We start from the raw sequence: 57,671 nt of genomic DNA on the forward strand, positions 1-57,671 counted from the left end.
CCCCCTCAACAGGGCCCCCATTCCTCTTATGCGCCCGAGGTCGCGCGGTTGGTGGGCCACCCGCTGCCCGTCATCCTGGGCAAGGAGGCCTTCAACCAGCTCGTCGTGGACGTGGACTTTCCCAACCGGCGCGTCGCCTTCCACGAGGCGTCCTGCTTCAAGGCGCCGCCGCGAGCAGTGAGGCTCCCGCTGGTCGAGTCCGCGGGGGGCCAGCGCGCCGTCCAGATTTCCATCGAGGGCCGGCCTCCCATTCCGGTGCTGTTCGACGTGGGCAACGGCGGCGCGCTCTCGCTCTAACCCGCCTACTGGCAGCAGGCGGGACTGCTCTCGGGACGGCGCAGCTCCAGGACGCTGTCTGGCGCCGTGGGCGGACTCCGGGAGCGCGATGTGGCCACGCTGAAGGACATCCAGCTCGCCGGCATCACCCTGAAGAACGTGCCCACGGTGTTCGACGACGCGGGCAAGAGTGTCTCCGCCTCGGACCGGCTCCTCGGCAACATGGGGCTCGCTGTCCTTGCTCGCTTCCGGATGATTACGGACTACGCGACGGACACGCTGATGCTGGTCCCCGATGCCCGAGCGCTGCGGCAGCCCTTCCTCAAGGACCGGTCCGGGCTGATTGCCCTCCCCTCGGAAGGGCGGCTCGTGGTGAAGCTGGTGGCCCCTGGAAGCCCAGCCGCCAGCTCGGGCTGGAAGGTGGGGGACGAAATCGTTGCCATTGATGGGAAGCCCATTGGCACTGATTACGCGGGCACGGAAGCCGCGCGCTGGCGATGCCGCGCAGCCGGTCAGACGGTGGTGCTCACCTTGAAAGACGGCAGCAAGCGCCGGCTCACCTTGCGCGACTATTACTGCGCCATCGTCGCACGCAGCACCGCCTCTGGGCCCCGGGGCCTGCCAGGGCCCCGCGGGGACTGGGGTAGGGAACCCTGCTCCGGCGCGCCTGCTCGTGATATCACCGGCGGCTCGATGCCTTCCCTGAAGCGCCGAGCCACCGCGGCCCCGACGGTCCACCCACGCCATGGTGTCGCCCATCGAGTCCACTGCCTGGTCTACCCGCTCATCGCCGTCTGTTGCGTTGTCCTGAGCGCGACGCCTGCAACGGCCTGTCCGTCCGGAGAACTGGAGCCGCGACAGGCTCGCGAGGACCTGGAGTTGGCCATCTCCGCCGTGGAAGCCGCCATTCCGGACCTCTTGTGGCGGCAAAGTCCTCGTGAATGGGCTCGACGCAAGGCGCAGGCTCGCGCGCTCGCGGCGAAGGTCACGACGGAAGAGGCGCTGTTCCGCGCACTGCGCCCGTTGCTCTCCGGGATTGGGGAGGGCCATTTGTCGGTCGCGCGCAGCCCGGGCATGAACTGCCGCTACCGCGAGCATGCACGGCTCTTTCCCTTGGACCTCCTCTGGCGGGACGATGGGATGTTCGTCATCGCCGGCTACGGGGCGGCCTCGGACATTCCCCCGGGAACGCGCCTGCTCTCCATCAACGGGGAGGGACGCAAGGCGCTCCTGGCCGAAATGATGCGCGTCAGCCCGCATGACGGCGCCATTGAAACGGGTGTGATGCGGGACCGCGGAGGTGCTGGCTATGCCCGGGTCCGCTGGTGGATGCGCGGCGATGAAGCGGGCTACGACGTTCACTTGCGCTTGCCAGATGGGAAAGCCATGCGTCGTCGGCTCGAGCCCGTCACTGTCGCGACACGGCCGCCACCGTCAGACGACGCCTCGCCCCTCGCCACGTTGAGCTGGGTGGATGACACCACGGCCTATCTCCATGTCCCGACCTTCAGCAACCGGAGGTACCGGGAGGCCGGCGCGGCCTTCGAGCCGACGATGCGCGCCCACTTCGAGGCGCTCGTGGCACGTGGCGCGCGCAACCTGATTCTGGACCTGCGTGACAACGGCGGTGGTTCGGAGCCCAATGAGAGCATCCTCTTCTCGCATCTGGTCACGGAGCCTCTTCAAAAATACGCCTCGGTCCGCACGCGTCCGAACCACCTGCGTGTGACCACCACGACGGGCCGGGTGTTCGAACACGAAATCTATGACGCGGAGGAACTGGCCACCGTCCAGGCCCGGGCCGACGGCCACCTGCTGCGCATCAACGCGCCGCCCGAAGGCTTGATGACGCGCTGGTCGCGCGCTCAACCCGTCTTCGAAGGGAGGCTGGTGGTGCTGGCAGGCGGCGCGACGTTCTCAGGAGGCGCGGAGCTGGCCTCCATGCTCCGCGCGACGGAGCGAGGGCTCTTTGTCGGCGAGGAGGTGGGGGGCACCTACGGCGGCAACACCAGCGGCTACAAGTGGGACCTCGTCCTGCCCCACTCGGGAATGGAGCTTGGCATTCCCTTGCTGGCCTTCCGCTTCGTCTGGCCCGAGCCCCAACCCCATCGGGGCGCGATGCCTCACTGCCCTGTGCAGCCCTCGGTGGGGGAGAAGCGCGTCGAGAACGACGCCGCGTACCGCATCGCGGTCCAAGCGCTCCAGCGGTCATGGACCCGGCCCTCGCGTCGCGTGTGTTCTTGACGCGAGGGCGGGCCCCTGCGGAAGCGCGCTGCGCACCCATGCTATGCGCGGGCAAGGGCGCTGTGGTGCACCGCTTCACGGACGGCAACCTGAACCTCATCGGCAACCACATGATGGACACGATGTACCTGAAGCACCGCGTGCCCTTCGAGCAGGCGCGCGCCGGGCAGTTCTGACCGGCGCCGCGCGCGGGTGACGTTCCACGAGGGCTCGTGCACACGCACGGGCCCTTCGTCGTTTCAGGCGACGGTCCATCCTCGGACGTCGTGGCGAAGAAAGACCTTCGAGGGCTCCGCCTCGACGACGCGGGTGGCCATGGCCCTCAGCCGGAGCTTGTCCCGCTTGCTCAGGTCCCTCCAGGGCAAGAACAGGTGCGAGTTCCGCGAGCGCCAGAGCACCACGCCCCTCCAGCCACCCTTCATTGCCTGGTCGTGAAGGAAGGAATCGAGCTGCTGGGTGAGCGTCACGGGCTTCAGCTCGGGGCTGAGCAGGAAGTCGAGCACGGCAACCTGTCTGGATTCGACGGCCCTCACGATGGCGCTCGCGACGACCACCGAGCGCAGGTTCGGGAAGGCCTGCTTCGAGAGGATGGCCTGGACCTCGCTCACGGCCCCTTTGTCGATGGCGCGGTAGAGCGTCTGGGTGTGCCGCTTCTCGCGCGAGACCGAGAAGCGCCAGAGCAGGACCAGCGCCGTGAACGGCAGGACCGCCAGGAGCCACTCCTTCAGCGTCGTCATGCGTCTGTCATAGCATCGGGTCCTGGCTTGCAGGGGCGTCCCGGGTGGCTTCGAAGATGCTGGCTGAGGGCGTCGCGGCCCGTGCGTGGCGTCCCGCGGACAGCCGACGTCGCAGGGTCAGGGGCTCTCGAGGCTGGATGCCGTCAACGCGGCGGCCCGGACGAAGGTCTCGAGGAGCTCGGGGCCAAAGTACTGGAGCTGACTCTCACCGCTCCGATTCCGGACGTGCTCGGGCGAATCCAGATAGCCGATGTAGTCACCCGTGAGCGAGATGACGCGGGTTGCGCCGCCCGCTGCCTCGAGCAGGCGGCCCGCTGGAAGCGTCACTTCGGCTGGCACGAACAGCAAGCTCACGGACCCCAGGCTCAGTCGAGAGGCCTCGGCCTGGCGAGGGCCCAGGTGGCACAGGGCGTTCTCGGTGACGCCGTGCAGGCCGACGGGCACGAGTCGGCTTGCATCGGGGCGCGGGAGCTTCACCTGGACCCGCGTGTAGGCCAGTCCCTCCGCCGGGACGGGAGCGGGATGGATGCCGCGAGCCGCGTGCGTCAGGAGCGTTGCGAAGAGCGCATCCCGGGAGGGGGAGTCGCTCTCCTGTGAGGGGAGGGTTGCCCGAGCATTCCCGACCATGCCCTGGAGGAAGAGAACCACTCCACCTTCCTCCTCCCGCGTGCGGCTGTACCGCCCCGGATAGTCTCCCGAGAGGGTCCGGGACTTGTGGGGGGCGAGCGTCGGATGCGCCGAGAAGATGGAGAGCTCCGCGACCTTCCGCTGCTCGTGTCGGAAGACCAGACGTGTCAACCGGGCATCGACATGGGGTTCGGCGCGACCGCGAGAGACGATGAGGTCGGGGACGATGCCCTCACCCAGCTCGACGGAGACCGGGGTGAGTGTGTCCACCGCCCGCCGCAAGGCGCTGCTTGTCGCCGCGATGATGGCTTCTCTCGCGGCTGGGCGGAACCGCCCGACTCCGCCGAGCTGGAAGAGGGAGGACGGTTCGTAGCTCCCCATGGAGGAATGGGTGTGCGTGGCCGTCACGAACAGCTCGGTGACCTTCAACTCCTGGAGGAGGGCCGCCAGGGAGAGTCGCATCGAGGAAGGGGGGGTCAACAGCTCCGTCGAGACGATGGCCACGCGGACGTCGCCAGACTGGAGCACCAGGGCCCTGACGGCCAGTGGAGTGGTTGCTTCCGTGGCCGCGGGGCGCAAGGGGCCATAACCGGCGGAAGCGACCGGCAAGGGCGCGATGATGTCCTCCACTCCCGCGCCAGCCTGGAGCGGCCCCTTGACCACGTCGGCGGCGGCAACGCGGGGGCTCTCGGAAAGGGGCGCCGGGCACCACCAGTCCACGGCTGCGATGGCATAGAGGCCGAGGATGAAGAGGAGCGGCGCACCCAGTCTCTTGAGCCATGGCCGGAGGCGGTGCTGTGGGCTCGGGGACATGCGCCGGACTGAGAGGGTGGGGAGCGCCCGGCAATAGCAACCTCGAATGGGTGCGTCAATCCATCGGGTCGCCTCTCGGAGGAGCATGCCGTGGCATGCTCGCCCCGAGAGGCAGGAGCCAGTGGCCTCGCTCACCCAGCGTGGGGCTCGGGCGGCTTAGTACAGGCAGTCGCCATTGCACGCGTAGACCCAGCCGGTGCCGCACCCCGTGGGGGTTGTAGCTACAGGCCGTTCCGGTCGTGCAGAACGTCAGGATGGGGCAATAGTCCGAGGCCGTGCTGCAGATGCAGTTGGCGCGGCTGTGGCGCCCTCTGCGCGGACGCACCACTCACAACCTTCTCTTCGACGAGATGACCGAGCTTCAGGACTCGTTACGCTCGGGGCTCGCCTACTATCGTGCGCGGCCCCAGGCGGTGCTCAAGCTTCTCGGCTCTCTCTGGAACCCGACCACATCAGCCGAGGCGTGAATGAGGACATCAAGAGGGCGATGGAGCGCGCGAACGTCACGGGAGCAGAGTTCGAGGAGGTCTAGGCGCTCGTAGGTCCACTAGGCCCCGAGTGTTTTGCGCATGTTGCGGTGGGGGACGCCCACCTCGGTGTAGGGGTCGCCGAAGACGGCGTAACCCAGTCGTTCATAGAACGGGACCGCCGGTTCGCGCGCGTGCAGGTGGACATGGGTGAAGCCGCGCCGCACCAGCTCCGCTTCCAGCGTGCGCACCAGCCGGGCACCCAGCCCCTTCCCCTGAAGGTGGGAGGACACGGCCATCTGGAACAGCCGTCCGCCGTGGGCATCCTCGGGGTTGAAGAGGACGCAGCCGAGCACCACCTCCTCCTGGTGCGCCACCAGGTGCAGGCTGTCCGCCTCGAAGGGAAAGGCCACGTCGTCACGGGTGTAGCCGAGCGGCTCGCGCAGCACGCGGAAGCGCAGCTCCAGCTCACCCGCGTAGAGCGGATGCCCGGGGTGGATGAAGGTGAAGGTGGTGCCGGCCGTCACGTCAGAAAGTCCCCGTGAGCTGGAGCGTGAAGGTGCGGCCGTACTGGGGCACGGGGGCGATGGAGTTCTCGTCCGACACCGGCAGCGAGTAACGGGCGTCCAGCAGGTTGTGCACGCCGGCGAAGTAGCGCAGGGGGCCGTAGTCACCCGACAGGCCGAAGCCCACCAGCAGTGCCTCGCCGCTGTCCGCGCCGCCCGGGCCGGTGGGCCGGGCGCTCTGGTAGATGGCCTGGGTGGCCACGCGCATGTCGCCGGCGCCAATGGGCAGCATCATCCGGCCCGCCACCAGGTGCGCGGGCGCCGCGTTGGCCACTTCCTCCGAGGCGTTGCGCAGCGTCACGTAGGAGTAGCTCACGTCCACCATCAGCCAGCGGCCCGGCTGCCAGTGCACGCCGGCCTCGGCGCCCCAGGCGAGTGTGGTGCCGTCGGTGTTCATGAAGCGCAGACAGGCGGCGGTGCCGCAGTCGCCTGAAGCCGAGTCTTCCGCGGTGAGCTGCACCAGGCTGGAGATGCGGTTGTGGTAGCCGGCGACGGTGAGGCGCAGCTCGTCCGTCAGGTCGTGCGAGTGTTCCAGCTCGAAGGTGGTGATGGTCTCTGGCCGCAGGTTCAGCGCCGCGCCCTGGGAGATGCCGTCCGCGTAGTAGAGCTCGTAGACGTTGGGCGCGCGGAAGGCGTTACCCGCCACCAGCTTGGTGAGGCCCTGCTCGTAGGGCCGGGCGATGACGGCCAGACGAGGGGTGATGGGCGTGCTGTCCAGGTCCACGTACTTGTCCAGGCGCAGACCGGCCGACACGCTCAGCCGCGGGTGGATCTTCCACTCGTCGAGCAGGTACGCGGACACCAGCGTGCGCGCCTGCGTCTCCAGGGGCAAATCACCGGCGTCCTGACGGACGCGAAGCTGCGCCTGGCCTTCCACGCCGAGCGTGAAGACGTTGCCCTCGAACAGGCCGATGCGCGCGCGGGCCTCGCCGGTGAGCCAGTCCGCCGCGCCGCCCTCGGTCCGGGCGCCGCCGTCCTCCTCCGGGTAGACGTAGGTGCCCTCGTAGCGGCTGATGTCGAACGCACCGCGCACGGACAGGCTGAAGCGCTCGGTGAACTGGCGCTCGTAGCGGGCCTCGGCGAAGGCGCGCAGGTCCTGCACGAAGTTGCCCTCCGTGCCGGGCACGGTGCCATAGGGCGCGGTGGGCAGCTCCTTGTTGCGCACGTTGAATTGGGCCTGGAAGGACAGGTCGCCCAGCCGGGCGCGGAGGGAGCCACCGGCGGCGCGCTCCGCGTCCAGCCCGGTGATGATGGGGCCGTTGGTGCCCAGCCGGGTGGTGTCCGCGCCCGTGGACGTCAAGGCGCCGGCGCTCACCAGCACCGACCGGTTGCCGTCCTCCCACGACGCGGTGGCGTGTCCCCGGGTGGTGCCGAGCGCGCCCACCGCGCCCGTGACTTCCAGGTGCTTGTCCGAACCCAGCGACTCACGGGGGACCACGTTGATGACGGCGAAGAAGGCGCCCGTGCCGTACAGGGCGCTGCCAGGGCCGCGCACCACCTCGATGCGCTCCACTTCATGGATGTCCACGCTGAGGTCGCGGGCGGCGAAGCCCTGGCCGGCCCAGACGTCGTTCATGGAGTGGCCATCCCAGAGGATGAGGATGCGCGTGTTGAGGTCGCCCGGCGGGGAGAAGCCGCGCACGCCCATGTACGTATAGGTCCGGTCGTCGGTGAGATAGAAGCCGCGCACACCGGCCACGGCCTCGGCGACGGTGCGCCAGCCGAAGGCGCGCAGCTCCTCCTGTGTGAGCACGGTGGTGGAGGCAGGCGCTTCGTCGACGGCGACCAGGCTCTTCGATGCGGCGCGCACCGGAGGCGGCGCGTAGCGCAGCTCGGCGTGGACCTTCACTTCTTCCTCGGCCACCACCTTCACCGTCTGGCGGAGCGGGCGCACCTCGCGGCTCTCCACCTCCAGCGTGTGCTCGCCTTCGGGGAGGGTGACGACGGTGGGGGTGAAGCCGGCGGGCTTGCCATCCACGCGCACCGTGGCGCCGTCGCGGTTGGCGGTGACGACGAGCCGCCCGGTGGGCCGGTCCTGGGGACGCAGCACCACGGCGACAGGCACGTTGCCGTCGGCGGGGACATCCACCACGTACTGGCTGGGGGCGTAGCCGGGGGCGCGCACGTGCAGCACGCGCTGGCCGGGAGGCAGCCGCACGCGGCCGGGCACGCGGGCCAGGATGGTGCCGTTGGGGGCGTCGCGAATCTCGGCGCCCTCCGGCGTGCCCGTCACCTCCACGCCGCCGGTGATGAGCGTGAGGTCGAAGGTCTGGTCCGTCTCACGGCCGCGCACCAGGGTGAGCGTGGCCTCCGTGGCGCGGTAACCGTCCTTCTTCACCATGATTTTGTGACGGCCGGGCGTCAGCGCGAGCGTCTGCGGAGAGCGGCCCCGGCTGCCCAGGTCCATGCGGTCCACGTAGACGTCGGCGCCCTTGGGGTTGGTGGTGACGCGCACCAGCGCGACCTTGGGACGGAGCCGGTCCACGGAGCGGGAGACCTCGGCGGCGTCCTCCTTGGGCAGGTCCTCTGTGAGCAGGTCGTTGTAGTAGCGGTACGCCTCGTTGAACTTGCCCAGCGCCTCGAAGCAGCGGGCGATGTTGAAGAGGACGTTCCGGTTGGGCACCAGGCGGTAGCTGGTGAAGTAGGAGCGCAACGCCTCGGCGTACTGCCCCTTGGAATAGGCATCGTTGCCGAGCTCGAACGCGATGTCCGCTTCATCCGCGTTGTTGTCCGCGAGCACGGGCGCGGACAGGAGGAACATCGAGAGGACGAACGCGAAAGAACGGGAGGAACGCATGGGACGCCAAGCATTCTTCCCTCTCTGGCGTGAGAGGTCCATGGGGGCTTATGGGTTGGCCAGTGGGTGTCGGACCTGATGGGTAATGTCGAGCCTGGACATGCAACGAGGAGTGGGGTTCCACTCCGGGGAGGCGGGGGCCATGATTCAGGAGCTGTCGGCCATCACGGTGAGAGAGGAACGGGACACGGGAATGGGCCACGAGACGAAGCGCCCGGCGACCTACGAGGACCTGGTGGCGCTGCCGGAACACCAGGTGGGGCAGATTATCGACGGGGAGCTCATCGCTCAGCCGAGGCCGGCGAGTCGACATGCGCGGGCCAGCTCGGCGCTGCTCAGTGGGCTGTTCAATCCCTTCGATTTGGGACAGGGCGGTCCCGGAGGCTGGTGGCTCCTGCATGAGCCGGAGCTGCATTTCGGCGCGGACGTGCTGGTACCGGACCTGGCGGGCTGGCGCCGCGACCGGATGCCGGAAGTCCCGGATACGCCCTACTTCACGCTGTCACCGGACTGGGTCTGCGAGGTGCTGTCGCCTTCCACGGCGGCCGTGGACCGCTCAAGCAAGAGGCGCATCTACGCGCGGGAGGGCGTCGGGCACGTCTGGCTTGTGGACCCTCAGGCGCGGACACTGGAGGTGTTCCGGCTGAGCGGGGGACGGTGGCTCGAACTGGGCACGTGGTCGGACGACGAGCGCGTCCGCGCCGAGCCCTTTGAAGCGGTGGAGCTGGAGCTCGGCGTGTTGTGGCTGCCGGAGGCGAAGGCGAAGTGACGCCGCCTCCGCCTCAGTGCACCACGCCCCGCGCGGACATGGCCGCCTGCGGTGAGGCGGAAGGTTCGCGCATCAGCTTGTCGCCAGCGGCCTGGAGGACCTGGGTGGTGGCGCCCTCGGGGTCGCGGAAGAAGGAGGGCGTCCACATCCGCACGAGCTGCCAGCCTTGGCCCTCCAGCACGCCGGTGCGGAAGAGGTCCCACTCCACGCGGTCAGCGGCCTTGGGGTAGCGCGTGCCGTCACACAGCACGCCGACTGTCACGTCGCCCGGGCGGGTGGGGTGCCGGAGCGCGACGTCCACGCAGAAGCCATCATTTCCCCAGTGGACTTCCGAGGACACGCGGTGCTGGGTGGCCAGGTGTTCTGCCAGGGCCTGCGCGAATGCCGAGCCCGCGTCCGTGGGGCGCACGAACACCTCCACTGCCTGGGCGGGCCGCGACGCCTGGGACACGGTGTCCTCGGGCTCGCGGCGGGCCTCCTGGGCGTAGGCCGACTCCAAGGCCTCCGCGAAGCGCAGGTACGCGAAGAGGAGCCAGCCGCCGTTGGGCTGCCGGCCCGCTTCCATGGGGGGCGCGGACTGGTAGGACTCACGCGGAATCGAGGTGACGAGGTGAATCTGCTCCCGCGCTCGCGTCACCAGCACGTTGAGCCGCCGGCCGCCGCCTGCGCTGCCCAGCGGACCGAAGCGCCGGTAGAAGCGGCCGTGCCGGTCCGGGCCATAGGTGGTGCTGATGATGAGGTGGTCGCGCTCGTCGCCCTGGACGTTCTCCAGATTCTTCACGAAGAGCCCCTCGAACGAGCCCGAGCCCCGGCGCACGCGCGCTTCGGCCAGCCGCGCCGCGAAGGACGCGTCGCTGGCGGCCATCTCATCGAGGACGTCGTTGATGGCGTCGCGCTGGGTGAGGTTGAAGCATGCGATGCCAATGGACGGCGGCTGCTGCCGTGAGAGCAGCTCCTTCACCAGCGTGCCCACGGCGCGTGCCTCCACCAGGTTGGTGCGCTTCTCATAGGTGCCGCCCACGGGGAGCAGCCGCAATGGCGCGTGGGGCGCGCTGTGGGACGGGTGCGCGGGAATGGCCTGGAGCCGCTTGTCGTAGAAGTGGTCGTTGCTGAAGGCGATGAGGTCCGCGTTCTGGGAGCGGTAGTGCACGTCCAGGTAGCACTGGTCGATGTCGAGGTTGAGCGCCGCCGACAGCAGGTCTTCCACCTCGGATTGCTGCTCCTCGAAGAGGCCCTGCTCGCTTTCGGCCTCCTGCTCCGCGTTCTGCACCACGGCGGATTCGAAGAAGCGCGTGGGTGGCAACTGCTTCGGGTCACCGGCGATGACCACGCGGTGGGCGCGGGTGAGGACGGGGAGGGCCTCCTCCAGCCGGCACTGCGAGGACTCGTCGAAGATGACGACGTCGAAGATGGGGCGGCGGGGGAAGATTTGCGCCACGGTCTGTGGACTGGCCATCCACACGGGGCGGACGTCGAAGAGCGGGTCACCCCCTTCGATGCCTTGCCCGGTGGCGATGACCTGACGCACGCGCAGGGCGCGCTCGCCTCGCAGCATCAGCCGTCGGCGGAGCTCCGCGCCCTGCCCGTTGAGCCGGCCGCCCGTGCCCGCGAGCAGCCGCTCGCGCTGGCGCTGTGTCCAGCGGTGGACCAGGGCGTCGCGCACGAGGACCCGCTTCTTCTCCTCCAGCACGCGGTAGTGCGAATGGGTGGTGCGCACGCGCTCGGCGTCGATGTGCTGGAGCGCTGGCGCATCCCTCAGTCGTGCGGAGGCTTCCGCCGCCAGCGTCGCCTTCAACACTGTGCGCCAGCCGGCCTCGGCCTCCGCGCCCTGGCGCGCCAGCCGCTCCACGGCGGACTCCAGTGCCGGAGGCATGCCCGTCAGCACCGCGCGCATGCGCAGCAGACCTTCCACGGTGGGGAGCCGTGACACCAGGGCGGTGGTGACGGATGCCAAACGCTCGCCCGAGCGCAGCCCGCGCGAGCGCGAGTCGAGCCACGGCGCGGAAAAGAGCCCCGCTTCGGTGAGCCGGGCCTCCAGCCGCGCGACGGCGTCGCCTCGGGCCGCAGACAGCCGCAGGCCCGCCAGCAGCGCCGCGCGAGCCTCCGCGTCCGCCGTCAGGGCCGCCCGCACCACGTCCCGGCACGATGCGAGCAAGGGCGTGCGCTCCAACTCCTGCAGTAGTTCGAAGAGCGCCGCGTGGGTGCGAAGCGTCTGGGACAAGGACTCGTCGGTGAGCGTCGCGGTGTCGCCCGGGACGAGCGTGGTGCGGTGGTACTCGGTGAGCAGCGCGCGGGCCTTCACGCCCGTGAAGAACCGCGTGACGCGCTCCGCGGCGAGGATGCTCAGCGTCAGCCCGAACTGCTGGAGCACCCGGCGCGCCCCGGCCTTCCGTGCGAAGTAGAAGAACGCGTACCACTTGCGAGCGATGTCCAGGTACGAGCCCAGCGCGGCCATCGCGGTGGCCAGTACACTCAAGGCCTGGGGTTGCTCGCGGTGGACCAGCGCCAGCTCCGCGTCCAGCGGCCCTTCCGCGAGCACCTGCCGCTGTGCCGCCAGCCCGTCGAGCTGAGTCCGCGCGGCCTGGACCACGTCCGGCGTCGCCGAGCCCCAGCGCGCGAGGACGTCCGGACGGGCCGACTCCAGCAGTGGCGCCAGCTTCTCCGCGAAGGCGGCGCGCGCCGCGCCCTCCGCCCGAGGGTCCGCGCCGAAGACAGGCACGTCTGGTGACACGAGCGCATCCGCGTCCCGCGCCGCGCTGTCGATAGCGCTCAGTCGCTCGCGGTGGGTAGCCAGCGGCGTCGCCAGGTACGTGGCGAGCTCGCCGCCCAGGGCCTCGCGCCACGGGTTCTCCGGATAGCCCTCCTTGCCGCCGCGCTCCAGCACCTCGCGCACCTCGCGCTCGTGCGGCGTCACGTCGCCCAGCCGTGCGTGGGCGAGGCTCGACACGGCGGGCGTGAGCGCGGCGGGGGCCTCCACGGAGAACCACTGGCCCACCAGCTCGTGGAAGGAAGGCGCGGTGCCTCCGTCGGGGCGCTCGGAGAGGGCCCGGTCGGCGGCCGTCAGTTCGTCATGGAGGGACTGGAGCTCCGTGTCGATGCGCGCCAGTTCCTTGGCCACGGCCGCGTCGGTCCGTGTCTCCGGCAGCGTGTCGAGCTGCTCGCGGATGCCCATGTAGAGGTCGCGCTGGTCACGCTGGGCGTCGTGGACGACGGCGCACAGGTGTCCCAGTCCGAGATGGTCCAGGCGGTGCTTCACCACGTCCAGCGCGGTGCGCTTGTCGCAGACGAGCAACACGCGCTCCCCGCGCGCCAGGTGGTCGCCTATGGCATTGGCGATGGTCTGCGACTTACCCGTGCCCGGAGGCCCATGGATGACGAGCCCCCGGCTGCTGCGTGCCAGCCGCACCGCACGCGCCTGGCACGGGTCCGCGAGTGTGACGAGCCGCTCCTCGCCCGCGCGCTTGAGCCCCTCCAGGTTCGGCTCGCCGCCGCCGTGTCCCGAGGGCAGGCCGAGAGAAACATCCACGCGGAGGAAGCTCTCCAGCGGGCCGGAGATGGGCTCTCCGTCCAGGAGCGCGCGCATGTCGTCCACGAGGCTCTGGTTGGACAGGGGATACAGCCCCAGCACGGCGCTGGGGAGGATGGCGGCCTGGGGCTGGGCATCGTCGCCACGCGGAATGGCGGCCAGGAGGGTTTCCGGCGTGAAGGGGGCGGGCGCGGGCAGCTCCATGGCCTTGCACACGGCGGCCACCAGTTCGTTCAGCTCGCGCCACGGGTCCTCGCCCGCTTCATCCGCGAAGAGGTCGCCCAGCCGCTGGCCCGTCTGCTGCTCCAGCCAGGCGAGCAGCGCGGTGTTGGGGGCCACGCGGTCCACGCCGGCCTCGGCGCTTTCCAGCTCCACCGACGGCACGCGGCCCTTCTTGAGCGTGAGCCGCACGGGGATGAAGGCGATGGGGGCCAGGATTCGCCGGGTGCCGAAGCCGCGCTTGTCCTTGGCGCCCGGTGGCAGGTGGAGCAGGGGAAAGCCCACGTGAAGGACGTGCGCGCCGGTGTCCTGCTCGAAGGTTCGGGCGTCCTCGACGATGGTGGCCAGCTTGCGGAGCAGGTCCTGCTGTTCCTCCTCCGTGCGGGACGGCGCGGGGGCCTCATCCGGCGGAGGCGCGCTGTCGGGACGCGCGTGGCGGGAAGGCCCTTGGGGGTTGTCCAGCGGAAGCGCGGCGTCGGAAGCCACGTCGCGGGAAGGGACGTGGTTTTCGTCCAGTGCGTGCGCGGCCTTGGGCGCCGCGTCCAGCAGGTCGTCGGCATCCGTCCCCGTGGCATCGTCGTCCTGGGCGCGAGCGGCGCGGGCCTGGGCGGAGCCCTTGCGCGGGCGAGCCTCGGGAGGTGGTGGCTTCACCACGAGCCGGGCCTGGGCCTTCTCTCCGAGCAGGGCGGCCAGCAAGGTGTGGGGCGCGGTGCCATCCAGCCGGCTCAGCGTGGCGAGGTCCACGCGCTGGCGGCTGTTGTGCGGCCGGCTGTTGAGGCTGGGGCCGGATGCGAGCGCGGCGTAGAGCCGCTCAAGCATCTTCTCAAGGACGCGGTTGCGGGGCTCGGGCGACAAGGCGGCACCTCTCGACGGGAGGGGAGGCCGCTGTCTCTATCACGCGAGGGTGGCCCTGGGCCCAGGCTTCAGCCCGCCAGCGCGGCGGCGAGCGCGTGCGCCGCGGCCTCCAGTTCCTGCGCGGGGAGGTGGTCGGAGGCGGGAGCGTCGAAGGCGGCCCGGCCCCAGAGCCGCTGCGGCGTCTGCGAATAGCGGGGGACGAGGTGCAGGTGGAAGTGGCGCAGCACATCGCCAATGGCGAAGGCGTAGGCGTGTTCGGCGCCCAGCACCTCGCGCTGGGCGCGCATGACCCGGGCGGCGAAGGGGCCGAGCTCGCTCGCCGCGTCCGGCTCCAGGTCATACCAGGCGCGCACGTGCTGGGCGCTGGAGATGACGACCCAGCCGGGCACGGGGCTGGGGCCCGCCACGCCATGCAGCACCAGTCCCGGCGCGCGCGCGATGACGCCTCCCACGGGTCGTGTCTCGCCGCGCACGATGGCGCAGCCGAGACATGGGTCATTCACATCCAAGACATCCGGCATGGGCCCACGCTAGCAGTCCGGGGAAAGCCCGGGTGGGTCACGCCATCGGGTCAACGGTGACTCATGTCCATGAGGGCATACGGGGTTCTCCGAGTGATCCGTGACACACCCGGCTACGGGCGTCTCGGCGGATGAGAACCCGCTCTGAATCAGGGGGGCTTCTTGACGGAACGGGCAAGTGTCGGAGAGTGTCCGGCTGACGCCTCATGAAGTGTCGAGGCGGCGATACTTGGGGACTTTTCTTTCAAGGCGGGGATGATGAAGAAGCATCTGGTAATGGCCGTGGTTCCGTTCCTGGCGTTCGGTTGTGGAGACGACCTGGTTGACGCGGACGGAGACGGAATCGCGGACGGCGTGCGCGAACCGGACACTGTGACGGTGGTGACGCCAGCCAATCCCAAGGGCACGGTGTCCGGTCAGGTGCTGAGCACGGACCTGCGGCCGCTGACCGAGGTCACGGTGGAGATGACCATCGGCAGCTCGGCGGAGCCGGTGTCGGCCGTCTCGGATGCGAAGGGCAACTTCACCTACAAGAATGTCCCGGCCGGTTCGCACGTGCTGCTGACGTTCTCCAAGGCGGGCTATGCCACGCTGCGCGCGACGGCGGAGGTTCCGTCGTCCGCGGGCAACGTCCCCATCAACAACGGCAACGCGAGCTTCGGCCCCATCACCCTGGCGCGGCTGGACGGCACGCTGAACTTCCTGGTGGTGACGCCGCAGGGCCGTCCCGCGGCGGGTGCTCGGGCGACGCTGGAGGCCACGCCGGCGGGTGCCATCTCCAACGGCGATGAGTCCTCGTCGATGGTGAGCTCCGTGGTGGTGGAGGCGACCGCGAACGAGCAGGGCCTGCTCACCTTCACGGGCATCCCGAGCGCTTCTGAGCTGGCGCGCCTGCGCAACGGCAATGGCGAGTACAGGCTGTGGGTGTCGCCCATCGACGCCAACGGTGACGGCGTCCCGGAGACCGGCGGCTACGTCAACACGTATTATGGGGCCGAGGTGGTGGCCAACAGCACCACGCGGCTCATCAGCCTGCCGTACTCGCGGCCGCAGAACGTGCCGCTGAGCATCGAGAGCAGCAACGTGGCCAGCCTGCGTGGCGGCGGCGCTGACTTCCATCCTCTGCGCAACCTGGTCCGCCCGGGCGAGCTCATTCACCTGTTCTTCAACCAGCCCATTCAGCAGGGTTCGCTGCTCGTTCGCATGACGGATGAGTACGCGCGGGAGTCGCTGGGCGTGACGGCGACCGTGAACAACGGTGGCTACAGCGCGACCATCAATCCCGGGTCCACCGTGGAGGGCAAGGAGTACAACCTGGACGTGCGCGCGGTCTCCGCAGAGGGCGGTTCGCTCTATAGCACCGTGGGTTACTTCTTCGCCGGTGCTGCAACCGGTCCGCAGCAGGCGACGGCCATCGCGGAGGCTCGCTACCAGGAGACCTCTACCGTTGGAACGCCGACCCTCAATCCAGGTGAGATCGTCTACATCAACTTCACGCACCCCGTCGCGCGCACGTTCTTCTCGGGACAGTCCGTCCAGGTGTTCTTCGACGCGGATATCAACAACAGCGGTGCCCCTGGAGATGCCGTGGGGGAGGTTGGGTACCCCATCGGGTTCGACCTTTACATCGACGAGCCTACTCGTCCGGTGCAGACCCGCACGCCTGCTGAAACCCCTGTTTTCAGCATCAGGCCGTCGAACTACAGCACCCGTTATTACTTCGTGTACGCGGGTTCGGTGGCACTGACTCCCAGCACGGCTCCGCTGCAAGTGGGCTTCTCGGCGTTGGGTAGCCGTGGAATCAACGGCACCTACGAGAACATCTGGGGACAGCCCCTCTCGGCGGACCTTTCCATCCGGGGCATCGCTGTGCAGCCGGCGGTCCCCTGAGCTTACGATACATCGGTTGATGCTGGGCTGAGCCTCAGCACTGCACCCCTATGGAGCGCGTCTCCATAGGGGTGTCGTCTTTTGAAGCTTGGAGCGCACAGGTCGGACAGGGAGTCCATCTATCTGGACCCAGGGTCCAAGGCGTGGCGTGCCTCGGGTGGGAGCGTCCTGCTTCCGCCCTGTAAGTCATCGAATTGCCAAGCCTTTGGTGGCAGCAAAGTCCACTTTTGCTGGGAACGGCCGCTGCATCCGAAAGCCAGATACATGAGATTCATCCGACTCCTGTCAGTGTGGTTCTGTTCCTTGCTTTGGGCCTGTATCAACGTGCCGGAAGTCGATGTGGTCCCCCAAACGCCTGACGCAGGTCCTGTGGCTGATGCGGGGGGGGCGACTCCCTCGGTGATGCTTGAGTTGTCGCGGACCGTGACGAATAGAGACGTCTGGGTTCGTGCCTCCGTGTTGGGGGATGCACCAGACGCCGTTGAACTGTTCGTCGACGGGAATTCGGTCGCCTTGCTGCCTCCGCCTCGCTACGAGCTGCGCTGGAGCACGGAGGCCCTGGATGAGGGAATTCATAGCTTTGCAGCGAGGGTCACCATCGGGGAACTCCGGATCATGAGCGATGCGAGCACGCTCACCGTGGACCGGACGGCACCGAGGCTTGTTTCGCAAACCCCCTTGCCGGGGGCTCAGACAGCATTGGTTCGCCATCCCATCCAGGCCGTATTCTCCGAGCCCATTGAGCCCGGCTCTGTCACGGCAGACTCCGTGAAGCTCTGGTCGAATGGCAGCGAGGTGCCCGTGGAGCTGCTGCTTTCTCCAGAGCGCACTTCGTTGACATTGCGGCCTTTGGGCTCCGCACTGGTGGATACGACGATGTCCGTGACGCTCACGGATTCGGTGACGGACGTCGCGGGAAACGCACTCATTACCCCTGTGGACTCCTGGGAGTGGACGTTCCCTGCCTATCTCGCCATGGGCGGTGGTCTTGCTGCTGATTCTTCAGGATTTTCCACTGTGAACTTTCCGTCGCTTGGGTTCGACGCGGCGGGTAATCCTATTGTTGCGTTTGTAGATGGCGCCAGGCCCGGGAATTGGGGCGTCCATGTCAAGCGGTGGAATGGGATGTTGTGGGAGCCGTTGGGAGAGGTGTTGGATGCGAATGGCGGTGAGACATATGTCTACGCATCTGTGCTCCAGGGTTCTCCGGAAGCAAACCCGGTCGTAGCCTGGACGGAAGGGACAGAGGACGGGCATATCAACGTTCATGTCCGCCGCTGGTCAGGAAGCCAGTGGATCGCTGTAGGAGAGCCTGTCGAGAGGAGCCTGTCGCAAGGAATGATCGAGGCTTTCCAGTTCAAGGCAAACGCTCGTGGCGACATGGCGATGGCTTTTCGGGAGAAGAACTCGAATCAGGAGTCCCAGGTATCCGTCTTGTCTTGGAGAGGCACTGCTTGGGTGTCGCTCGGTGGGGCCCTCAAGGTCGACTCCACATGGGATGTCTCCAATGTGGGGTTGCTGCTGGATGTGCAGGGACGTCCCATTGTCGTCTGGTCCGAGTCCAACCCGGGCTGGAGTGTCTCGAAGTCGTATATCCACAGGTGGAACGGTGGTGCGTGGGAGTCCCTGGTGACGCCCATTGAAGGGCCACATCGCAGATATGGCCTGGATGGGGATGGCAACCTGGTTCGGGCCGTCGCGTATATGGACATCCATGGGGCACAGGCTGGTGGGGTCCAGCGATTTGATGAGGCTCAAGGATGGGCCAACCTTGGTGCGCCTGCCGGCGGCCTGTTTCCGGGGGCCACGGATGCGCTGATCGGAGGGCTTGACGTCGATACTCAGGGCCGACTGGTTACGTTGCTGGGCGAGCCTGAGATTCGGGATGGGCCTTGGGTGACCTATCTCCGCCGCTGGGACGGCATCGCATGGGGACCGTTGGGCGGTTTGCTTCGCCCGCTGCCAGGAAGGATCCCCTCGGGTCATGGTGTTGTTGCGCTGGACGCACAGGACCAACCTGTCCTGGCCCGCATCGAGGCGGCCGAAGGCACTCCCCACCAGCGCCTCCTCTACGTCTACCGCGCCAACTACTGAGCACCCACCGACACTCCACCGCCCGCCCCACCTGTCCTCTACTGAACACATACCAGCACTCCGGTCCGCATTCGTTGAGGAGCGAGGTGGGGTGGGCACGTCGGGAGGGGCGTGTATAGATTGCTCAACGCCCGTTCCAACCCGAGAGGCGTCTGGCCCATGAAGAGCACGGCGATGACAGTCCCGGCAGAAGACATGCCAACCGCCAAGGAGCCCGCGGCGGGTGGGAACAAGAAGCGCGTGCTCGTGGTGGACGACTTCGATGATGCCCGGGAGATGTACGCGGAGTACCTGGAGTTCGTCGGCTTCGAGGTGGACACCGCCCGCAACGGCGTGGAAGCGGTGGAGAAGGCCAGCGAGGGCGAGCCCGACATCATCCTGATGGACCTGTCCCTCCCCGTCATGGACGGCTGGGAGGCGACGCGGCGCATCAAGCAGGACTCCCGCACCCGGGACATCCCCGTCATGGCCCTCACCGGCCATGTGCTCGCGGGGAACGCGGAGCACGCCCGGGACGCCGGCGCGGACGAGTTCGTCGCCAAGCCCTGCCTGCCGCAGGATTTGGAGAACAAGATCCGAAACATGCTCAAGCCGAGCAAGGGGAAGGTCCGGGGCGGCTGAGGCCCAAGGACAACACCACTGCTCGGCAACGGACACTCCAGCGGCCCTGGCGTCCTGGAGTCTCCTCCCGCTCGGCCCGTTCAGTTGACCCCTGCCGGACGGATGCATAGGCACCGGGTGTGGGCTCTCCGGCCGCCTCGCCGTCTCCAGATGCGTGGACTCCTCCCCAGGAGTTCGACGAGTACCGCCTTGTGCGGGCCATCGGGCGTGGGCGCACGGGGCGGGTGTTCCTGGCCCATGACACGCTGCTCGAGCGCCCCGTCGCCGTGAAGTTCATCCCGGCCCTGGGGCCCAACGCCCTGGCGCGGTTCCTCGTGGAGGCCCGGGCGGCCGCGCGCATCCAGCACCCCAATGTCGTCACCCTCTACCGGGTGGGACAATTGGAGGAGCAGCCCTACCTCGTCTCCGAGTTCATCCGGGGGATGAGCCTGGACCGGCTGCCCAAGCCCCAACCCTGGGAGCGCGTGCTGGCCATGGGGAGGGATTTGGCACGGGGCCTGAGCGCCGCTCACCGGCGCGGGGTGTTGCACCGGGACATCAAGCCCGGCAATGCCGTGCTCACCGAGGCTGGCGAGGTGAAGCTGCTCGACTTCGGCCTCGCGAAGCTCCTGGACCGGGCCGCGGGGGCGGGGGATGGCGCGCCGCCCGCTTCCGGGACTCCGCCGCCGGAGCTGCCTCCTGACCTGGACCCGGAGGCCAGCCCGAACCTGGGCGCGCGCTCGCTGGACGGCATCTTCCTTCCATCGCTGCCGCGCGGCTCGCTGGTGGGGACGCCGTATTACATGTCCCCGGAGGCCTGGGCGGGTGAGGCGCTGACGGCGCGCAGTGACGTGTACTCACTGGGCGTCGTCCTGTACGAGTTGTGCGTGGGCAAGGGCCCCTTCCGGGACGTGCCCTGGCGCGAACTCCCGGAGCGGGTGCGCCACCGGGATGCCAGCCCCCTGGCCCAGGTGGTGTCCGGCGTGGATGCCGGGCTCGCCGCCGTCATCGACAAGTGTCTGCGCCGCGAGCCGTCCGAACGTTACGCCACCGCCTCACAGCTGCTCGATGCCTTGGACGCACTGACGCGTGACGACAGCGTCCAGGCGGTGCCGGAGGGCAATCCCTACCGCGGCCTCCAGGCCTTCGAGGCGGAGCACCGCGCCGTCTTCTTCGGCCGCCGCCGCGAGCAGCGCGCGGTGTTGGAGCGGATGCGCTCGGAGCCCTTCCTGCTCATCACCGGTGACTCAGGCGTGGGGAAGTCCTCCCTGTGCCTCGCCGGACTGCTCCCCGCTGTCACCGAAGGGGGCCTGGAGGACGGGCGTCGCTGGCGCAGCGTGCGGCTGGTGCCGGGCCGCAGGCCCCTGGCGGCGCTGGTCGCGGCGCTCGCGCCCGTGCTGGAGACGGAAGAGGAGACCCTGGCCGAAGCCCTGCGCGCCGAGCCCTCGTCCCTGGTGCGCAGGCTCCGCGTGAAGCTGGGGGCCCAGGAGGGGCTGCTCGTCTACGTGGATCAGCTCGAGGAGCTGGTGACGCTGGCGCCGCCGGTCGAGGCGGAGCTGGCGGGACAGGCACTTGGGGCGCTCGCGGAGGGCGCCAGTGGCGTGCGCCTGCTCGCCACGGGGCGAAGTGACTTCCTCACCCGGCTGTCCGCCGTGCCCGGGCTGGGCGCGGAGGTGCCGCGCGCACTGTACCTGCTGCGCGCCTTGTCGCCCGAGGAGACGCGGGAAGCCGTGGCAGGCCCCGCCCGAGTGAAGGGCGTGCGCTTCGAATCCGACGCGCTGGTGGACGCGCTCGTCACCTCCACCCTGTCAGCGGCGGAGGGCGGCCTCCCGGTGCTCCAGTTCGCGCTGGCCGAGATGTGGGAGGCGCGCGACGCGGCGGCTGGTGTCATGACGCAGGCGGTGATCGACTCGCTGGGCGGCGTGGAGGGCGCGCTCGCGCGGCACGCGGATGCGGCGGTGGCCCGCCTGCTACCCGACCAGCGGGTGGCGGCCCGGGGCGTGCTCCTGCGGCTCGTCACCGCGGACGGCACCCGCGCGCGGAAGACGGACCGCGAGCTGGTGGGGGACGACGCCCGCTACCGCGCCGCCCTGGAGGCGCTGGTTCACGCGCGGCTGTTGGTGGCGCGCGAGGCCCAGGAGGGCACGTCCTACGAACTCGCCCACGAGGCGCTGCTCTCCGGCTGGGGGACGCTGGCGCGCTGGCTGGCCGAGGCCTCCGAGCGCCGCGAGGTCCAATCCCGGCTGGAGGCCGCCGCCGCGCACTGGGAGAAGCTGGGCTTCCCGAGTGAATCCCTCTGGGGCCCGCGTCAGCTGGAGGAGACGCAGGTGCTCGACACGGGAGAGCTCACCCGTCGCGAGCGCGACTTCCTGAAGGCCTCGCGCCGCACCATGGTGCGCAGCCGGCGGACGCGGCATGCGCTGGTGGTGGGCTTCGTCGTGTCCCTGGGGCTCGTCTACGGCGGGCTCAAGCTGAGGGAGCGTTGGAGCCTGGACCGGCAGGTGCGCGACGAACTGGGCCAGGCGGCCCAGGCCCTGAGCGCCGTGCGTCAGGACTGGGGCACGCTGAGCGCCGAGCGTGACGAGGCCTTCCGTCTCTACGACACCGGCCGCCGCGTCGACGCGGACCGACACTGGAACCGGGCCGGTGCGCAAGCGGGACAGCTGCGCGGCCGCTTCGACGAAGTGGCCGGACGACTGGAGCGCGCGCTGGCGTTGGCGCCCGGCCGCGCCGACGTGCGCGAGGCCCTGGCGGACTTCCTCTATGAGCGCGCCCTGTGGGCCGAGCAGGACGAAGACGCCTCGACGCTGCCCGCGTTGCTCCAGCGTCTGCGGCTCTATGACACGGCGGGCACGCGCTGGCGGCGCTGGAACGCCGCGGCCAGCCTCACGCTGGAGACACTCATTCCGGGGGCGGAGGTTGAGCTGCGTCCACTGACGCGCGATGCGCAGGGCAAGTTTCAGCTGGGAGAGCCCCTGCAAGCGGACCCGGGGCGCTGGCTGGATGCAGCGGTGGCGCCGGGCACGTACCAGATTTCCGCGCGCTCGCTTGGCTATGAGCCGGTGGTGCAGTGGGTGCTGCTGCGGCGAGGCGAGTCGCGGCGGCTCGGCGTGCCGCTGCCGCGCATGGGCAGCGTACCGGAGGGCTTCGTCTTCGTGCCGCCGGGCGAGGTGAAGTTCGGCAGCGCGGCCGAGGCCAGCGTGCGCGAGTTCTTCAACGCCGTGCCCCTGCACTCCGTGGACGTCCCCGCCTTCCTGATGGCCCGGCACGAGGTGACGTATGCCGAGTGGCTGGCCTACGTGGAGGCGCTGCCGCCCGCGCAACGCGCACAGCGGCTGCCGCGCGTGGGAACGGGCGGCTACGCGGGCCTGCTCACGCTGGGGCAGGTGGACGGCGTCTGGCGGTTGCGCTTCCAGCCCGGGAACGAGCCCTACATGGCGCGGGCCGGAGCGCCGCTGCGCTACGCCCACCGCACGTCGCGCGCGGAGCAGGACTGGCTGCGCTTCCCCGTCAGCGGCATCACCTTCGCGGACGCGGAGGCCTATGCCGCGTGGCTGTCGGAGAGCGGCCGCGTCCCCGGCGCTCGGCTCTGCTCGGAGCTGGAGTGGGAGCGCGCGGCGCGCGGCGTGGACGGGCGTGAGTACCCGCATGGCGACACCCTGACCCCGGACGACGCCAACATCGACACCACCTACGGCAAGCAGCCCGGAGGCTTCGGCCCCGACGAGGTGGGCAGCCACCCCGCATCGCGCAGTCCCTTCGGCGTGGACGACATGTCCGGCAACGTGTGGGAGTGGACCCGCTCCTGGCTGGAGCCGGGCAAGGCCGTGGCGCGTGGGGGCAGCTTCGCCTTCGCGGCGACCTCGGCGCGCGCCTCCAACCGCGAGCTGCCAGAGCCGTCCCTGCGCGACGTGACGGTGGGCATGCGGGTGTGCGCGGACGTGGCATCCATCGCGCACCCCTAAGCCCGCCTGCTTGCCCTACATCCGCTCCGCGCACTACCGGACGGAGGAACCCTGTGTCCGCCTTGGCGTCTGGGGCTGGTGATGCGCAGTGGACGAAGCAAGTGCCTGCGGGTCCTCAGGCGAGTTGCTGGGCGGGGGGCCGCTGCGGACATTGATTCCGTGGTCGGGCCGGGAAGGTGGTGGGTGATGGGTGCTTGGAAGCAGACGGTGACGGCGCTGGTCAGCACGGTGAGCATGGTGGGCTGTGCGGGGAACGTGACGGAGGCGGAGCCGGTGGCGCTGCGCTCGGGCGTGGCGGAGCTGGCGGCGCCGAACGGACGGAATCTGAATGGCCGCAACCTGAATGGCCGCAACCTGAACACCCCCGAGCTGGGACAGCTGCTCGTGTCCGTGGACCTGGCGGGCGCCCGCATCGCGGAGGAAGTCCTCGGCGCGGTGCGGCTGGAGGGGAGCGTCTTCCACGGCGTCGCCTTCAGCGGCCCGGTGTCCGGCCAGGCCTTCCTGGGGGCGCGCTTCACCGGCAATCTGAGCAGTGGTGACACCGTGGAGCTGCGCGTCGACGGCATCGAGCCTGGGACGGGCGCGGACGCGGACGTCTGGGCGTACCACGTCTCCTACTACGACGCGGCCGATGCACTCTGGAAGCCCGCGTGCGCGGCGGAGGACGGCTCGGCGCTGGGCTCCATCCCCGTCGCGGGCCGGTGGGACTACCGCCAGGGCGTGCCGGGCGGCGGCGCGAAGGTGGATGACGCCGCGCGCTTCACCTTCGCCTGCGAGGGTGCGGCCATCGCCAAGTGCGTGCGCTTTGGCTACCGGCCCTGGGGCGCCACGGCGGATGGCCTGAGCCTGGCGGACCACCACCAGGCGTGCACGCGCATGGTGCGCGCGGACTTCTGCGGTGACGGCACGTCGCACACCACGGATGGCCAGTGGGTGAACCTCCATGACGGCGTGGACGTGCAGACGGATACGGAGGCGTGGCTGCACGAGGCCGAGTGGGACGCCGACGGTGCGCGCTGCTTCACGCAGACGACGCGCGCGGCACAGGCTGTGAGCTGCCCGGGGCAGACGCAGCGCACCCACTGCGGCAAGTGGGCCCACTTCCAGGCCGGAACGCTCATCATGAGCGAGGTCCCTCCAACGCAGTAGGCGCCGTCCGGCCTGGCGTGTCTGAGAAGGCTCGCCATCGCCACCCCGGCCTGCTTGCTGGCGGTGGACCTTGTGGTCAACGGCTACCGGGGGCAGGGAGGCGACACCATGGTTGGCCGGCTCGCCGTGGGGGGGCGGGGATGGGAGATGCGCTGTGAGACGGGCTCGAATACGACAGGTCTTCGGCGGAACATCGGCGGGGATTCTGATGGGGCTCTGCGGGGCATGGTGCCGGTGGCCATTGGCGAGGGCGGCGACTTCCGCGCGCCGATGGGATGCGCGGTGATTGGCGGCACGCTGACGTCCACGCTGCTGACACTGCTGGTGATTCCCGCGGTGTACGAAATCCTGGTGGACGGCCGGACATGGTCCACCCGCATGCTGCGCAAGCTCTTCCGGATGAAGCCTCCCGAACAGCGGCCTCACGTTCCGGGCGGAGGCGGCGGCCGTGGAGAGCCCCGGCCCGCCCCTCAGGCGCGGCACGATTGAGGGCTCGGCAACGAACGGACGGGTTCGGGACGACAGGACGGTTGGCGCATCGCACCAGCGGCCGTAGGGTCAGCCCCTTCCGCCATGTCTCGCGCCTTGCTGCCTGAAAATCACCACCGACTCGTCACCGAAGCCCTGGCCGCGCTCGACGTCCGCAACTGGGTGCTCAGCATCCACGACCCGAGTTTCCCCAGCCTTCCAGAAGAGGACACGGGCTGGGGCTCGCCATACTCGGAAGGGGCGGCGCACTTCCTCGCGTTCTCCCGGGAGTTGGGCTTCAACGGCATCCAGTTGGGGCCGCAGGGGCAGGTGACGGAGTTCAACGCCTCGCCGTATGACGGCACGCTCTTCTCGCGAAACCTCCTCAACGTGGCGCTCGCGCCGCTGGAGGCCCCCGAGCCCTGGGGCGCGCTGCTGCCACCGGGCCGCGTGGCGCAGCTCGCCGCCAGCCGCCCTTCGGCGCTGCCCCCCGGGGAGCGCTTCCGTCAGGCCTTCCGCACGCAGACCACCCTGCTGAACGAAGCGTGGCTCACCTTTCAACGGAAGCGTGCGGCGCCGGACGCCGCTCCGTCCATCCGGGCACTGGCTTCGCGCTTCGACACCTTCCGCCAGCAGCACCGGGCCTGGCTGGTGCGGGATGCCCTCTTCGACGTGCTGTGCGAGGAGAAGCGCGAGCCGGACTGGCGGCGCTGGGCGGACTCGCTGGACGGGCGGCTGTGGAACCCCCGTCCGGAGGAGGAAGCGGCGGCCGTCGCGCGCCTGACGCAGCTGGAGCTGCGCTACGCGGACACGCTGGAGCGCTACGCCTTCTGGCAGTTCCTGGTCCATGCGCAGCACCACGGCCTGCGCGAGCGCGTGGGCGCATGGCGGCTGAAGCTGTACGGCGACCTCCAGATAGGCCTGTCGCCGCGCGACGCGTGGGCATGGCAGGGCCTCTTCCTGCGCACCTATCTCATGGGCGCGCCGCCCAGCAGGACGAACCCGGACGGCCAGCCGTGGAACTATCCGGTGATGGACCCGGAGCAGTACTTCGAGCTGGACGACGCCGGGACGAACGCCGGGAGCCGCAACGGGCCCGTGCTGCGCTTCATGAACGCGCGCATGGACAAGATGCTCGGCGAATACGACGGGCTGCGGCTGGACCATCCGCACGGGCTGGTGTGTCCGTGGGTGTACCGCGCGGACCTGCCGGACGCGCTGTGGTCCGTGCAACATGGCGCGCGGCTCTTTTCGTCACCGGACCTGCCGGACCACCCGGAGCTGGCGCGCTTCGCGCTCGTGCGCCCGGAGCAGGTGGACCGCGCCGTGCCGCGCTACGCGGACCGCTGGGTGAAGGACCTCACGCTCGAACAGGTGCGCCGCTACAGCGTCCTCTTCGACACGGTGGTGGAGGCGTCCCGGCGCAACGGGCGGCAAGTGGGCGGCTTGCTCGCGGAGGTGCTCAGCACGCTGCCGTACCCGCTGGAGCGCGTGCTGGCGCAGTACGGCCTGGGCCGTTTCCGCGTGACGCAGAAGGCGGACCTGCACAACCCGTCGGACGTGTACCGCAGTGAGAACGTGGGCCCGGAGGACTGGGTGATGGTGGGCAACCACGACACGAAGTCCCTGTGGCGCCTGGTGGCGGACTGGCAATGGAAGGGCGCGCTGCGCGCGCAGGCGGAGTACCTGGCCACGCGCTTGTGTCCCGAGCCCTCGGAGCGCGAGGCCTTCGCGCGCGAGCTGTCCACGAGCCCGGGACGGTTGGCGCAGGCAAAGGTGGCGGACCTGTTCGCCAGCCGCGCGCGCAACGTGATGATGTTCTTCACCGACCTGCTCGGGATGCCGGAGACGTACAACGCGCCCGGCACGGTGGATGAGCGCAACTGGTCCCTGCGCGTGCCCCAGGACTGGGCGCGGCAGTACCGCGAGCGGTTGAAGGGAGACGCCGCGGTGAACCTGCCCGCGGCGCTCGCCATGGCGCTGCGGGCACAGGGTGCTCCGGCGCGCGTGCGGCACCAGCGCTTGCTGGAAGGACTGGATGCGCTGGCCCGCGAGCTGCGGGCCGGGTGACGCTTGGGCCCTCAGTGCTTCACGTCCACCACGAGGCGAGTGGGGTCGCGCAGCTCCATGACGCGGAAGTCGGTGGGGGCCTTGTTTCCCAGCACCCACGTCACCTCGGCCTCGAAGTCACACGTGCGCACCAGCTCCAGCAAGGTGGGCAGCTTGGGCTTTATCTCCAGTGCGGCCACGGTGGCCCGGCCCTGGTCGTCATGGCCACGCGCGGGTGACATCGTGACTTGGAGGAAGCCCTTGCCGGCCAGCGGCGTCTCGTCCCCGGAGCCACACTGGATGATGGGCTTGTCCACGTACTGGAGCTGGTAGCCGGGGACCTGCGGTCCATCGAACTCGAACACCACGCGGTCGAAGTCGGCATGCGTGCCAGCGCGTACGGAGCGCAGCGTCACCGACTGGGCCGGGCGCCGCTTCAGCGACACCGGGGTGGTGGTCCACTCGCGGTTCTCCGCGGGGACGTCCGAAGGCGGCTCGGTCTCACTGTCACCCATCGAGGCCGTGTGCACGGGTGGCTTGGCGGCGGCCTCGCCTTCGCGGGGAATGGTGCCCGGAGGCGGCGAGGTGGGCGGCGCTTGGACCTCGGGCTGGGGCTGCGCGCCGGTGGGCGCCGCGGCGGGTTCCTCCTTCTTGGAGCACCCGGCGAACGCCAGACACCCGGCCAACCACAGCGACGTCATCCTGCGTCCGGACCGCGTCATCATTCCCCTCCTGCCAGGGCCTGCGAGTTCGGGACTGCGGCCCCTCGTCTCGCACGGGCGGCGGCTCGGAGGCCAGTGTCACGACGGGAAAGCGGGCAAAGATAACACCCGTGGAGGGCCCCGGAAGCGCTGGAAATTTTCACGGAGGACCGGTTGCCCCGGAGGGCCTCCGTCACCACGAATGCATGACACAGGACGGCGGGGCCGCGACTATCGTCCGCGCCGCAAGTCGTCCGCGCGGCCCCCGAACGCGCACGAACCGGAGAGCACCCTCACATGGCCCCCCTCGACCTGACCTCTCTTCCCCGCCCCTCCAAGGACGACGCCACCGTGGGAACGATGGCGCGTGGCATCGTCGGCAGCGAAATCCTCCGCATCGCGGCGGAGATTCGCGAGCGGATCGCCAAGGGCCAGAAGGTGTGCAACCTCACCGTGGGCGACTTCAACCCGCGCGAGTTCCCCATCCCCGACCTGCTGCGGGAGCACATCACCGCCGCGCTCCAGGCGGGCGAGACGAACTACCCGCCGTCGGATGGCGTGCTGGAGCTCCGCCAGGCCGTGCAGCGCTTCTATGAGCGCTCGCTGGGCCTGAAGTACCCGCTGGAGGGCATCGTCATCGCGGGAGGCGCGCGGCCCATCATCTACGGCACGTACCGCAGCGTGCTGGACGCGGGGGAGACGGTCGTCTACCCGGTGCCCTCGTGGAACAATAACCACTACGCGCACATGATGGACGCGAAGAGCGCGGTGGTGGTGACGGACGCCGCGCGGGGCTTCATGCCCACCGTGGAGCAGCTGGCGCCGCACCTGGGCGCCGCGCGCCTCTTGTGCCTGTGCAGCCCGCTCAACCCCACCGGCACCATGATTGATCCGGATGCGCTGGGCGCCATCTGCGAGCGCGTCGTCGCGGAGAACCGCGAGCGCGAGAAGCAGGGCCGCAAGCCGCTCATCCTCATGTACGACCAGATTTACTGGGTGCTGAGCTTCGGCGCGGCCAGGCACGTCACGCCGGTGTCGCTGGTGCCGGAGGTGGCGCCGTACACGGTGTTCGTGGATGGCATCTCCAAGGCCTTCGCCGCCACGGGCGTGCGCGTGGGCTGGGGCGTGGGGCCGCCGACCATCATCGCTCGCATGCGGGACGTGCTCGGCCACGTGGGCGCCTGGGCTCCCAAGGCGGAGCAGGTCGCGGTGGCGCGCTACCTCGACGACACGGCGGCGATGGAGACCTTCCTGGAGGGGATGCGCAAGTCCGTGGAAGCGCGGCTGGAGGCCTTGCATAAGGGGCTCACGCGCATGCGCGAGGCGGGGCTGCCGGTGCAGCACATCGCACCGCAGGGCGCCATCTACCTGTCGGTGCGCTTCGACCTGGTGGGCAAGGGGGGCCTGCGCTCCAACAATGACATCCGCAAGCTCCTGCTGGAGAAGGCAAACCTGGGCGTGGTGCCCTTCCAGGCCTTCGGACTGGACGCGGACACGGGCTGGTTCCGCCTGTCGGTGGGGGCCACGTCGGTGAAGGAAATCGAGGAGGCGCTGCCCCGGGTGGAGGCGGCGCTCCGCGAGGTCCTCTCCTCCGGCGCGTAATCCTTGCGACATCTTCCCGCCGCGCTCGTTCCACCATGGAGGTCCTGGGAATACGTTGCCCGGGGCCTCGTTGGGCCGCTTACGTGAATTCTTCCATGCTCAGGCGATTCGTGGACGTTCGGGACGAGGAAGTCGGCGCCGTCCGCTGGTCGTTCCTGTATTTCTTCACGCTGATGTGTGGCTATGCCATCCTCCGGCCCATCCGCAACGAGATGGGCACTGCGGGCAGCGTGAAGGGCTTGGACTGGCTCTTCACCGCCACCTTCCTGGTGATGCTCGCGGCGGTGCCTGCCTTTTCCGCCCTGGTGTCGCGTTGGCCCCGGCGGGTGGTGATTCCTCGCATCTACCGCTTCTTCCTGCTCAACCTGCTGGGCTTCTTCGTGCTCTTGAAGCTCGGGGTGGCGCGGGAGACGGTGGCGCGCGTCTTCTATGTCTGGTTGAGCGTCTACAACCTGTTCGTCGTCTCCATCTTCTGGAGCTTCATGGCGGACGTCTTCGCCAGCGGACAGAGCAAGCGGCTCTTCGGCTTCATCGCCGCGGGTGGCACCACGGGCATGCTGGTGGGGCCCTTCCTGGTGGGGCGGCTCGCCGAGCCGGTAGGCCCGGTGAATCTCATCCTCATCTCGGTGGTGCTGCTGGAGGTGAGCGCGCAGTGTGTGCGCCGGCTGAGCGGCTGGGCCCAGGACGTCCAGCAGCAGCCCGCGGCGGCGCAGGGCCCGGTGGGCGGCGGCGTGCTCGCGGGGTTGCGGCTCATCGTGACGTCGCCATTCCTGCTGGCGCTGGGGCTCCAGGTGCTGCTCTACGCGGCGACCTCCACGTTCCTCTACTTCCAGGAGGTGCGGCTCGTCGCCGCGCTTGGCAACGACGCGGCCAGCCGCACCGCCCTCTTCGGGGACATCGACTTCTACGTGCAGCTGGCCACGCTGGGGTTGCAGACGCTCGTCACGGGGCGCGTCATCTCCTGGCTGGGGCTGGGGGCGGGGCTCGCCGTGGCGCCGGTGGTGACGGGCCTGGGCTTCCTGGGGCTGGCCGCCATGCCGGTGCTGACCGTGCTCATCCTGTTCAAGGCGGTGCGCGGCGCCAGCCACTACGCGCTGGAGCGGCCCTCGCGCGAGGTCCTCTTCACCACCGTGGACCGCGAGGCGCGCTACAAGTCGAAGAGCTTCATCGACACGGTGGTGTACCGCGGCAGCGACACGGTGAGCGCCTGGCTCCAGGGGGGCCTCACGAAGCTGGGCCTGGGCATGACGGGCCTGTCGCTGGCGGCGGTGCCCCTGGCCGGGCTGTGGCTGGGCGTGTCGCTGTACCTCGCGCGCCACCAGCGGAGTCAGGCGGAAGTGGTGCCGGCCGCCGCGCCCGAGGCGCCGGTGTCCGAAGAGGCCGCGGCCCGCTAGCGGTCATCCACACGCAGTCAGTCCACACACGCAGGAGGAATCCCGCATGACGCTGTCTCGCAGGAGTGTGATTCAGGGAGCGGTCGCGGCCGGCTCGCTCTTGGCCATGGGGTGCGCCACCACGGGCGCGTCCGGCACCGCCGCGTCTTCCACCCAGGGGCAGGGGGAGCAGTCCTCCGCGCCCGCCGCGCCGCTGCGCATCCTCATCCTGGGCGGCACCGCGTTCCTGGGGCCGGCGCTGGTGGAGTTCGCGCGCTCGCGCGGCCACACCGTCACGCTCTTCAACCGGGGGAGGACGAACCCGGGCCTCTTCCCGGACGTGGAGAAGCTCGCGGGCGACCGCGACCCGAACAAGGGCGAGGGCCTGAAGGCGCTGGAGGGCCGCAAGTGGGACGCGGTGGTGGACACCTCCGGCTATGTGCCGCGCGTCGTGCGCGCCTCCGCGGAGCTGCTGGCCCCTCACGTCCAGCACTACACCTTCGTGTCCTCCATCTCCGTCTACAAGGAGCTATCGCGGCAGGGGCTCGACGAGACGTCCGCCGTCGCCACGGTGGAGGACGCGACGACGGAAGAGGTGGAGAAGCACTACGGCGCGTTGAAGGCGCTGTGCGAGCAGGCCGCCGAGGCCGCCCTGCCGGGGCGCGTCCTCAACGTGCGGCCGGGCCTCATTGTCGGGCCGGATGACCCGTCCGACCGCTTCACCTACTGGCCCCTGCGCGTGGCCCGCGGCGGCGAGGTGCTGGCGCCCGGCGACGGCGTGGACCCGTTGCAGTTCATCGACGCGCGGGACCTGGCGGCGTTCATCATCCGCTCCGTGGAGCGCCGCCTCACCGGCATCTTCAACGCCACGGGCCCCAGCCAGGACCTGCTGATGCGGGACTTCCTGGAGGCGAACAAGACGGCCCTGGGCAGCGACGCGCGCTTCACGTGGGTGGACACCGACTTCCTTACGAAGCACAAGGTGGAGGCGTGGTCGGACATGCCCGCCTGGGTGCCGCGCAACGGGGAAGAGGGCGGCATCGGCAAGGTGAGCATCGCCAAGGCGCTGGCGGCGGGCATCACGTTCCGCCCGGCCACGGAGACGATTCGCGAAACGGTGGCCTGGTTCAAGACGCTGCCTCCCGCGCGTCAGGCGAAGCCGCGCTCCGGCCTGTCCGCCGAGCGCGAGAAGGAAGTGCTGGCCGCGTGGCACCAGGCGCGCGGCACCGCCAACGCGGGCTGAGCGGGCCTTCGAGCGCGGGGACGGGCGGATGGGGAGCAGGTGAAGCGCCTCCTCGCACTGCCCGTCCTTGCATCTGGAAGGCTTCCGCACCGACCGCTTCAAGTGGCGCGACGCGGACTGCAAGCCCCGCTCGGCGGCGCTGCTCGTGGAGTGAACACACGGGCCGGGTGCCCCGCAAAGCAACGAGGGATGCCCCGATGGACTCGGAGCATCCCTCGGATTTCGACCCATCTATCGGGTTCGCCCTCCCCCTCTGGCGAGCGTGACCCCGGGTCCCCCTTCCACAGACTTTGCCGCCCCCGCGGCGCCGTCTTCCTACCCGCCCTTGGTGTGTGTCCGGAGGGCCTTGGACCCCTCCAGCGAAGCTGCGTGTGACACCTTCCCCCTGCACCGCTTACGGCCCCTTCAGGTGCGCGTGCCCGGTGCCCCCAGCACCGTCACTCGGGGGAGCCGAGGCCCCCCCTTCACCTGTCCTGCTGCGTCCCAGGGCACCGCGGGTCGTGAGAGAGCCCGCAGCCGTGCCTGTGTCTGAGCGCGTCCGAACGTCTGCGGGCGCATGGACGCCACCCGCGTTACGTCCCTCGACTGGATTTGGATGGCTGCCGTCACGGCTGAATTCGCCAGGACCGCAAGCTGCGCCCGCTTCGCCCCCGCGAAGGTGGCCAGCTCCGGAATGACGATGCCCTCCAAAGCCCCCCCAGTGGCTTCGAGCCACTCCCCCCGGGAAAAGCGCCTCGGCCGTTGAGCCGTGGCCCTGCTTCCCTTGTCGCCGTGCGACACTGCACCGAGCCTCGTGTTTCCCCCAGATGCCCCCCGGCCCGGTCCATACGCGACGTGCGACATGCGTCTTCCCCCCGTTCGGTCCGCCGAAGTGACTGGCGACAAGGGCATACTGGCTCAGACCCAGGATGGAGTTTTCCGCCTCCGCGCCAATTGCTTGCGCGAGCGCGCCAGCGTGTCTGGCGTGTTTCAGTGGGTGTTGGCGCGGTGGATTTTCCGCATCTTCTCAGAGACCTGGAAGGTGGCGGGTGGGACGTGGGGCGAGCAGGCGCCACGGGTAGGGCGAGGCGGGACTCGGAGATGTCAGCCTGACACGATAGGGGAGTGGCTCACACTGCGCCTCCAGGCTCCCTCCCTGGTGGGTGGTGTGGCGGGCGGGAGGGGACAGGGCACATGAGGTGGGAAGAGATGGGCGAGACGCCCCGGGAGGACAGGCGCGGAGGCAGGGACGGCGGTGCGAAGGGGTCCTCCAGTCGCTCCTCCCTGCTGGCCGTGCTCGCGGAGAAGCCCTCGGTGGCGCGCGACATCGCGCGGGTGCTGGGGGCGAACGAACGCGGTGAGGGCTGGCTGCGCGGCAATGGCTACGTGGTGACGTGGGCCATCGGGCACCTGGTGGGCCTGGCGCAGCCCCATGAGATTCGCGCGGACTGGAAGAAGTGGAGCCGCGCGCTGCTGCCCATGCTCCCGGCGGACTGGCCGCTGGTCGTCTCCAAGGAGACGCGCAGCCAGTTCGAGGTGGTGAAGCAGGTGCTCAACGCGCCGGAGGTGTCCTCGGTGGTGTGCGCCACGGACGCGGGGCGCGAGGGCGAGCTCATCTTCCGGTACATCTACGACGCGGCGAAGTGCCGCAAGCCGGTACAGCGGCTGTGGGTGTCGTCGCTGACGGAGCGGGCCATCCAGGACGGCTTCCGTCGGCTCGCGGACGGCCGTGAATACGAAGCGCTGGCCTCCGCGGCCATGGGGCGCAGCCGGGCGGACTGGCTGGTGGGGATGAACCTGTCGCGCCTGTACACGCTGGCGCACGGGGGCCATGGAGAGATGCTGAGCGTGGGCCGGGTGCAGACGCCCACGCTGGCCATGGTGGTGGAGCGCGAGTTGGCCATCCGCGACTTCGTGCCGCGTGACTACCTGGAGCTCGTGGCCACCTTCGCGCCCAGGGCGAAGGGGGTTCCGCCGGACGCGCTGTACAAGGGCACGTGGTTCCGCTCGGGGCCGGATGGCAAGCCCGTGGCGCCCCCGGGCTTCGAGGGCGTGCGCGAGGCGCGGCGGCTGGATGCGAACGGCGTGGAGGCGCAGGCCATCATCGACCGGGTGCGCGCCGGGCGGGCCATCATCGAATCGCTGGAGGCGGAGGAGAAGAAGATGGCGCCTCCGCTCCTCTACGACTTGACGGAGCTGCAGCGGCACGCCAACCGGCTCCATGGCTTCAGCGCGCAACGCACGCTGGAGGTGGCGCAGGCGCTCTACGAAAAGCACAAGCTGTTGAGCTATCCGCGCACCGCCAGCCGGCACCTGTCGCGCACCGTGGCGGACACGCTGCCGGAGGTGGTGAACGCCATTCGCGCGCCCTACGAGGAGGACCTGGCCGTCGGCACGGGGACTCGGGCGCTGGGCAAGCGCTATGTGGATGACGCGAAGGTGACGGACCACCACGCCATCATCCCCACGCCCACGGCGCCGGGCGGGGTGCGGCTGTCTCCGGACGAGCAGCGCGTCTATGACCTGGTGTGCCGGCGTCTGCTCCAGGCGTGGCACGAGGACCACGTCTGGCGGGTCACCACGGTCATCACCGCGGTGACGTCGGGAGGGGCGCCGCCTGTGGTTGACCGCTTCCAGAGCACGGGCACCCAGGTGGAGCGGGTGGGCTGGAAGGTGCTGGACATTGGCGGCGGACAGAAGGCGCCGCGGCTGAAGTCGGAGGGGCGCAAGGGTGAGGACGCGGAGCAGGAGCCGGATGACGAGCCCCAGGCGCTGCCGTCGGGGTTGGCGCGCGCGCAGCCGCAGTCCGTGGAGGACGTGGAGGCGGTGAAGAAGCGCACGCGTCCGCCTCCGCGCTTCACGGATGCGACGCTGCTGACGGCCATGGAGTCGGCGGGGCGGGCGCTGGATGAGAAGGAGCTCGCGGACGCGATGCGCGAGACGGGCCTGGGGACTCCCGCCACCCGCGCGGCCATCATCGAGGTGCTGCTGGACCGCGAGTACCTGCGCCGCCGGGGCAAGGTGATGGAGGCCACGGAGAAGGGCATCCATCTCATCCAGGTGGTGCACCCGGATGTGAAGACGCCGGCCATGACGGGCCAGTGGGAAGCGTGGCTCCAGCGCATCGAGCGCGGCGAAGGCCAGCTCGATGAGTTCATTCGCGGCATCGAGGCGTATGTCATCGAGGTGGTGGGCCATGGCGCCACCGCGCCGCAACGGCCTCCGCGCAATGAGGTATTCGGAGCGCTACCTGGCGCGGAAGCGCGTGGCCCTGTCGGGCAGGGTGCGTTCGCGGAATCCGCTGTCGAGCGCTTCGAGGATGCTGCGTCGGGTGTGTCGGGACAGGGACGCCAGGGCGCGTTCTCGGAGGCTTCGGAGCCGCTCTTCGGGACGCGGCGGAGCAGGACCTCGGGCGCCGTCGGTCGCTCGGAGCCTCAGGGCGAGCCGCTGTCCTCCACCATGTCACCGGGCGGAGGAGCGGCCTCACGTCTTCCGCGGGCGGATGGCGCGGGCTGGAACGCCGGGGCCTGGGAGAACACGGGCGCCGCTCGCGCTCCAGTGAACCGTGCGAGGACCACGGCGTCTGCCGCGTCCACCGGGCAGCGGCCGGAGCGCGTGCGGCGCGCACCGACGGCGCCCGAGGCGCTGCGTCCGCTGCTGAAGGAGGCGTTCGGCTTCTCGGACTTCCGGCCGTATCAGGAGGCCGTGTGCCGCGCGGCCACGGCGGGAGAGGACCTGCTGCTCGTGATGCCCACGGGCGCGGGCAAGTCGCTCTGCTACCAGTTGCCGGGTCTGGCGCGTGCGGGCACCACGCTGGTGGTGAGTCCGCTCATCGCGCTGATGGAGGACCAGGTGGCGCGGCTTCAGTCGCTCGGCTTCGCGGCGGACCGCATCCACTCCGGAAGAGACCGGGCCATGTCGCGGCAGGTGTGCGCGGACTACCTGGAGGACCGGCTCGACTTCCTGTTCATCGCGCCCGAGCGGCTCGGCGTCCCGGGCTTCGTGGAGTTCCTGGCGCGCCGCACGCCCGCGCTCATCGCGGTGGACGAGGCCCACTGCATCTCCCAGTGGGGACACGACTTCCGCCCGGACTACCGGCTCCTGGGCGCGCGCCTGCCTCTGCTGCGCCCCGCTCCCGTGGTGGCCCTCACCGCCACCGCCACGCCGGACGTGCAGCGGGACATCGTCCAGCAGCTCGGCCTGCAAGGCCCCGGGGGCAAGGCGCGCACCTTCATTCACGGTTTCCGCCGCACCAACATCGCCATCGAGGTGCGGGAGCTGAACCCCGGTGCGCGCGGCGACGCCATCCAGGGCCTGCTCCAGGACGAGGAGAACCGGCCCGCGATTGTCTACGCGGCCACGCGCAAGCACGCCGAGCAGCTCGCGGACCAGCTCGCGGGCGACTTCCCCGCGGCCGCCTATCACGCGGGGCTCCAGCCTTCGGAGCGAGACCGGGTGCAGGCCGAGTTCCTCCGGGGCTCGCTGGAGGTCATCGTGGCCACCACGGCGTTCGGCATGGGCATCGACAAGGCGGACGTGCGCACCGTCATCCACGCGGCGCTCCCCGCCAGCCTGGAGGGCTACTACCAGGAGCTGGGCCGCGCGGGCCGCGATGGAAAGCCGTCGCGCGCGGTGCTGCTGCATTCGTACATCGACCGGCGCACGCACGAGTTCTTCCACCGGCGCGACTACCCGGAGGCGTACGTGCTGGAGCGGCTGTTCAAGTCCACGGTGCCGCAACTCGAGCCCAAGGCCGTGCTCCAGGGCCGCGTGCGAGGAGACCCCGAGGTCTTCGACAAGGCACTGGAGCAGCTTTGGATTCACGGCGGCGTCGTCATGACGCCTGACGAGACGGTGATGCGCGGGAAGCCGGGCTGGTCCGCGTCGTACTCGGCCCAGCGCGATCGCAAACTGCTGCACCTGGAGCAGATGGGGCGCTACGCGGAGGCCCATGGCTGCCGCATGAAGCAGCTCGTGGGGCACTTCGGTGACACCCAGGATTCGGGTGAGCCGTGCGGCCTGTGCGACGTCTGCGCGCCAGAGGCCTGCGCCACGCTGCGCTTCGCCGAGCCGACCTCCGCGGAGCGGCACTGGCTGGAGCGCATCCTGGAGTCGCTCCAGGAGCGGGACGGACAGGCCACCGGACGGCTCCACCGCGAGTTGTTCGGGGAGTCCCTGCCTCGGCGCGACTTCGAGCGACTGGTGGGCGGACTGGTCCGCGCGGGGCTGACGCGCTTGGAGGTGGACTCGTTCGACAAGGACGGGCAGGTCATCTCGTTCCAACGTCTGGCGCTGACGGACGAGGGCCGGCGCACGCGCGCGGTGGACCCCCAGCAGGTGGTCCTGCCATTGCCCTTGGAGAAGGCCGCGAAGCGCAAGCGGGGCAAGGGCGCGGAGAAGGGCACCGCGAAGCGGTCCTCGGCCAAGAAACGCACGGTCGGCGCGAAGGCCGGGGCCGCGACGCGGCGCACGGCATCCGAATCCCATGAGGAAGACCCGTCGACGCATTGGCGCGCGAACGCTCCCTCGAAGAGCACCGCTGGGGCGCCGCGTGCGTCCCGGAGCACGGGGGCTCCGAGTGCCTCCGCGTCGGGCCGGGGCCGCCGTGCCGCGGCCGAGCCTTCTCCGAAGATGGTCGAGGCCTTGAAGGCCTGGCGGCTCGCGGAGGCGCGCAAGCGGCGCGTGCCCGCCTTCCGCATCCTCACGGACCGGGTGCTGGAGGCCATCGCGTCGGCTTGTCCGGAGAATGGCTCGGAGTTGATGGCCATCCACGGGGTGGGGCCCTCCCTCACGGAGCGCTACGGCGCGCAGATTCTTTCCCTCGTGGCGCGCAGGAGCTGAGCCCGGAAGCCGCGGGGAAGGAGGTGTCTTTCCCACGAAGGGAAGGGCGCTTCCCTCCGCGCGCCACGGAGATTCCAGCGCAAGTCCGGGGGCGGGGCACAAGGGGCCGCGTCTCCACGCCCGCAGGAACGGGCAGCGTGCGTCCAGGCAGCGAATCATCTTCACCGTGCTGCCGGGCAGTGCAGGCGGCGTCCGCCCATCGTCACGTTGGTCCGGCCAAAACGAGCCGACTTGTGCGCGGACGCAGGGCGAAGGGGGCACGCGATGGAACTGGGCTTCGAGACGATTGGAAACGCCACGCTCATCTGCCACGACCACGGTCCGGTGCTGGTGACCGACCCGTGGACGGACGGCAGCGCGTACTTCGGGAGTTGGACGCTGTCGCATGAGATTCCGGCGGCGCAGCGCGAGGCCATCCAGGCCTGTCCCTACGTGTGGCTGTCTCATGGCCACCCGGACCACCTGAGCATGGAATCGCTGGACGCGCTGCGCTCGCGCACGCTGCTGGTGCCCAACCATTTCGGCAACCGCATGCGCGATGACCTGCGCGGGCAGGGCTTCAAGGTGCACGTGCTGGCGGACCGGGTGTGGACGCAGCTGTCACCGCGCATCCGCGTCATGTGCCTGCCGGACGTGAACCAGGACGCCGTCCTGCTGGTGGACATGGACGGGCGGCTGCTGGTCAACCTCAACGACGCTGGGGACCGCGGGGCCGGCCACTTCGTGCGCAAGGTGGTCAGCGGGTATCAGGAGTCGTATCTCCTGGCCCTGTCCGGGTACGGCGACGCGGACATGATCAACTTCTTCACCGAGGACGGGCAGCGCATCGCGCCCCATGCCGCGGCGAAGACGCCCGTGGGACGGACCATTGCCCGGCAGGCGGAGTTCTATGGGGTGCGCTACTTCGTCCCCTTCAGCTCCATGCACAAGTACCAGCGGGCCGACAGCGTCTGGGCCTCCGAGTACACCACCCGGCTGGAGGACTACGGCCGGGGCTTCGAGTCGCGCACCTGCTCGCTGCTGCCCGCGTTCATCCGCCACGACTTCATCCGCGGTCAGACGGAGCGCATCCAGCCCCCGGAGCGCGTCCTGCGCCCGGTGGACCCCAAGGCCTTCGGCGACGACTGGAGCGATTCACTGGAAACGGACGAGGTGACGGCGCTCACCACCTACTTCCTCGGCGTGGAGCACCTGGGGCGCACGCTCGACTTCCTTCGCTTCCGCGTGGGAGGCCGGGAGCACGTCATCGAATTCCAGAAGCGCCGCTTCCGCCGGGGCATCACCTTCGAGGTGCCACGCGGCTCGCTGATGTCGGCCGTGCGCTACCAGGTCTTCGACGACCTGCTCATCGGCAACTTCATGAAGACGACGCTGCACGGCGACTTCGGCGCGGGGCGGCTCTACCCGGACTTCAGTCCCTATGTGGCCAAGTACGCGGACAACGGGCAGGCGCGCACGCGCAACGAGCTGCGGACCTATTTCGCGGACTACCGCAAGCGCGACCCGCTGGGCTTCCTGCGAGCCAAGGTGGAGACGCATTGCGTGCGGCCCCTGCAAACGCAGTCCGCGGAGCTGCTGCGCATGCTGCTGCCCCAGGACTCGCGGGGCTACCGTGCCGCAAAGGAGACCTTCTGGCGGGTCCGGCGCGCCCTGCTCTAGAGGTACGGCGACAGCAGCCGCGCCAGCCCATCCCGCAGGCGGATGGGCAGGGCGCGCGCGTCCACCTGCTCCAACGTGAGGGGCCGTGCGTTGCGCAGCCGCGCGGCCACCACGCCCTCCAGTTGCGTGGCCAACGCGGCGTCGTAGCACTCCACGTTGAACTCGAAGTTGAGCCGCAGCGAGCGCGGGTCCCAGTTGGCCGAGCCGATGAGCGACCACACGCCATCCACCACCATCAGCTTCGTGTGGTCGAAGGGCGGGGCGGTGAGGAAGATGCGGCAGCCCGGCCGCAGCACCTGCCACAGCTGCGCCCAGGTGGCCCACTGCACCAGCGGAAGATTGCCCTTCTCGGGAAGGAGGATGTCCACCTGGACGCCGCGCAGCGCCGCCACGCTCAGCGCGGTGATGAGCGCCGTATCCGGGAGGAAGTAGGGCGTGACGATGCGTACCGACGTCCGCGCCGTGGCCAGGGCCCCCAGCAGCACCGTGCGCAGCGTCTCGAAGTCCTCGTCCGGGCCGTCCGCGATGCCCCGCGCGAGCACGGTGCCCGCTTCGGCGAGCGGCGGGAACCAGGCCTCACCTGTCAGCCGCTCGCGCGTGGTGAAGGCCCAGTCCTCCGCGAAGGTCTCCTGGAGTTGCCCCACCAGCGGTCCTTCGACGCGGAAGTGCAGGTCCACGGCGGCATGTTCGCCGGGCCAGAAGGCCTTGCGGATGTTCATGCCACCCGTGAAGCCCACGCGCCCGTCCACCACCATCAGCTTGCGGTGGTTGCGCAGGTTGGCGAAGGGCAGCCGGTAGGGCATCAGCGACGGCAGGAAGCGCGCGGTGCGGACGCCGGCTCGCCGCAGCCGGCCCAGGATGGGCGGCCACGTGTAGCGCGAGCCCACCGCGTCCACCAGCACCCGCACCTCCACGCCCCGCTTCACCGCCGCGCTCAGCGCCTCCACGAAGCGCCGGCCCGCCACGTCATTGTCGAAGATGTAGCTGCACAGCGACAGCGTCGTGCGCGCCGCGTCAATCGCCTCCAGCATGGCGGGGTAGGCGTCCCGGCGGGACTCCAGCACGGTGAAGCGGTTGCCCGGCAGCAGCGGCCGTCCCACCACCGCGTCCCCCAGCCGCACCAGGGGTGCCAGGGGGGCGGCCTCGGGGTGGGGGCCGCTCACCATCTCCGCCTTCATGGGAGCCACCTGGAACAGCGGCGGAAAGCGGCCGTGCTCTTGTTTCAGCATCAAAGACCGTGCCCGGCGCCGGATGCGGTTGATGCCCAGCAGGACGTACAGCACTCCGCCCAGCACCGGCACCAGCCACGCCAGCCCCACCCACCCCACCGCGGCGCGCACGTCCCGCTTGTGCAGCACCGCATGGGCGCTGGCCACCACGCTGATGAGCACGGTCAGCGCCGCCACCACGTGGGGCCAGGCCACCTCCAACCACGCGGGGATGTCGAACAGGTGCATAGCGAACGGCGGGGTCCTCCTGTTCCGCCTATCACGCCCGCATGGATCGCGCAGTCCTCAGCGCCTCCGGGCGTCGGGAATCAACCCCCCGCGGCCGTCATCCCCCGTGTGCCGGCGCTGGCTGATTGAATCCGGCCCTGCTGCGGTGAGAGGGGTGACGCAGGCTGTCTGGGAATGCATCTTGCCAATGTCTGGCGCTTTGCAACGGGTGGTTTCTCCCCGGGCGCAGCGGACCTGACCCACGAGGCAGGTGACCGATAAACAGACAGCACTGTCTGGCTTGGATGCGACTGCCTCGACAGCCACGTCGCGGCGGAGACGGGCACCAGCCACGGCGGCCTGGGAGGCCACCGCGAACGTCAACTTCACCCACGTGACCGCGCAGGACGGGTCCTGCGCCGCTTCGAACAACAACGTGCTCTTCGACGTGCGTCCGGTGAACTCGGGCGGCCAGTCCCTGGCCACCCTGGACAAGCAGGGCGCTCGCGCGCTGTACCCGCAGTCCCGCGATGCAGGACCGCCGCCCTGGCCGCGCCGTGAGGCCCGGTCAGGAGGGCGCGCTGGCTGGAGGGCACCCTTTGCTCGGGCGGGCGCCTTCCGGCCTCATCGTGTTCGCCTGGGGCCCGTCGTCAGGACGGCGCGCCGATGCCCATCTCGTCGCCCGCGCGTTGCGACTCGAAGAAGATGAGCGTCTTCACGTGGTCCGCGTCCTCGATGTCCAGGCACTCCAGCTCGCCGCTCTCGCTCTCGTCCGCGTAGATGTGGTCGGGCTTGAGGATGCGGTGGGTGACCTCTCCGCCCGGCCGGCCCACGATGATTTCCACGGAGCCCTGGTCGCTCCCCTTCGACTCGAGGGCAATCTCCACCAGCGGCAGCCTGCCGGCGAGCGGCTGGTCGCCGAAGTCGGTGCTCTCCGTCTCGATGCGCACCCAGTGGTCGCGCTCCAGGTTGCTCAACAAGGCGAGGTAGTCCCCCCAGCCTTCCCTGGGTATCTCCCGAGTGTGATGCATGTGTCTGCCCTCCGGATTCCGTTGCTCAGCAAAACCGTAAGGCTTGTGCGTACGGGGTGTGGAACGGGCCTGCTTCCCTGGCACCTCGGCTGGCCGGAAGGCGCGCGGCTACACCCGCCGCGCCTGGACCTCGCCGGCCTCCAACGTCAGCCGGAGCGTGCCGTCGTTGCCCGGGTGGCCAAAGTGCTCGTAGGCGGCCCGCTCCAACAAGGGGGCGAGCGTGGTGCGCAGCCCTCGCGCGCCCGTCTCCCGCTTGAGCGCGCGGGCGACCACGAACTCCCGCACCTCGGTGTCCACCTGCAGGCGCAGCCCTTCCTGCTCGAACTCGCGCTCGTAGGCACGCAGCACGTTGTGCTGGAGGATGTCGCCCAGGGTGCCCGCGTCCAGGGGCGAGAAGGAGACCAGCCGGTTGAAGCGGCCAATGAGCTCCGGGATGAAGCCGTAGCGCGCGAAGGCGGTGGTCTGTTCCAACTGCTCCTCCGTCACTCGCGTGGCGATGCTCTCCGCCCGCGCCGGGAGCGGTTCGCGGCCGAAGCCCAGGTGTTCGCTCCGGGCCAGCCCCTCCGCGGTGGCACCCAGGCCACTGAAGGCGCCGCACGCGATGAAGGTGACGCAGGCCAGCTCCATGGTGTCGGGCCGCTGGCGGCTGGTGAAGCCGAAGTCGGGCGGGAAGTCCGCGCTGGGGGCGGACAGCATGTGCAGCAGGCTGCGCTGCACGCCGAAGCCGCTGACGTCCTTCGTGGTCTGCTGGCCGGCGAAGCGACTGTCGGAGCGGCTGGTGGCGAGCTTGTCGAACTCGTCCATGCACACCACGCCGCAGCCGGCCCAGGCCGCGTCCCGGTCCGCGGCTTCGTACAGGCGCGACAGCAGCGTGCTCACGTCGTCGCCCACGTAGCCCGTTTCGGAGAACTGCGTGGCGTCCGCCAGCACGGTGGGCACGGCGAGGATTTCGCGGAACAGCAGCTCCACGAGGAACGTCTTCCCCGAGCCGGTGGGCCCCAGGAAGAGGCAGTTCTCCCGCATGCCCGGTTCGGGGGCGAGCCCCTCCAGGAACAGGTGACGGATGCGGCGCAGGTGCCGGTACGCCAGCACGGATGCCGCGCGGCGCGCCTCCGTCTGCCCCCGGTAGCCCAGGTCCGACAACCGCTCGTCGATTTCGCGGGGAGAGAGGACCTCGATGGCGGCGACGCGCGCGCGCACGTCCGCGTCAGGCGATTCGGGCAGCGGCTCCAGGCCAGGGTGGGTGATGCTCATTCCAGGGGACTCCAATCAGGGGCGGGTGGCCGCAGGCGGGCGCATCATCCTGGCGGGGCGCGGGGCCGACAAGGCGGGCCGCGCGCCTGCTTACGGCCGTCTTCCAGCCCGGGGTGGCGTCACGAACATCGTCGGCCGGTTCCCATTCCTTCCGGGTGCCATGCCTACCCGTGAACATCCGCCGCGCGGCGGGCGCGTCCGGCCACACGGAGTGCTCCTCAAGGGCAGGGGTGACGCATTACAGGGACATGCCCATGGGTCCAGCGGATGAGTCTCGGGCAGCGCGGTCGAAGGCCCCTCTCGTGGGGGCGTGGGTGGAGGCGGACGGGCGGGTGCGGTGGCGTGTCTGGGCGCCCGGCCACCAGCGCGTGGAGGTGGTGCTGCACGACGCGCAGGGCAATCCCGGCCGCGTCTTGCCGATGACGCCGGAGCCCGGCGATTGCTTCGGCGCGGTGCTGGAAGGGCAGGGCGCGGGGCTTCGCTACAAGCTGCGCGTGGACGGCGAAGGCCCCTTCCCGGACCCGTGGTCGCGTTCGCAGCCCCAGGGCGTGCATGGGCCGTCCGAAGTGGTGGTGTCCGACTTCGCCTGGACGGACGCGGGCTGGAAGGGCGTGGCGCCGCAGGCGCTGGTCATCTACGAGGTGCACGTGGGCACGGCCACGCCCGAAGGCACCTTCGAGTCGCTCATCCCGCGTCTGGCCGGCCTCAAGGAGCTGGGCATCACCGCGCTGGAGCTGATGCCGGTGGCGTCCTTCCCGGGACGCCGCAACTGGGGCTACGACGGCGTGAATCTGTTCGCGCCCCAGTGGGCCTACGGCGGCCCGGAGGGGCTGCGCCGGTTGGTGGACGCCGCGCACGCGCACGGGCTCGCGGTGCTGATGGACGCCGTCTACAACCACTTCGGACCGGATGGGAATTACCTGCGGGTGTATTCGCCGCACTACTTCACCGGACGCCACCACACGCCGTGGGGCGACGCGGTGAACTACGACGGCGAAGGCAGCGCCCACGCGCGGAGCCAGGTGCTGGCCAACGTGGAGATGTGGATTGCCGACTACCACCTGGACGGCCTGCGCCTGGACGCCGCGCACGCCATCATCGACGACGGCACGCCGCACCTGCTCACCGAAGTCGCCGAGCGGGCGCGGGCCTGCGCGCCGGGCCGGCAGGTGCATGTCATCGCCGAGGACGAGCGCAACGAGCGGCGCCTGATGCGCCCCGCGTCGGAGGGCGGCCTGGGGCTGGACGGCGTGTGGGCGGATGACTTCCACCACCAGCTGCGCCGCGCCTTCGCGGGGGACAACGAGGGCTACTACCAGGACTACACGGGCAACACGGAAGACCTGGCGCGCACGCTGAACCAGGGCTGGTTCTACGAAGGGCAGGTGTCGAAGAACCTGGGCCATGCGCGAGGCACGAAGGCGGATGGGCTGGAGCCCTGGCGCTTCGTCCACTGCATCCAGAACCATGACCAGGTGGGCAACCGTGCTTTCGGCGAGCGGCTGGGGCACGACGTGAGCCCCGCGGCCTTCCGCGCCATGAGTGGTCTGCTGCTGCTGTCCCCCTACACGCCCATGCTCTTCATGGGGCAGGAGTGGAACGCCAGCACGCGCTTCCTCTACTTCACCGAGCACAACGCGGAGCTGGGCAGGCTCGTCACGGAGGGCCGGCGAAAGGAGTTCGCCGGCTTCGCGCGCTTCGCGGGCGCGGCGGTGCCGGACCCGCAAGCGGAGGACACCTTCACCCGCTCCCAACTGGACTGGGCGGAGGCGGAGAAGCCAGGGCATGCGGGCGTGCGAGCGCTCTACCGGGAGCTGCTCCGTCTGCGCGCGTCGGAGCCCGCCCTGCGCGAGACGGGACGGGGTTCCTATGCGGCCCAGGCCCTGGGGCCGGACGCCCTGGTGCTCGAACGGCGTGGGGGCGGCCAGCGCCTGCAGGTGTTGCTCAGCCTGCGCGGCGCGCTGGATTATCCGGTGCCCGCCGGCTCGGCGCTGGTGCTGTGGACTGAAGACGCTTGCTTCGGCGGTTCCGAAAAATTGCAGCCATTGAAGCAAGACACCGTGCGGTTGAATGGTTCGGCTCTGGCTGTGATAAGACTTCCCGCCAAAGACTGAGAAACGCGCCGTGTTTCATTGCATGTATCGCCGCAGGGCGAGCGGGCATGGCTGAAAACATGCTCAATAAATGTCGTGGGAATTCCATATCGACTCAAAGGGTATTGGGGCCCGCAGTCCGTCGTTGAGTCGGTAACACCTCTGGCCGCTCCTGGAGAAAGCCTCCGCGCGCAAGCGTGGGTGCCTCCTTCCGGACGGCCCGGGAAATGGAAGTCCACGCGCCGCGGGGGGAACGCGGCGCTCCGGAAAGGCTCTTGGCCGCTCCGATGTGTCGCGGAAGCTCGCGGCCTCACTTGAGGTAGTCACTTGAATCGACAGCACTTGACTTCGTCCCTGGGGGGATGGAAGCGCTTCCGCACGTCTGTCACCGCGTTCTCGCTGGCCGTCGGCGCGTTCGCGACGCCCGCGCTGGCCGCCGGAGGCTTCGTCTCCGCCACCGCCAGCTCCTATGACGCTCCCACCCCTCCCTCGATGGCGGTGGACGGCAACAAGGCCACGCGCTGGTCGGCCTCGGGCGCGGGCCAGTGGATTCGCGGCGACATGGGGTCGGTGAAGCCGCTGAACGGCCTGGACATCGCCTGGTTCCGTGGCAACGAGCGCATCAACCTCTTCGACGTCGCCACGTCGACGGACGGGACCACGTTCACCCGCGTCTTCGTGGGCATCTCCTCCGGGAAGACGGCTGACTTCGACCGCGTCACCTTCCCCACGGTGAACGCCCGCTACGTGCGCGTCACCTTCTACGGCAGCACCCAGACGACCTGGGGCAGCATCACGGACATGGCGGCCCTCTCCGGCGCCACCATCCCGGACCCGGAGCCGGAGAATCCGGACCCGGAGAATCCGGACCCGGAGAATCCGGACCCCGGCCCGGGCGCCACGCAGGACAAGTTCGGCGTGACGATGATCTACCCGACCAAGTCGGGCGGCGAGCAGTGGTTCCTGGCGGACAACGCGACGTCCGACAAGCGCTTTGACCCGCAGAACACCATCACGCGCAACTCGGACGGCTCCTGGAAGATGAAGAACAGCAAGGTGCGCATGTCCGTCTTCACGTCCACGGGCTACAGCGCATCCAAGATTCCCACGTATGACCGCGACGTGCTGGCCAGCCGAGGCTACATGCAGGCGGCGAACGACTGGCGGAACGTGGAGATGACGGGCTTCATCAAGGTCAACTCCACGTCCGACGTCTCGGACAACTTCGCCTGGTACGCGCGTGGCGGTAAGCACAACGACAACCACTCGGGCTGCGAGGGCAGCGCCTACAAGGGCTCGCTGCACTATGACGGCCGGGTCCGCTGGCAGAAGGAGACGTGGCACGTCTCGTACGAGCAGGCGGCGTACAAGTCCGGCACGTCCGCGCTCCGCGGCCGCTGGGTGGGCTTCAAGTCGGTGATGCGCAACACCAAGGTCAACGGCAAGGACGCCGTGCGCCTGGAGATGTACCTCAACGAGAACGCCGACAAGAAGACCTGGAAGAAGGTCTACGACATGGTGGACTCCGGTAGCTGGGGTGGCGACGCCAGCCACTGCGGCGGCGGGGTGAACGCCATGCCCATCAGCTGGGGCGGCCCCATCGCGGTCTTCCGCTGGGACAGCGCCACCGACGTGGACTTCAAGTGGATGTCCGTGCGCGAAATCCCCGCGGAGCAGTGAGCGGCTGACGGCAGTTGGCGCCCCGCCCCGGTACTCCCAGGAGTGCCGGGGTGGGGCGTTTTCAGCGCATCCGATGGGGGCCATCAACGCCATCCGGCCTCCTGGTGGATTCCCACGGTCGACAGGGGCCCCTCTCCCGTGTTCTGGATTCGGCCCGATATGGCCATGAACGTCCAGACCGCCACCGACACGTCCGACCGCATCTGGGAGCAGGAAATCCTCCCCGCGCTCGAGCGCTACATCCGTATCCCCAACAAGTCGCCCGCCTTCGACCCGGACTGGGTCCGCTCCGGCCACATGGAGGCCGCCGCTCAGCTCGTCGCGGACTGGTGCCTCGCGCAGGCCCAGCACCTGCCCGGCCTGGTGCTGGAGGTGGTGCGCCTCAAGGACGAGAAGGGCCGCGAGCGCACGCCGGTCATCTACATGGAGGTGCCCGGGACGAAGGGTGACGACACCGTCCTCTTGTACGGCCACCTGGACAAGCAGCCGGAGATGACGGGCTGGCGCGAGGGCCTGACGCCGTGGACGCCGGTGCGCGAGGGCGACAAGCTCTACGGGCGCGGCGGCGCGGATGACGGCTACTCCGCCTTCGCGTCGCTCACCGCCATCCGCCTGCTGCGCGAGCAGGGCCTGCCGCACGCGCGCTGCGTGGTGCTCATTGAGGCGTGCGAGGAGAGCGGCAGCTACGACTTGCCGGCCTACATCGAGGCGCTGGCGCCGCGCATCGGTAAGCCGTCGCTGGTGGTGTGTCTGGATTCCGGCTGCGCCAACTACGAGCAGCTGTGGATGACCACGTCGCTGCGCGGCATGGTGGCCGGCAACCTGCGGGTGGACGTGCTCACGGAGGGCGTGCACTCCGGGGACGCGAGCGGAATCGTCCCGTCGTCCTTCCGCGTGCTCCGGCAGGTGCTGTCTCGCGTGGAGGAGGAGGGCACGGGCAAGGTGCTGGTGGAGGCCCTGCACACGCAGATTCCGGAGGCGCGGCGCGAACAGGCCCGCGCGGCGGCCAAGGTGCTGGGTGAGGAGGTCTTCACCAAGTTCCCCTGGGTGCCCGGCATCCGCCCCGTGTCGGACGACGGCGCGGAGCTGGTGCTCAACCGGACGTGGCGTCCGGCGCTGTCCGTGACGGGCGTGGACGGCATGCCGGCGCTCAACAGCGCGGGCAACGTGCTGCGGCCCTTCACCACGGTGAAGCTGTCCATGCGCATCCCGCCGCGCGTGGACCCCAAGGCGGCCATGGAGGCGCTGACACAGGCGCTGGTGAAGGACCCGCCGTACGGCGCGACGGTGACGTTCGAGGGTGAGAAGTCCAGCACCGGCTGGGACGCGCCGCCGCTGGCCACCTGGCTGTCGAGCGCGGTGGAGTCCGCGTCCGCCACCTACTTCGGCCGGCCGGCCATGGCCATGGGCGAGGGCGGCACCATCCCCTTCATGGGCATGCTGGGCGAGCGCTTCCCGGAGGCGCAGTTCCTCATCACCGGCCTGCTGGGCCCGGGCAGCAACGCCCACGGTCCCAACGAGTTCCTCCACATCCCCACGGGCAAGAAGCTCACCTGCTGCGTGGCCAGCGTCATCGCCGACCACTTCAAGCGGTAGGCGGCTTCCGCCGGGCCCGCTTCCCAGGCTGGGGGGCGGGCGCTTCGTCCAGCGCCTCGGCGGTGAGGCGCACGGTGCGGCGGTCCTTCGCCAATGACAGACGCACGCCTCATTGAGGCGCCTCTGTCGTGCCCGGTGCCGGCGTTCTGGTAGGAGACAGCGCTGTCCTCCATCCGAAAGGTCAGGTCCGACGATGAAACTCTATTTCAACCCCAGAAGCCGCGCGGTCATTGCCAAGTGGATGCTGGATGAGTGCGGCGCGCAGTATGAAATCGTCCCCATCGACTTCGAGAAGAAGGAGAACAAGTCGCCTGAGTTCTTGAAAATCAACCCCGCTGGGAAGTTGCCAGCCTTGGTGGACGGAGACACGCGGCTGTTCGAGAGCGCGGCCATCTGTCTTTATCTGGCGGAGAAATTCCCGGACGCGCAGCTCGCGCCGAAGCCGGGTGACAAGGACCGGGGGCGCTTCCTGTCGTTGATGGTGTACTCCACGTCGCAGTTGGAGCCCGCCATGGGTGACCACCTGATGAAGCTGCCGACGGGGCCCGCGCGGGGCTGGACGGACTTCGAGACGGTGCTGAACGTCGTCGAGGGCGAACTGGGACAGGGTCCCTACCTGTTCGGTGAGCGCTTCACCGCGGCGGACGTGATGGTGGGTTCGATGTTCATCTGGATGCGCATCTTCGGCAGCCAGACGGGGCGTCCCGCGCTGGAGGCCTACATCGAACGGCTGCTGGCCCGCCCGAAGGGCATGAAGCTGGGCTGAGCGGCGCCTCGCGCGAGGTCGAAGGCCCGGACCTTCCGATGGGGGACGTGTCCGGGCCTCCTGGCGGCCCAGGTGGGCCCGTGCGTCAGTCCAGAACGCCGATGGTCTTCGCGCGCGTGACGGCGGTGCCCACGCTGACGTAGCCCTTGTACCAGGACGTGTCCTTCGTCCCCAGCTTGTCCTGCTGGAGGTGCGCGTGGGGACCGGTGGAGTTGCCGGTGCCGCCGATGTTGCCCACCTGGCAGCGGTCACACGTGCGGTTGCGGGAGTCCGCCGTCTTGATGAAGTGCCACTGACGGAACGTCCAGCCGCTCGCCCAGGCGTGGCGCGCCTCGTTCTGGTTTCCGCTGCCGCTGCCGTTGCAGACGACGCCGGTGGTGCGGATGGTCACCGCCCAGTAGACGGAGCCCACCACGCCCGTCTCCGCGCCCCAGTAGTTGCAACGGCCGCCCGCGCCGATGTCCACCGCGCCGTGGAACGTGCCGCTGCTGTAGTTGGTCAGGGCCGTCACCGAGCCGGTGTGGGTGCCCTTGACGGTGTGTGCCGTCACGGACGCGGGGATGAGCGCCAGCGCGGCCAGCGCGGCCAGGGAGTTCTTCCAGGTGCTGCTACGCATGAGGTGTTCCTTTCAATGGACTGCCTGTCACGGAGCCTGCTGCAACCGCTGCTTCTCCCTCAGGAGCAGGCTCCACTCCTGAAGGCCCATGCCGAGAACCTGAATCCACGCGTCGGCCTCCTGCGCCAGGCGCGGGTCCATGGCGCGCAGGCGTTGGAGGTCGGGAATCGCGCCCTCGAAGCCGAGCTGCGCGACGCTCTGGAGCAGCGCCTTGCGCACGCCGTCGTCCGTCTCCTCGCGGTACATGGCGAGCAGGGACTCGCGGGCGCCCTGCATCTGCTCCGCCGGGACGCCGCCCAGCGCGTTGACGGCGGCCTTGCGCACGCTCGCGTCATCGCTGCGCAGCAGGGACGTGATGCGGTCCGCGGACTCGGCGCTGATTTTCTCCGTGGAGAGGTTGTCCAGGATGCGCGCCGTCACCGCCGGGTCCGTGGAGGCCACCGCGGCCGTCACCGCCGTGTCCGCCGCCGGGCCGTACTGGCCGGCGTACACGTGTGCGTTGTCCTCGATGAGGTTGGTCGCCGCCTCCTGCCGCACCTGGGGCGACTCGTCCCGCACCATGCGCTCGTACAAATCACCGGTGCGCTCCAGCGCGCCGGTGCGCCGCATGGCCCGCAGCGTGGCGGCGCGCACGGCCGGGTCCGCGTCGTGCAACGCGCGCTGTGCCACCACGTCCATGGACTGGGTGTCTGCTTCACGTTCCGCGCGGGCCACCAGCGCCGCCGCCAGGTGTTCGGCCATGACGGGCTCTGTCTCCCGCGCGAAGGCGTCGCGCAGCTCCGCGTCCGGCAGCGTGACGGCGGCCTCGCGCAGCAGGGTGCGCAGGTAGCGCTGGTAGGACGGTGAGCCGGAGCCCAGTCCGCGGCGGATGTCATCCATCAGCCCGCGCACGGAGCAGGTGCTGGCCCGGAGCGCGGGCCGCGCGTCGGCGGAGGCCGCGTGCGCGTTGGTGGACAGCAGGGGGAAGAGGGGCAGCGTGAGCAGAAGGCAGAGGCGTTTCATGGAAGCTCCCGTGCTCAGTCGTGACCGACGAGACAGCCGAAGGGGTCCTGGTCGGGCAGGCTGTTCCAGAGCCGGACGAAGTCGTGGAGCCCGCTCGCGTAGAGCTGTTCGAAAATCTGGTAGATGGGCTGGAAGCGCGGGTCGGCCATCGCCATGTTGGCCATGACGGGCAGGGCCTCGCGGCCGGATGCGCGCGCGGCGAAGCGGAAGAGGGCCCACCGCACGCACGTCTCCTTCTCCCGGGCGAAGGCCTGGGCGAACAGCTCCAGCACCTGCTGGTTGTCTCCGGAGATGGAGAGGTTGTGCGCGGCGGCCTCGCGTCCGTCCGGGCTGCCCTCCTGCGTGAGCACCTTCGCGTACTGCGCGCGGGTGCGCTCATCCAGCACGGGCGTGGCGTGCATGGGCGTGGACAGCGCCAGGTAGCGAATCTGCTCGTCGGGGGACTCGGTGCCGATGGTGAGCAGCGCGTCCATGTAGGGCGCGGCGTTGCCCTTCGCCTCGAAGTCGCGCTTCATGACGCGGGCGATGGTGCGCGTGGCGGCCCAGCCCGCCTCGCCGGAGACGGGGTCCTTCGCGAAGGACGTCAGGGTGTCCAGCGCCGCGGGCTCGAAGCGCTTCTGTGTGTCCAGCGCGGACAGGAGGCCCGCGCGCCGTCCGCCGTCGAGCGTGGCGTCCATGCCCTGCGCCAGCAGTTGGGTGGCCACCTGGGCGTGGTGCACCGCCTCCGAGCCACGCAGCGCCGTCAGGAGGACGTCGAACTCGTCGGGCCCCGCGGTGCGCGCCCAGGACAGCACCTCGCTCGCTCGGCCCGGGTCCTGGCCAATCAGCTCCGTCAGGCGCCCTGCCAGGTAGTCCGCGACCAGCGAATCCCCCGACGCGAGCAGCGGCGCGGCCCACGCGCGGAAGTTCTCCAGCGTCACCGCCGCGTCGAAGCGCTCCAACTCGCGCCAGCACACGGCATCGTCGAAGCGAGGGGGCGGCGGCTCTTCGTCGTGCGTCCCACCCGCGCCCGCGCGCCCGCCGTGGTCTCGCCCGCCGGATGCGGCTTCGCGGGACGCCGCGGCGGTGCCGCCGGCTTCGGCATCGGACGACGCGCCATCGCCGCCACGCGACGACAGCAGCGCCACGCCTCCCACGAGCAAGGCCGCGCCCGCGAGCCACGCCAGCGCCTTGGGCACGCGACGGCCCGGAGCGGGAGCGGAGGAACGGTGGAGGGATTCTGGAGTCATGGCGCCTGGGCCTGTGAGGGGGTCCAATCCCCCTGAGGGCCCAGCGCGCGCGCCGTCTCAGAAAATCATTTCGCGCGGATTTTCCCGCGCGAGGCTCAGCGGCCCGTCTTGATGCCCAGGCCGCCGCCCTGGCCGGAATTGGAGGGCCGCTTCGCCCCGGCGGCCGGCGTGCCCGGGACGGACTTGCCGCCTCCGGCGCGCCGCAGCTCCAGGCGCAGCTCCTCGTCCGTGGCGGACACCTGCCGTGTCACGGGCTCGTAGCCGTTGAGGGCCAGTGTCACCGACACCGGGGCGGCCCCGGCCTCCAGCTCCAGGCGCAGCGGTGTCTCGCCACGCTCCTCGCCGTTGACGCTCACCCGGGCTCCAGGGGGCTCGGTGATGACGGGCAGCTTCACGTGGCGCACCGGCTCGCGGTCCATGCGTGGAGGCGGCTGCACTTCAGGCGCGATTTCCGGCTGGTGCGGCACGGCCACTTCCACCGGCGGACGGACCGGGGTGGCGTCCGCGGGCGAGCGGAAGAAGACGATGCCCGCGCCCGCGATGAGCAGGCCCAGCCCCGCCGTGGCCACTGGGAGCCAGGGAATGCGCCGGGCCGGCTCCGGAGGGGGGCGGGCCAGGGGCGCGGTGCCTCGCGTCTTCTCTTTCGGCTGCGGCGCGGCGGCGGTCTGCCGCGAGCGCGTCCCGGGGACGGCGCCATGGGGGGAGCCGCGCATGGCCCGCGACGCGGAGGAACGCCCCGCGGGGCCCATCAGCCCCGGCACGCCGCTGAGCGACGAGTTGGAGCGCGAGTCCAGGTCCGCGTCCTCCGCGAGCTGGTCCAGCTTCGCCGGGTCCGTCTCATGGGCGATGCGGTCCGCGTAGAGCTCCCGCAGGAAGGCGGCCAGGTGCGCACTGCTGGAGGGCAGCCGCAGGTTGAGCGCGTAGTCCTCCAGCGCCAGCCGGAAGGCGCCGCAGTCCGGGTAGCGCTGGTCCGGCGAGGGCGCCAGGGCCTTGAGCACCACTTCATCCAGGCCCGGCGGCAGGCGCGGGTTGAGCTGCGACGGCCGCGGCACCTGGCAGTCCTTCACCAGCCGCAGCGTCATCATGTCCGACTCGCCCTTGAAGAGGCGCTTGCCGGTGAGCAGCTCCCACATGACGACGCCCAGCGCGAACAAGTCACTGCGCGCGTCGATGGAGAGCCCGCTGGCCTGCTCCGGGGACATGTACGGGTACTTGCCCTTGAGGACGCCGGTGGCCGTGTTCTGGCTGCTGGTGGCCGCCTTCGCCACGCCGAAGTCGATGACCTTCACCCCGCCGTCGAAGCCGACCAGGATGTTCTGCGGCGACACGTCGCGGTGCACCAGTCGCAGCGGCTTGCCCTGGGCGTCACGCGCCTGGTGCGCGTAGTCGAGCCCGGCGGCCGCGTCCGCGATGATGCGGAGGATGAGTCCCACCGGCAGCGCCTTGCCCTGCGCGCGGGACGTCTTGTCCAGGCGGCGCACGTCGTCGCCCTGCACGTACTCCATCGCCAGGCAGTGGCGGCCCTCAATCTCTGTCAGGTCGAGGATGGTGATGAGGTTCGGGTGCGTCAGGCGCGCTACGAGCCCCGCCTCGTCCAGGAACATGGAGAGGAACTCATCATCCTCCGCGAGGTGGGGAAGGATGAGCTTGAGGACGACAAGTCGCTCGAACCCCGTCCCATGTTCGCGGGCCAGAAACACCTGACCCATTCCCCCAGAGGCAATCTTGCGTAGCAGCTCGTACTTACCGAATGGCACAGCCATGTGTGCCCACCAGGATATCGCTCTTTCTTAGCTCGTGGGAATTGCTCAGTCGCGAATTACCCCACAGGGTTGGGAACGAGCAGGCAGGCAGGCGTGAATGGCCTGCCCGGCTTTCCGGGGTGAGTCAGGCTTTCATCTTGTAGCCGGAGCGCAGGACCGCGTAGGTGAGCGCGGTGGCCCCCACGGCGACGGCGAAGAGGATGCTCCCGGCGCCCAGGGGCGAATAGAGGCTGCGGCCGAGCATGCCGTAGCGCAGCCCTTCCACCATGTAGACCATGGGGTTGAAGAGGCTGACGGTGTTCCAGGGCGCGGGCAGCTCGCGCACGGAATAGAAGACGCCGCCCAGGAAGGTGAGGGGCAGCATGACGAAGGTGGGGAAGAAGTTGATCTGCTCGAACTTCTCCGCCCACACCGCCGCGAGCATGCCCAGCACACTGAAGACGTAGGACGACAGGATGAGGAAGTACGCGGCCACTCCCGCGTGCTCCAGGCTGAAGCCGGTGAAGAAGGTGGCCACGGCCCAGGTGAGCAGACCCACCACGAGCCCGCGCACCATGGCGCCGCCGATGAAGCCCGCCATCAACTCACCGGGCCCCAGCGGCGCCACCAGCAGGTCCACCACGGTGCCCTGAATCTTGGTGATGAACAGCGAGGAGGAGCTGTTGAGGAAGGCGTTGTTGGCGATGCCGAGGAAGACGAGCCCCGGCACGATGAAGTGCAGGTACGGCAGGCCCTCCACCGTCTGGACGCGGTTCGACATGGAGACGCCGAAGACGATGAAATACAGCGTGGTGCTGATGAGGGGCGACAGGACGGTTTGCCCCGGCACGCGCATGAAGCGCCGGACCTCCTTCGCCAGAAGGGTCTTCATCCCAAGGACGTTCATGATGAGGGCTCAGGCGGCCTGCTGTGGGCGGCCACGGAGGATTTCGATGAGCACGTCCTCCATGCGAGAGCGGCGCGTCTCCACGTCGGAGATGAGCTGCCCTTCGGCGTAGAGGGCGCGGAGCAGCTCGCCGGACGGGGCGCAGCCGTCGCGCTCCACGTAGGTGAGGGTGCGGCCGTCCTCGCTGAGGCGGGCGGCGAAGCGCTTGCCGGCCTCGGACAGGCCCGGCTGCGGCTGCTCGAAGGTGATGATGACGCGGCGCTCGCCGAAGCGGCGCAGCAGGGTGGCCTTGTCCTCCACCATGAGGAGGCGGCCTTCATTGATGATGCCCACGCGGTCGGCCAGCTCCTCGGCCTCTTCCAGGTAGTGCGTGGTGAGGACGATGGTGGTGCCCTCTGAAGCGAGCTTGCGCACGTAGGTCCACAAGTCACGGCGCAGCTCCACGTCCACGCCGGCGGTGGGTTCGTCGAGGAAGACGAGGCGGGGCTTGTGCACCAGCGCCTTGGCGATGAGCAGCCGGCGCTTCATGCCGCCGGACAGCGCGCGCGTGTACGCGTCCTTCTTCGCGTGCAGGTTGAGGGCGGTGAGCACCTCGTCGATGCGCGCTTCATCCGTGGGGCGGCCGTAGAAGCCCAGCTGGATGCGCAGCGATTCGGCCACGGTGAAGAAGGGGTCGAAGTTGATTTCCTGCGGCACCAGCCCGATGTCGTAGCGCGGACCCACCGGGTCCTGGTCCAGGTCCTTGCCGAAGACGCGGATGCTGCCGGAGGACTTCTTCACCAGGCCGCAGACGCTGCCAATCATCGTCGTCTTGCCCGCGCCGTTGGGGCCCAGCAGGGCGAAGATTTCACCGGGACGGATGGCGAGGTCCACGGTGTGAAGTGCCGTGAACTCTCCGTAACGCTTGGAGAGTCCCTGGAGTTCGAGGGCGGGGACGGACATGGGGCCCTTCCTGTAACACCTCCGGTCGCGCGGCGCTCGGCTTGTGTGCGGGCGTGGTGTCCGTCCCCGGCGACTCGCCATCGCAAGTCGGGCAGGGTGGCGCGTCGCGTTGTCCACCCGGTGTCACTCCCGCATGGCGATTTCCTGGAGCGTGCCCTCGCGGCATTGGAAGACCGCGAATGCATCCACGCCCTGCTCCACGCTGGCGAGGCACCGCACGAGCGAACGCTGGCCGCCGGGGTGCTGGACGGTGCCTGCGTAGCGCCGGTGCAGGTGTCCACAGAGGACCAGCCGGGGTTGGAGCGCGTCCACCAGCAATCGCGCGTACGCGTTGCCGACGAGGTCGTGGCTTGTGCCGCGGCGCTGTCCCTGGAAGTCGGCGGCCTCCTCGGGCGGGATGATGCCGGAGGGCCAGTCATGCAGCAGGAGCACGTCCGCGCGCCCGAGCGCCAGGACTCGCTCGACGTCCTGTTCGTTGAAGAAGGTGAAGTCCTTGTTGGACACGTCGCCCATCGAGGCCTGCGGCGGGCGGGACTTGCAGAAGGTGGCTTCACGGTAGATGCCGGACAGGCCCGCCACGCGGAGGCCGTTCAACTCCACCACGCCGCTCCGGCCCAGGTAGTGGCAGTGCGGCGCCAGCGCGAATCCCTCTGGGTGCAGGTCGAGGTGGCCGTAGGGCTCGTGGTTGCCGCCGATGAAGTAGACAGGCCAGGGGAACCGGCGCCGTCGCTGGTGGTAGGCCGCGAAGTCCCCCAGGTGCCTGTACTTCGTGGGTGCGGCCATGGTGGCCAGGTCGGCGTCGTGACGGTGGGGCTCGAAGTCGCCCACCTGGAGCACGAAGTCGAGCGGCCTCCGGTTGCGTTCCTCCCAGGCGGTGAGGTGACTCACCATCCGGTTCATGTGTCCATGGACGTCGCCCACCACGGCGAAGAAGAACGTCTGGGAGGAGGACATGGCGGTTTCCGTTCCGGTTCAGGTTCCAGTCGCGGGCGAGGACGGAGGCGATGCTTCGGGGCTGACGGGAGGGACGCGTGCGGTGGCCTCAGAGGGCTCCGGCGAGCCGCGCGCGCAGGCGCCTGAGGCCCTCGTCGATGCGGTCCACCGTCACGCCGCCGTAGCCCAGCACCCAGCCATGGCGGGTGGGCGCCCCGGCGAAGTAGCCGGAGAGCGCTTCGATGCCGATGCCCGCGTCACGGGCTCGCCGCGTGAGCTCCCGCTCCAACCGAGCGCCGCCCCGCGTGAAGGTGACGCACAGATGCAGTCCGGCGACGGAGGGCAGTTGCTCAAAGGCGTCTCCAAAGTGGTGGCGGAGCTTCTCCGACAGCCGCGTGTGCCGTTGCTCGTACTCGCGCCGCGTCTTTCGCAGGTGCCGGGCCAGTGCTCCCGTGTCGATGAAGCGCGCGAGCGCCGCCTGCGCGGGAAGCTGGCTGTGCCAGTCCGTCACCTGCTTCGCCAGCCGGAGCTCTCGTTGGAGCGAGGGCGGCGCGACGAGGAATCCCAATCGCAGCGCGGGGAGCAGCACCTTGGAGAACGAGCCCACGTAGAGGACGCGGCCCGAACGGTCCAGGTTGTGCAGCGTCTCCAAGGGCCGGCCGCCGAAGCGGAACTCGCTGTCGTAGTCGTCCTCGATGACCACCGCGTCGCGCCGCCGGGCCCAGTCGAGCAGGGCCCTGCGGCGCGTGGGCGACATCACGATGCCCAGCGGGAACTGGTGGGACGGCGTGACGTAGACGAGGCGCGTGTCGTCCGGCAGCGCCTGCACGTCGAGCCCCTCCTCGTCGACTGGCACCGGCACCACGCGGGCTCCGAGTGACTGGAACAGGAGCCGTGCGGGCGGGTAGCCGGGTTCCTCCACGGCGACGCGGTCTCCGGGCTCCAGCAGCACCCGGCCCGCGAGGTCCAGCGCCTGCTGCGCTCCATGCGTGATGAGCACGTCCGACGCTTCGGCACGAACGCCTCGGGAGACGCCCACGTGGCGTGCCACGGCCTCGCGCAGCTCGGGGTGGCCGGCCGGGTCCGCGTAGGCTGCCGTCATCGCGGCGGCGCGCAGGTGCCGCGCGAGCAGCCGATGCCAGGTTTCGAACGGGAACAACGCGGCGTCGGGGTTGCCGACGCGGAAGTCATACGGCGCTGGCGGCTCGGCGGGTGGAGGGACGTGCAGCTCGCTCCAGACGGCGCGCGGACGCAGCTTCACACCGCGCGTCGCCGCCGCGCGCGCACCTTGTTCCCGGGGCGCGTTCTGGACGAAGCTGCCCGCGCGGCCTCGGCCCACGAGCAGGCCCTCGGCGGCCAGCCATTCGTAGGCGACGCCCACCGTGTTGCGCGAGACGCCCAGCCGCTGGGCCAG

General features: G+C 69.8%; 37 protein-coding genes and 2 pseudogenes (1 of these 39 running past the window's edge). 21 read left to right on the top strand and 18 right to left on the bottom strand.

What is annotated here, in order from left to right; translation table 11 throughout:
• From F8M74_RS37980 to F8M74_RS22195, 3 genes and pseudogenes are all read left to right on the top strand, one after another.
• Positions 1-297, top strand: a pseudogene (locus tag F8M74_RS37980) (hypothetical protein); the annotation flags it as partial.
• A 66-nt stretch (positions 298-363) separates the two neighbouring features.
• Positions 364-2,520, top strand: a complete 2,157-nt coding sequence (locus F8M74_RS22190) for a S41 family peptidase (protein WP_228560657.1) — start codon at positions 364-366, stop codon at positions 2,518-2,520.
• 38 nt (positions 2,521-2,558) lie between these two features.
• Positions 2,559-2,696: a hypothetical protein gene (locus F8M74_RS22195; protein WP_153881055.1), complete on the top strand. Its 138-nt coding sequence runs from the start codon at positions 2,559-2,561 to the stop codon at positions 2,694-2,696.
• Between the two features lie 63 nt (positions 2,697-2,759).
• Here the strand turns inward: F8M74_RS22195 and F8M74_RS22200 are convergent, their stop codons facing one another.
• Together F8M74_RS22200 and F8M74_RS22205 are read right to left on the bottom strand one after the other, a co-directional pair.
• Positions 2,760-3,257 carry a hypothetical protein gene (locus tag F8M74_RS22200; RefSeq protein ID WP_141257235.1) on the bottom strand — a complete coding sequence of 166 codons (498 nt, stop codon included), beginning with the start codon at positions 3,255-3,257 and terminating at the stop codon, positions 2,760-2,762.
• Positions 3,258-3,374: 117 nt separating this feature from the next.
• Positions 3,375-4,697, bottom strand: a complete 1,323-nt coding sequence (locus tag F8M74_RS22205; RefSeq protein ID WP_162295100.1) for a neutral/alkaline non-lysosomal ceramidase N-terminal domain-containing protein — start codon at positions 4,695-4,697, stop codon at positions 3,375-3,377.
• A gap of 275 nt (positions 4,698-4,972) precedes the next feature.
• Here F8M74_RS22205 and F8M74_RS22210 point away from each other — a divergent pair, with 275 nt between their 5' ends.
• On the top strand, positions 4,973-5,164 hold the full coding sequence (locus tag F8M74_RS22210; protein ID WP_194857010.1) for a hypothetical protein: 192 nt from the start codon (positions 4,973-4,975) through the stop codon (positions 5,162-5,164).
• 80 nt (positions 5,165-5,244) lie between these two features.
• On the opposite strand, the gene F8M74_RS22215 is transcribed toward F8M74_RS22210, so the two are convergent.
• Positions 5,245-5,691, bottom strand: a complete 447-nt coding sequence (locus F8M74_RS22215) for a GNAT family N-acetyltransferase (RefSeq protein ID WP_141257233.1) — start codon at positions 5,689-5,691, stop codon at positions 5,245-5,247.
• Between the two features lies 1 nt (position 5,692).
• Complete coding sequence (locus tag F8M74_RS22220; protein WP_228560659.1) at positions 5,693-8,527, bottom strand: TonB-dependent receptor; 2,835 nt, start codon at positions 8,525-8,527, stop codon at positions 5,693-5,695.
• A gap of 142 nt (positions 8,528-8,669) precedes the next feature.
• On the opposite strand from F8M74_RS22220, the gene F8M74_RS22225 reads away from it, so the two are divergent.
• Complete coding sequence (locus F8M74_RS22225) at positions 8,670-9,296, top strand: Uma2 family endonuclease (protein WP_141257231.1); 627 nt, start codon at positions 8,670-8,672, stop codon at positions 9,294-9,296.
• Positions 9,297-9,309: 13 nt separating this feature from the next.
• Here the strand turns inward: F8M74_RS22225 and F8M74_RS22230 are convergent, their stop codons facing one another.
• Together F8M74_RS22230 and F8M74_RS22235 are read right to left on the bottom strand one after the other, a co-directional pair.
• Positions 9,310-13,896, bottom strand: coding sequence for an AAA domain-containing protein (locus tag F8M74_RS22230; protein WP_141257230.1), 4,587 nt, complete (start codon positions 13,894-13,896; stop codon positions 9,310-9,312).
• Between the two features lie 68 nt (positions 13,897-13,964).
• Positions 13,965-14,417 carry an HIT family protein gene (locus F8M74_RS22235; protein WP_141257229.1) on the bottom strand — a complete coding sequence of 151 codons (453 nt, stop codon included), beginning with the start codon at positions 14,415-14,417 and terminating at the stop codon, positions 13,965-13,967.
• Positions 14,418-14,672: 255 nt separating this feature from the next.
• Between F8M74_RS22235 and F8M74_RS22240 the strand changes: the two genes are divergently transcribed.
• From F8M74_RS22240 to F8M74_RS22270, 7 genes and pseudogenes are all read left to right on the top strand, one after another.
• A complete protein-coding gene (locus F8M74_RS22240; RefSeq protein ID WP_141257228.1) occupies positions 14,673-16,307 on the top strand; it encodes a carboxypeptidase-like regulatory domain-containing protein in 1,635 nt (544 codons plus the stop codon).
• A gap of 423 nt (positions 16,308-16,730) precedes the next feature.
• On the top strand, positions 16,731-18,401 hold the full coding sequence (locus F8M74_RS22245; RefSeq protein ID WP_162295101.1) for an Ig-like domain-containing protein: 1,671 nt from the start codon (positions 16,731-16,733) through the stop codon (positions 18,399-18,401).
• A gap of 159 nt (positions 18,402-18,560) precedes the next feature.
• Complete coding sequence (locus F8M74_RS22250; RefSeq protein ID WP_090486438.1) at positions 18,561-19,022, top strand: response regulator; 462 nt, start codon at positions 18,561-18,563, stop codon at positions 19,020-19,022.
• A gap of 119 nt (positions 19,023-19,141) precedes the next feature.
• The gene (locus F8M74_RS22255; protein WP_141257226.1) at positions 19,142-22,966 is read left to right on the top strand and encodes an SUMF1/EgtB/PvdO family nonheme iron enzyme; all 3,825 of its coding nucleotides are present in this window, start codon (positions 19,142-19,144) and stop codon (positions 22,964-22,966) included.
• Between the two features lie 78 nt (positions 22,967-23,044).
• The gene (locus F8M74_RS22260; RefSeq protein ID WP_141257225.1) at positions 23,045-24,115 is read left to right on the top strand and encodes an ADYC domain-containing protein; all 1,071 of its coding nucleotides are present in this window, start codon (positions 23,045-23,047) and stop codon (positions 24,113-24,115) included.
• Positions 24,116-24,337: 222 nt separating this feature from the next.
• Positions 24,338-24,604: pseudogene (locus F8M74_RS22265) on the top strand (efflux RND transporter permease subunit); the annotation flags it as partial.
• An 84-nt stretch (positions 24,605-24,688) separates the two neighbouring features.
• Positions 24,689-26,653, top strand: coding sequence for a 4-alpha-glucanotransferase (locus tag F8M74_RS22270; protein ID WP_141257223.1), 1,965 nt, complete (start codon positions 24,689-24,691; stop codon positions 26,651-26,653).
• An 11-nt stretch (positions 26,654-26,664) separates the two neighbouring features.
• On the opposite strand, the gene F8M74_RS22275 is transcribed toward F8M74_RS22270, so the two are convergent.
• Positions 26,665-27,357 (bottom strand): hypothetical protein, encoded by a 693-nt coding sequence (locus F8M74_RS22275; protein ID WP_141257222.1) that lies wholly within the window; start codon positions 27,355-27,357, stop codon positions 26,665-26,667.
• A gap of 273 nt (positions 27,358-27,630) precedes the next feature.
• Between F8M74_RS22275 and F8M74_RS22280 the strand changes: the two genes are divergently transcribed.
• The 5 genes from F8M74_RS22280 to F8M74_RS22305 all read left to right on the top strand — a co-directional run bounded on the left by F8M74_RS22280 (position 27,631) and on the right by F8M74_RS22305 (position 39,030).
• A complete protein-coding gene (locus F8M74_RS22280) occupies positions 27,631-28,935 on the top strand; it encodes a pyridoxal phosphate-dependent aminotransferase (RefSeq protein ID WP_141257221.1) in 1,305 nt (434 codons plus the stop codon).
• A gap of 95 nt (positions 28,936-29,030) precedes the next feature.
• Positions 29,031-30,329, top strand: a complete 1,299-nt coding sequence (locus F8M74_RS22285; RefSeq protein WP_228560661.1) for an NTP/NDP exchange transporter — start codon at positions 29,031-29,033, stop codon at positions 30,327-30,329.
• Positions 30,330-30,375: 46 nt separating this feature from the next.
• Positions 30,376-31,551, top strand: coding sequence for an SDR family oxidoreductase (locus F8M74_RS22290; RefSeq protein WP_141257219.1), 1,176 nt, complete (start codon positions 30,376-30,378; stop codon positions 31,549-31,551).
• A 1,173-nt stretch (positions 31,552-32,724) separates the two neighbouring features.
• The gene (locus tag F8M74_RS22300; protein ID WP_228560546.1) at positions 32,725-37,371 is read left to right on the top strand and encodes a DNA topoisomerase 3; all 4,647 of its coding nucleotides are present in this window, start codon (positions 32,725-32,727) and stop codon (positions 37,369-37,371) included.
• A 264-nt stretch (positions 37,372-37,635) separates the two neighbouring features.
• Positions 37,636-39,030, top strand: coding sequence for an MBL fold metallo-hydrolase (locus F8M74_RS22305; protein WP_141258945.1), 1,395 nt, complete (start codon positions 37,636-37,638; stop codon positions 39,028-39,030).
• On the opposite strand, the gene F8M74_RS22310 is transcribed toward F8M74_RS22305, so the two are convergent.
• From F8M74_RS22310 to F8M74_RS22320, 3 genes are all read right to left on the bottom strand, one after another.
• Positions 39,027-40,487: a phospholipase D-like domain-containing protein gene (locus F8M74_RS22310; RefSeq protein ID WP_141279686.1), complete on the bottom strand. Its 1,461-nt coding sequence runs from the start codon at positions 40,485-40,487 to the stop codon at positions 39,027-39,029. The genes F8M74_RS22305 and F8M74_RS22310 overlap by 4 nt on opposite strands.
• 629 nt (positions 40,488-41,116) lie before the next feature.
• On the bottom strand, positions 41,117-41,497 hold the full coding sequence (locus tag F8M74_RS22315) for a DUF5335 family protein (protein ID WP_171410087.1): 381 nt from the start codon (positions 41,495-41,497) through the stop codon (positions 41,117-41,119).
• Between the two features lie 108 nt (positions 41,498-41,605).
• Complete coding sequence (locus F8M74_RS22320; protein WP_163884534.1) at positions 41,606-42,751, bottom strand: AAA family ATPase; 1,146 nt, start codon at positions 42,749-42,751, stop codon at positions 41,606-41,608.
• A gap of 248 nt (positions 42,752-42,999) precedes the next feature.
• On the opposite strand from F8M74_RS22320, the gene treZ reads away from it, so the two are divergent.
• The 4 genes from treZ (at position 43,000) to F8M74_RS22340 (ending at position 48,886) form a co-directional block, all read left to right on the top strand.
• Positions 43,000-44,865, top strand: coding sequence for a malto-oligosyltrehalose trehalohydrolase (gene treZ, locus F8M74_RS22325; RefSeq protein ID WP_141257280.1), 1,866 nt, complete (start codon positions 43,000-43,002; stop codon positions 44,863-44,865).
• A 306-nt stretch (positions 44,866-45,171) separates the two neighbouring features.
• Positions 45,172-46,524, top strand: coding sequence for a discoidin domain-containing protein (locus F8M74_RS22330; protein ID WP_141257279.1), 1,353 nt, complete (start codon positions 45,172-45,174; stop codon positions 46,522-46,524).
• Between the two features lie 159 nt (positions 46,525-46,683).
• Complete coding sequence (locus F8M74_RS22335) at positions 46,684-48,120, top strand: M20 family metallopeptidase (protein ID WP_171410086.1); 1,437 nt, start codon at positions 46,684-46,686, stop codon at positions 48,118-48,120.
• A 193-nt stretch (positions 48,121-48,313) separates the two neighbouring features.
• Positions 48,314-48,886, top strand: a complete 573-nt coding sequence (locus tag F8M74_RS22340) for a glutathione S-transferase family protein (protein WP_141257278.1) — start codon at positions 48,314-48,316, stop codon at positions 48,884-48,886.
• Between the two features lie 85 nt (positions 48,887-48,971).
• On the opposite strand, the gene F8M74_RS22345 is transcribed toward F8M74_RS22340, so the two are convergent.
• The 8 genes from F8M74_RS22345 to F8M74_RS22380 form a co-directional block, all read right to left on the bottom strand.
• Positions 48,972-49,502, bottom strand: coding sequence for a hypothetical protein (locus F8M74_RS22345; protein ID WP_141257277.1), 531 nt, complete (start codon positions 49,500-49,502; stop codon positions 48,972-48,974).
• Between the two features lie 27 nt (positions 49,503-49,529).
• On the bottom strand, positions 49,530-50,504 hold the full coding sequence (locus tag F8M74_RS22350; protein WP_141257276.1) for a HEAT repeat domain-containing protein: 975 nt from the start codon (positions 50,502-50,504) through the stop codon (positions 49,530-49,532).
• Positions 50,505-50,518: 14 nt separating this feature from the next.
• Positions 50,519-51,733, bottom strand: a complete 1,215-nt coding sequence (locus tag F8M74_RS22355) for a hypothetical protein (protein WP_228560548.1) — start codon at positions 51,731-51,733, stop codon at positions 50,519-50,521.
• Between the two features lie 95 nt (positions 51,734-51,828).
• Entirely contained in the window at positions 51,829-53,496 is a 1,668-nt protein-coding gene (locus tag F8M74_RS22360; protein ID WP_141257274.1) for a serine/threonine-protein kinase, read from the bottom strand.
• A 124-nt stretch (positions 53,497-53,620) separates the two neighbouring features.
• Positions 53,621-54,367, bottom strand: coding sequence for an ABC transporter permease (locus F8M74_RS22365; protein ID WP_171410085.1), 747 nt, complete (start codon positions 54,365-54,367; stop codon positions 53,621-53,623).
• A gap of 24 nt (positions 54,368-54,391) precedes the next feature.
• On the bottom strand, positions 54,392-55,324 hold the full coding sequence (locus F8M74_RS22370) for an ABC transporter ATP-binding protein (RefSeq protein WP_141257272.1): 933 nt from the start codon (positions 55,322-55,324) through the stop codon (positions 54,392-54,394).
• A gap of 123 nt (positions 55,325-55,447) precedes the next feature.
• Entirely contained in the window at positions 55,448-56,278 is an 831-nt protein-coding gene (locus tag F8M74_RS22375; protein WP_141257271.1) for a metallophosphoesterase, read from the bottom strand.
• Between the two features lie 88 nt (positions 56,279-56,366).
• Positions 56,367-57,671, bottom strand: the 3' portion of a protein-coding gene (locus F8M74_RS22380) for a PLP-dependent aminotransferase family protein (protein WP_141257270.1). The gene runs 123 nt beyond the window's last position; 1,305 of the gene's 1,428 nt are visible here — the last part of the coding sequence; the start codon falls outside the window, past its right edge — the gene reads right to left on this strand; it ends in the stop codon at positions 56,367-56,369.

The sequence above is a fragment of the Myxococcus sp. CA023 genome, assembly GCF_010998615.1.
GTDB lineage: Bacteria > Myxococcota > Myxococcia > Myxococcales > Myxococcaceae > Myxococcus.

What these genes read in the sequence shown, in the direction of transcription:
- F8M74_RS22195 (WP_153881055.1), top strand. Translation starts at nt 2,559, where the DNA reads ATGCTATGCGCGGGCAAGGGCGCTGTGGTGCACCGCTTCACGGACGGC.
- F8M74_RS22200 (WP_141257235.1), bottom strand. Translation starts at nt 3,257, where the DNA reads ATGACGACGCTGAAGGAGTGGCTCCTGGCGGTCCTGCCGTTCACGGCG.
- F8M74_RS22205 (WP_162295100.1), bottom strand. Translation starts at nt 4,697, where the DNA reads ATGTCCCCGAGCCCACAGCACCGCCTCCGGCCATGGCTCAAGAGACTG.
- F8M74_RS22220 (WP_228560659.1), bottom strand. Translation starts at nt 8,527, where the DNA reads ATGCGTTCCTCCCGTTCTTTCGCGTTCGTCCTCTCGATGTTCCTCCTG.
- F8M74_RS22225 (WP_141257231.1), top strand. Translation starts at nt 8,670, where the DNA reads ATGATTCAGGAGCTGTCGGCCATCACGGTGAGAGAGGAACGGGACACG.
- F8M74_RS22235 (WP_141257229.1), bottom strand. Translation starts at nt 14,417, where the DNA reads ATGCCGGATGTCTTGGATGTGAATGACCCATGTCTCGGCTGCGCCATC.
- F8M74_RS22240 (WP_141257228.1), top strand. Translation starts at nt 14,673, where the DNA reads ATGATGAAGAAGCATCTGGTAATGGCCGTGGTTCCGTTCCTGGCGTTC.
- F8M74_RS22250 (WP_090486438.1), top strand. Translation starts at nt 18,561, where the DNA reads ATGAAGAGCACGGCGATGACAGTCCCGGCAGAAGACATGCCAACCGCC.
- F8M74_RS22270 (WP_141257223.1), top strand. Translation starts at nt 24,689, where the DNA reads ATGTCTCGCGCCTTGCTGCCTGAAAATCACCACCGACTCGTCACCGAA.
- F8M74_RS22275 (WP_141257222.1), bottom strand. Translation starts at nt 27,357, where the DNA reads ATGATGACGCGGTCCGGACGCAGGATGACGTCGCTGTGGTTGGCCGGG.
- F8M74_RS22280 (WP_141257221.1), top strand. Translation starts at nt 27,631, where the DNA reads ATGGCCCCCCTCGACCTGACCTCTCTTCCCCGCCCCTCCAAGGACGAC.
- F8M74_RS22285 (WP_228560661.1), top strand. Translation starts at nt 29,031, where the DNA reads ATGCTCAGGCGATTCGTGGACGTTCGGGACGAGGAAGTCGGCGCCGTC.
- F8M74_RS22290 (WP_141257219.1), top strand. Translation starts at nt 30,376, where the DNA reads ATGACGCTGTCTCGCAGGAGTGTGATTCAGGGAGCGGTCGCGGCCGGC.
- F8M74_RS22300 (WP_228560546.1), top strand. Translation starts at nt 32,725, where the DNA reads ATGAGGTGGGAAGAGATGGGCGAGACGCCCCGGGAGGACAGGCGCGGA.
- F8M74_RS22305 (WP_141258945.1), top strand. Translation starts at nt 37,636, where the DNA reads ATGGAACTGGGCTTCGAGACGATTGGAAACGCCACGCTCATCTGCCAC.
- F8M74_RS22310 (WP_141279686.1), bottom strand. Translation starts at nt 40,487, where the DNA reads ATGCACCTGTTCGACATCCCCGCGTGGTTGGAGGTGGCCTGGCCCCAC.
- F8M74_RS22315 (WP_171410087.1), bottom strand. Translation starts at nt 41,497, where the DNA reads ATGCATCACACTCGGGAGATACCCAGGGAAGGCTGGGGGGACTACCTC.
- F8M74_RS22320 (WP_163884534.1), bottom strand. Translation starts at nt 42,751, where the DNA reads ATGAGCATCACCCACCCTGGCCTGGAGCCGCTGCCCGAATCGCCTGAC.
- treZ (WP_141257280.1), top strand. Translation starts at nt 43,000, where the DNA reads ATGCCCATGGGTCCAGCGGATGAGTCTCGGGCAGCGCGGTCGAAGGCC.
- F8M74_RS22335 (WP_171410086.1), top strand. Translation starts at nt 46,684, where the DNA reads ATGGCCATGAACGTCCAGACCGCCACCGACACGTCCGACCGCATCTGG.
- F8M74_RS22340 (WP_141257278.1), top strand. Translation starts at nt 48,314, where the DNA reads ATGAAACTCTATTTCAACCCCAGAAGCCGCGCGGTCATTGCCAAGTGG.
- F8M74_RS22345 (WP_141257277.1), bottom strand. Translation starts at nt 49,502, where the DNA reads ATGCGTAGCAGCACCTGGAAGAACTCCCTGGCCGCGCTGGCCGCGCTG.
- F8M74_RS22350 (WP_141257276.1), bottom strand. Translation starts at nt 50,504, where the DNA reads ATGAAACGCCTCTGCCTTCTGCTCACGCTGCCCCTCTTCCCCCTGCTG.
- F8M74_RS22355 (WP_228560548.1), bottom strand. Translation starts at nt 51,733, where the DNA reads ATGACTCCAGAATCCCTCCACCGTTCCTCCGCTCCCGCTCCGGGCCGT.
- F8M74_RS22360 (WP_141257274.1), bottom strand. Translation starts at nt 53,496, where the DNA reads ATGGCTGTGCCATTCGGTAAGTACGAGCTGCTACGCAAGATTGCCTCT.
- F8M74_RS22365 (WP_171410085.1), bottom strand. Translation starts at nt 54,367, where the DNA reads ATGAAGACCCTTCTGGCGAAGGAGGTCCGGCGCTTCATGCGCGTGCCG.
- F8M74_RS22370 (WP_141257272.1), bottom strand. Translation starts at nt 55,324, where the DNA reads ATGTCCGTCCCCGCCCTCGAACTCCAGGGACTCTCCAAGCGTTACGGA.
- F8M74_RS22375 (WP_141257271.1), bottom strand. Translation starts at nt 56,278, where the DNA reads ATGTCCTCCTCCCAGACGTTCTTCTTCGCCGTGGTGGGCGACGTCCAT.